We start from the raw sequence: 57,041 nt of genomic DNA on the forward strand, positions 1-57,041 counted from the left end.
TCCTGCTTGAGGTCCACTATCACGACCGTGAGGAGCTTGGTCCTCTCGAACCTCCCGTGGATGTGGCAGTAGGTCCAGTGGTTCTCAGGGGCTCACGTCCTACCGGAGCGTCGTGGTCCACGGTGTCGTCCACGATGACGACCTGGCCCTTCACCAGTCTGACAGGACCTCCAGCCCCCACGCGTCGTCGAGTTCTCCCAACGCCCCATCAATTCACGTTCCAACCCGAACGTCTCGGCCGCGTTACTCACCCTGGCCCTCCCACCTACCAGGACCACGAGGATCAGACCAGTTGACCTTCCTGCTCCTCCCGTTCCTCCTCACCACTCCCAGCCTGTTTACCGCCTTGACCGGCCTCTCCCTAGCGAACTCGATCTGTCCCTTTCCGCACCTTTTCAGCGAGACGACGTCGAAAAACTTCTCGCTAATACCGGCTTCTTAGTATTACCCCCTAAGATTCCCATAACTGCTGTCCCTGGTTAAGGTACCCGAGGAGAGGAACCTCTCAGAGATGTTGGAGAAAGGGGACATCGATGCCCTATATTCTGCCATAGCTCCAGAGCCCTATCTACGCGGATCTAGGAAGGTGAAGACATTGTTCGAGAACTACGTCGAAGTTGAGAAGGAGTACTTCAGGAAGACCAAGATATTCCCCATAATGCACCTGGTAGTGATAAGGAGGGAGCTCTACGAAAGACACCCTTGGATTGCCATAAATCTCTACAAGTAGTTCCTCCAGGCCAAGAAAATCTCTTTTCGCGAGATAAGGGAGAAGTCCAGAGCATGATAAAATACATGTTGCCCTGGTTAGAGCAAAATGTAGAGGAGGTAGTTCAGGTGATGGAGGAGAACTACTGGCCCTACGGCGTCAAAGCCACAAGACACGTAATCTCAAAGTTCCTTGACTACATGTATAATCTAAGGAATAGTGCCGAAGTTATTGACACCTGAGGAAATCTTCGTGAAGGAGACGCTCGAGGATCCTCCAGAGATCGACAGTTATCCTTAAACCAAAGTTAACAGGACTTTTACCTCTTTTGGTTCAAGAAATGACGGTCAAGCAAACGATTTATGTGCATTTGAGACATCTCTAAAATTTTATTCGATTATTATCGTCATACTCCCATAAAAATCGTATGTCTCAGAGAACAAAGTGTACAACAAAACTAAATAACCGGGAGCTCTTGAGTAAAGTGAGGAAAATGTTGAGCGGGAAGGATCTGATCAGGATTGAAGGTGACGAATTTTTACTGAACCCGAAGGTTTACTCTGACTCCGAGATTTTCAACCTTGAACTTGAGAGGATATTTCACGGACTCTGGACATATGTGGGACACGCGAGTGAATTTCCCAACCCCGGTGACTATAAGGTTGTCAGAGTAGGTAGATATCCAGTCCTCCTGGTGAAGGGGAAGGATGGAGTTATCAGGGGGTTCGTTAATAAGTGCACGCATAGGGGAAACATACTATGCAGAACGTTTAAGGGAAACGCCAAGTTCTTCAAGTGTATTTACCACGGATGGGTCTTCAGCACCGAAGGAAAGGTCATAGGAGTGCCAGACAGGGAAGGTTTTCCGTCAGACTACGACTTTTCCAGGAAGAATCTCGTGGCAGTCCACGTGGAGACGTACAGGGGACTAATATTCGCGAGCATTACACCGAAAGTCTCCCTTGAGGAGCAGTTGGGTGACGTTAAGCAACTAATAGACTACATCTTTAACATCGGGGAGAATGTGGAGGTAAAGGGACCCATAAGATATGCGTACCCAGGGAACTGGAAGCTGGTCGCAGAGAACACGTTGGACATGTACCACTTTCCAGTCCTACACGAGAGTGTGGCCCTCTTATCGGAGAAGTTGAACAACAGGTCTCCACAGAGGCTCTCCAACGCAGCGGTAGGTGGGAAAAGGCTAGATGTCGCCTTCAATGGAGTTGGGTACCTTAGAGGTGGTCACGGCTTCGTCTCGATTTCCAGAGAGATAACTAACCTGAGGGAGCAGTTCGATGCAGTTGTGGGGGAGACGGGCTTAGATAACTTCGATAGACAGAGGGCTGAGTTCAGGAGAAAGGCAACGTTTCACGTCTACGTCTTCCCTAACCTATTGATCCACGACTACGACAACACTGTCCCAACCTTGAGGGTCATCTCTCCGGTGGATGTGGGTCTGACTGAAATACAAAGCTATACGTTCTTCCCCAAGAACCTCAGGAGGGAACTTAAGAGGAAGATCCTGAGGGCACACGAGGAGGTCAGGGGTGCTACGGGAATGAGCAACGCTGACGACAACGAAATAATGGGGGTCATCCAAATAGCTAGTACAGTGGAGGAACCTCCCCTCTTCCTGAGCAAGGGCCTAAATAGGGAGGAGAAGGAGAACAAAGTGCTCAACGAGGCCGGAGTGAGGTTCGAGGGAGTTAGTAACTCGTTGGACGACACCTTCATTAGGGGGTTCTATAAGTGGTGGAGCAACACCATGTTCGGCTCTGAGGATAAATAGTCTGGAGTTAGGTATCCGTAGTCTCCTTGGCAAAGATATCCTCGGGTTTCACCCTCTCTGGGATTATCCCTTGTTCGTATGCATACCTTATGAATGTATCAAGAGTTTTGTAATTCTTACTCAGGCCGTACGGCCAATAATCCTCTCCCATGACCTCCACAGTCTCCCTGTAATGTTCGAACAGCCAAGGAAGGGCATAGTGGAGGGTACCACTCGCGTTACTTAACCTGTCCATCACGATGGATTTGGCCTCGTCAAAGGCCTTGTAAAGGGACTTAGCTATCCAACGATGTTTCTCGTACAGGTCTCTCCTCAGGACTATAACATGGTTTATGGGGAATATCTTAGTCTTTCTGAAGTATTCCTTCTCGTCCTCAACGTAATTCTGGAACAGTCTTTTGACCCTATCTGGTCTACTCCTGAACGTGCTGGGGACTAGGGCACTATACAGGGCGTCTATCTCTCCTTCAGCCAACATGTCGGAGAGGAACTTTCCATCCACTCTCCTCACCTTGAATTTCTCCTCCTTTGGGAGGACGTCTGTTTCTGACAAGATAACGAAATACCTCCGCCTCTTGGTAGGGTCCTCTAGGGGACCCACGAAGTATTCCACCGAGTGTGGCTTAACCCCGTAGAGGTCGCTCATGATTCCCTTGGTCCATATGGCTGCGGATTGCCTGTACTCCGGCACCCCCACCCTCTTCCCGACCAAATCCTCAGGTCTCTCTATACCACTCCTGGCATTGATGAAGACGCCGTTGTGTCGGAAGGCCCTAGAGGGGAACACAGGTATGGCCACGAAGGACCTGTCAGTGAAGAGAGAGGTCAGGTATGCGCCGAAGGAGAGTTCAGCCACGTCAAACTCCTTGTACTTTAACATCCTGTAAAAAATCTCCTGAGGCCAAAGGGGAACATAATTGATCTCAATCCCCTCAACTCTCACGGTACCATCAACTAGTGGGAGTATTCGGTCGTACTGCCAACTCGCAAGAGTTAAGTGGAGATGGGAAACCATGAGTAATTAAACTCGAGTCCATGTTAAAAGTTTAATTCCGTTTGGCGCTCATATCGATGCTGCCTATTCACAGTGGGGCGATTCAGGACTCCATTGCGATTTCTATTTGTTTCTATAGAATGAAAGTGACTTAATTGATCCTACATCAGTACAAGAAAAGGGGACGAGCGCTAGGTCATACCGTGAGATGTACAATCACGTGGTGACCGCGCTCCTCCTTGAGGTAGTTGGGGAGGTCGCGCCATTAAATGAAACTGCTGAGGGGGAGGAGAGGACCTCCCCCAGGTACGCCAGGCACAGGTTCCTGAGGGGGTTCAGGGTCTCCCTCCGGTGGTCGTGTACGGGCTGGAGTGGGTCACGGTGAGCTTACCCGTGCTGTACAGGGGAGGAGTCGCTCAGGGAGGAGAGGCTGGTGCTAAGGGCCCTCCTCCTGCCCGTGTTGGGAACGCCAAGCTCTAAACCCAGGAGCTGGAGGTGGGGGGACTTCAAGTAAGTGATCGTGGACGGGAAGTACGTGAAGTTGGGGGGAGGAAGGAAGGGGGTGCTCCCGATCGCGTTGGGACTCACGGAGGACGGTGTGAGGGCCGTGCTGGACGTGGTCCTGACCGGGGAGGAGGACGTCGTGAGCTACTGGGACCTCCCGGTGAGGCTATGGAGGTACAACCTCACCCTCGTTGTAGCTGACGGGTGAAGGCCGTGGAGGAGGCCATCTCCCGCTTCTGGATCCAGGTCGCGAGGCAGACCTGCCCGGTCCACCTCAAACGAAGCAGGAGGGTGAGGGACGCACTTGACTCCTCTCCCTGCCCCACCCGGGGCTCTCCTACCTCTTTGCCCCCAGGGAGGCCCCTCCTCGAACAACCCGACCAGCCCTTCAACTCCCTCCCGGAGAGTTCTGCAAGTGCCACTCCTCCTGGAGGACCGCCCGGGCCATAGCCCTCAACTACAACCTCTCCACCTGTTATCTCATCCTGATAATATTACAGGAACCCTTATTTCTTCATGAAATGATCAAATATATTCAGTAATTCCTCCATTGAATAAGTCCAAATCAACAGAGATATTACAATTCGCAAAGGAGTCCTGAATCGCCCTTCACAGTGAGGATAAAACATTTAGTTCGTGAGATACTTTATAAATCTGTATATCTCCCCTTAGGCTGTAGTATGTGTGGCATCCGAATCTTTTCGCTACGAAATTTTGTGTGTAATACAGCAGTTATGGGGTTTTCCCTTGAGTACTGCCCTGTAATCTAGGCGAATTCTAATAACCGCTGTGTAATATTTGACAAGTTAGCGGTATTTCCACTTTCAATAAACTAACTGATATCTCAGTTCGAACTACAGTCCTAGGGATATTATACATATTAATCAAAATTAAACAATTTATCCATGATATCTCGTGATATCGTCATTGTACCTTAAAATCCCCTCATCTCCTTCACGTTAAACTTCAAGGGATTCTAGTGACCTCAAACCTATCCTCGTGATAGAAGCTCCCCAAACCTGGGCTCATTTACAGCTCTATCTTGGCACTACAGCGATAAAATTGTTACATATGCCCTACTTTAGTCCTCCAGATAATTATGTATCAATCGTTTCTTTTGCGAAAAGTTCTTCTGGTTTAATAATGTTGGGGATTAGGCCTTGCTCGTACATGTAACGGACGAATGTCTCTATCACATGATAATTCTTCTTCAAACCGTATGGCCAATAATCGTCCCCCATCACCTTTACGGTGTCTTCATAATGATCAAACAGCCACGGTAAAGCGTAATGTATAGTCTCAAAATCCCATAACTGCTGTGTAATAAACTTCTCAAATGCTATGTTTTTTGCCTCTTCAAACGCTTTATACAACGACTTGGCTATCCATCTATTATTTTCATAGAGATTTCTCCTCATTACCACCACATGCATTATGGGGAATATTTTACTTCTAGTATAATATTCAATTTCGAGCTCCTTATAATTTTTGAATAATCTCGCAATTCTTTCAGGATAATTTCTAAATGAACTTGGGATCAGAGCACTATAAATGGCATCTATTTCTCCGTTAGCTAACATGTCCGACAGATTCTTTCCTTCTGGTATTTTAACAATTTTTATACTCTTGTATCTAGGTAATACATCAGTTTCCGCTAAAACTGTAAAGTATCGTCTTCTCCTAGATGGATCCTCTAATGGACCGGTATAATACATGACAGTTTCTGGTCTAACATCGTAGTAATCGCTTAATATGCCCCTTATCCAGACTGCAGCGGTTTGCCTGTATTCTGGTACTCCCACTTTCTTACCCACCAGGTCCTGAGGTTCCTTTATGCCACTGTTCACGTTAACATATATACTGTTATGTCTGAACGATCTAGAAGGAAAGACCGGAATAGCCATAAATGGACTATCTTCAAAAAGGGACGCTACATATGCCCCAAAGGACAGCTCTGCAACATCGAATTCCCTATATTTCAGCATCCTATAAAAAATTTCCTGAATCCATAAAGGTAAGAAAGTTAATTCCAACCCCTCAGGCCTCACAGTTCCATCGTAGAGGGGAATTGTCCTATCATAAGTCCAACAGGCTAGTGTCAAACGGATTTTTTCCGCCATACTCAGTAATTAAGGAATTTTAGATTTAAACTTAACCATCAAGGTTCACCAAAGGCAAAAACTATAAATCTCTAAGGGTTTTGGTAGGTCTTAGTTATGCTGTAATCAAAACTTAAAAATGCAGATAGGTAGTCTATGTTATGATAAGTAAACCAGATGAATTAAGAGATATAGAAATAATCGATGCGGAATCGCATGTGGTAGAAAATCCAGAGGATATAGAGAAATTTTTAGATAAAAAGTATAGACTACCTATGATAGTAAGGGATGAGGTGAGCGGAAGTAGATATTGGGTTGTAGACGGAAAAGTCTACACAAGACCCTTCGGGTTTGGGGGTGGTGAGGCCAGAGGCCTAATAGACCATACATTTAATAAGTTCTATGGAAAAATAAATCCTAAACTAAGGGCAAAAGATGCGTCTCTTAACGACATTGAGGGAAGGTTGGCTGATCTAGACCAAATGGGAATTGATGCCCAAGTGGTCAATCCAACCTCTGGCTTAATAATCCCATTTATGAGCGATAGGGAATGGGCCTATGCCCTAGCCAGAGCCTACAACGATTATGTATCCACGAGAATAAAGGAGAGCGGCACAAGGAGAATTTACGCTAACGCGGCTGTACCCATTCAGGACGTGAACTTAGCCATCAAGGAAATGGAGCGGGCTAAGGAATTAGGGCTAAAAGGCGTGGTCGTACCGGTTTTCGTGTCCGACGGACACTTCATAGCTGAAAAACCCATCTTCGATGAAGAATTCTTTCCATTCTTCAAGAAAGCTACAGAGCTAAATATGCCTGTAGTCGTTCATGTAACGCCCACCACTTCTGAGTTACCGTGGGTATTCCTGTTTAATAAATTTCTGTATGTTAGGGGAGTAGGACATCCTTTCGCTATGATGGTAGCGTTAATGGGGTTAATAGGAGAAGGATTCTTTGAACGTTTGCCTAACTTAAAAGTGCATTTATGTGAGGCCGGTGCGTCGTGGTTACCTTTCTGGATATGGTGGTTGGATGAGGCCATAGAGAACCCTAGATTCAGGAAATATACGTTAGAGAGGTTCGGGATGGATCCAAATCCTCACTTGAAGAGGTTCGCATCGGAGTACCTCCAGCAAGGAAATGTTTACGTTTCTGTTGAAAGTGAAGAGCCACCTGAAATAATAAAATATATAATTGAAAAAATGGGATTGGAGAATAATCTAGTATTTGCTGTGGACTATCCTCACGCATCGGAGGCCGAGCTTTTCCCAGAGTACCTTAATGTATTTATGGGGAATATAGCCAAACCCGCTAATTTGAATAAAAAGCAGATGGAAAAAATACTAAGAGATAACGCTAGGAGATTATATAATATAGAGAAATAATTATTTATAACTAAATAATTTTATTTAGCATTAATTGTTAATTTAGGCATAACTATTTGGCGTGACAAGTGATCATCATATGATCCTCTTGGTCCCTCACATTACTTTGTGTAATTGTTCAACTTAGATACAAATAAAATTAAATAATTAAATAACTTACAGCAGTTATGGGACTTTAACGTAACTTAAAGATTTTCATCAGCCCCGGCGGTCCACCTAAATGACGTTCAAGAACCTGAGGAACGCCTCCACGCTCCTCAGGTTCAGCTCCCCCACCAGTTCCCTGACGACGTTGTTGATGGTGAAGATCGTGAGGTAGCCCTGAAGCCTCTCCCTCCTCCAGGATGAGCAGTCCCAGGGCCTCGACGTCCTTTGGAGCTCCTCGATCTCCCACCCGACAGGCCTCCTCCCCGCTGAGCGAGAGGTCGGTAGTGTAGAGGTACCTGACGTGTGTCCCAGAGTCACGTTTACGTTCCCGGACTAGCAACTTCACCGTAATGGGTCGGCCTCCCAGGGTCAGGTCGGCGTAGTAGACTCCGGGGGGTATCCCACTGGGAGGCGCCCCCGAGGGTCCCCTGGGCCTACCCTGGGCTCGGTTGGACTTGAGCCTTGACACCACTTTGTTCGTCACGGGCTTCTCGGACAGTACGGGAGTCGAAGACGACCCTGGCTACCGGAAGGGCTCCTTGAGCACGTCAAACATCTGGCCACGTCGATCTCGGTCTTGAACTCGGTGACCCTCACAAATCCCACATCTTCCTCACGGCGTAGGGGAAACCATGAACGTCCTGCTTGAGGTCCACTATGGCGACCGTGAGGAGCTTGGTCCTCTCGAACCTCCCGTGGATGTGGCAGTAGGTCCAGTGGTTCTCAGGGGCTCACGTCCTACCGGAGCGTCGTGGTCCACGGTGTCGTCCACGATGACGACCTGACCCTTCACCAGCCCCGACAGGACCTCCAGCCCCTCCACGCGTCGTCGAGTTCTCCCAACGCCTTCAGCAGGTTTGCGTGGATCAACCCGAACGTCTCGGCCGCATTCTTCACGCTGGCCCTCTCACCCACCAAGACCATGAGGATCAGTGCCAGTTAACCTTCCTGCTCCTCCCCTTCCCCCTCACCACTCCCAGCCTGTTGACCGCCTTGACCGGCCTCTCCCTAGCGAACTTGATCTGTCCTTCCGCACCTTTTCGGCAGGACGTCGTTGAAAACTTCTCGCTAATACCGGCTTTTTCGTATTACCCCCCTTAGATTCCCATAACTGCTGTAGGTAAGAAAATTGAACCAGTTTACAAAAACATTTAGGTGACTCTAAAGAGAAGAACTCGCTGCGTCTAGACTGGAAAGTAAAGGTTATATGTGAGTACGTTTGGGGAATCTAGGTACACGATCCTCCTAGTTAGTTTAATCTCTGGGTCATGAGAGAGAATATCTTCCTTCCCACCAGTAATAAGATATTGCTTTCCCTCATCACCTTCTGTTCTGCACAAGACAAAACTGCTCCTTGCCTTTATCCTTTTTCCATCTAATTCGCTTACCCTTACGTTTCCCACTATTCTCCTCAATTTACTGGCAGAGCTTTGGAGGGCCCATCCCGTCGGGGCTCTCAGCCTCTTAATCATGAGAGCTAATTTTTGTTTATCTCCTCGAATAAAATAGGAATTCTCAGAATAAATTAATTTTTTACCTTTCATTACCACTGGCAGTGGTATCAGATATTCGAAGTCCTCACTCAATAGGTTCAGCCACTCCTCGTACCGTTCATTGTCTAAAATCTCGGCCTCCTCGTAGAGGAACTCAAGGACTTTAAAATAAGTAGACTGGTCTATCATTCTCGTCTCCCCTCCCAGCCCATCTCAATGAGCCACCTCCTCCAAAACGTTCTAACTCCCTCCTCGTGAAATTGCGTTCCCCTGACTAGTCCTGGACCTGGCCAATCATCCAGGGTAGGTAGATCGCTCAACCCAAGGTTTCCAGCGAAGATCAGTTGGTCAACCTTCCTGGAGTAAATTCCCCTAGCGGATTTGGCGATCTTCCTCCATATTGTAGTGTCGTCCATCTCTGCCACTCCCGCCGGCCCGAAATGGGACGAAGTTATCTCGTAGACCCTCTTGGCGATCTCATCTGGGACCAACTTAGGCACAACCACCCACGTCCATATCTCGGTTACTCCAGGGCCCAATGGATTCCACAACCTTATTTCGCTCACAGGGGCGTTAGGTCTTCCTGACTTTGGTGAGTCTGTTTGATCCGCAGCTATGAACATCGAGAAGTTGGGAAACACTGTGAATACCCACATGGTAGCTTCGGTGAAGAGCTTAAACTGGTCCTCACTAACCCCCTCAGGCTTTCGAAAACCTTTGTACCACTCTCCATAGAATCCAAAGTATCCTGGAATATTTGGATCTGGTGGGAACCTTATTCCTATGGCGGAAACTGGTTTCCCTCTGGAGTCCTTCAGCTCCGCCACAGAGACGTCTCTACCGACCATGGCTGACGGGGTAACATAACCGAACCTAGACAGGGGACTGGAGTAACCTAATTCCACAACCGATTTATGAGAAGTCATGGTGTGAAGCCTATCCTCAGCGAAGTTGGCGGCAGGAGACTTCCAATCACAGTCGACCACGAACCTAAAGGGTTCTCCAACTAACCTGACTCCGCCACTGGCCTTATAGAAGACGTCAAGATACCACCTCATTTCTCCCAGATACTCCTCCAAACTTATCGCGTTCTTGTTCATGTTCCCGAAAATCAGATTCTCATACGTTTCCACCCTAATCTCCTCCAGGGCAATTCTGCTCATGTCCAAGTTTCTATAAGCCACTTCCTTAACTGGGACTCCAATCAACCTACCCCTGTTGTCGTAAGTCCAGCCATGATATGGACAGGTGAAGGACTTAGCGTTGCCTCTCTCAGCTTCACAGAGTTCAGTGCCCATGTGTCTACAGCTATTGAAGAATCCCCTTATCCTATCGTCCTCTCCTCTGATAACCATGAAAGAGTCAGGCCCAATTTTTCTTACAACGAAGTCACCACGGTTTGGAATTTCGTCAGCTAAACCCAGGAAGACCCAGCTCCTAGAGAATATCTTCTCGAGTTCCTCTTTGAAAACATCTTCATCGTTCATCAACTTAAGTGGTACTCGTGAGGGATCATGGTATCTTTCATAATGGACGTTATTAGATGATCTCATATTCAAATAAAATTTAATTAAGTTTCCCCTTTATATATTTTGCTCAACCTGATTTGTGAATCACTTCAATTTTTATCAGAGCTTACGTAAAGCTTTCTTTCAAGTTAGCGTATAATTTTGAATTTTAAGTTGTCTAGTCGGCTAGACATCTGAGAAAATTGAACGACCCCACAAAGCACCTCCCTCACTAAAGCGTAAATATTACGTTAATTAACACGAAACATATTTTTTCCACCAACTTATACCTAATTTACCCCTTTCTTAGAAATTGCATCTCGTCTAGTAAAATTAGTGAAGCACAACTGACTGCATGAGAACACTCCTGTGTTAGAAGCCCTGAGACGACGTCTCAATCGTGACCTCCAGTAAATAAGGAGTTAAGCAGATCTAGGACGCACTCTAAGGGTTAAATGAGAAACTTATAACAGTTATTAGACTCTCCCTTGACTGCAAGGTGACATTTGAGGGAAAGTCTCATAGCTGCCCAAACTTACTTCTGGGAGTTGACGCGATGGTGTCCCTTCATTGGATGAATCTTAGGGCTACAGCTCCTCCATCGTAGAGGCCAACAATGCCTGGACATTCCGAGGAATTTTAGTAGGCCTGAAAGGCTTTAGGTTTGAAAACTTTTTGGATTGGGGATTACAAGTCCATTCGTTAACCGCATTTGTAGACTAACATGTGTTAATGGGAGTACCTTCCCAATACAAAATCCTTATATAGCATTTTGCGATTGAAAGGCTCTTATCTATCTTTTTATGCTTACAGCAGTTATCAGATTTTACCCTGATTACAGGGCGCTACCTAAGGAAAAATCCCACAACTGCTGTGCTTAATAATACTCTGTGAATTAACCTCAATTATCATAAAAGCTAACGCTGAGCCTCCTTTTAGCCTAACATCAGATATTGAATTTTATGGAACCTAATGACAGCGAGCCATTCAGGTTTCCATTGCAAATCCACTTTATTTGAATCCTTTTAGAGTAATTAGTCGTGAATTCGGGAGAACTTAGCGGTGATAAAGTAGAATTTGCATTACGTGATAACATAAAACTGCTATTCGCAATGGATCCGTGAATCATCCATGACAGCAGTAGTTATTGGATTTTGTCTCATTCAAAAGGCGATATCCAAGGGAAAACCCATAACTGCTCTAACAGTACTTCCTGAGAAGAAGTGGCGTTTCACGACTCAGCGTAGCAATCGATATGTCTAGGTTACACGCTTCACTGAGACAACAGATATCGCTTTTAATGTTTTTTGAGATGTTGCACATAAACTCCAGCTCAGTCAAACGAAAAAAGGTTGGGTGAAGTTAAAGTATGAACATGCTTGATTGATCTACAAACTACGGACGAGGCCAAATATATGAGGGGATTGCCTTGTGTGCTTGTTCAATTTTCTCAGATGCCAATCTCATTGGGCAACTTAAAATTAGAAATTATACATCAATTTGAAAGTAAGCTTTACGTGAACTCTAATAATAATTGAAGTAATCCACGAAGCACGAGGGAATGCAAAGTTTAATTACCTTAAATAAGTAATTATTTTTTAGTGAAAGTATGGACAGGGAGAAGAAGTTCAAGGAGTTAATAGAGGAGATGAAGGGGAAGAACGTGGGAACTTACGCTACGGCTTTCGATAAGAGGTTCTCCAACTATCCTGTCTTCACCCCGGAACCTTCGCCTTTCATGACACCGTACATGTGGAGATATGAGGACATGAAGAGGTTAGCGTACAGGTTGAGGGGAGTCATAGACCCAGAGTTCACTGACAGGGTGACAATTCACCTGGAGAATCCAGGGATTAAGAAACTCTCGCCCGAGTTCCCCGCCCCGGCTACTCCCACCATGTACGCTGGAATACAAATAATAGCTCCAGAGGATAAGCCACCTGCCCACAGGCACTTCACCAACGCCTTCAGGGTCGGGTTGGAGTTCCCCCCTGAGGGAGGGTATACCACGGTGAACGGGGTCAGGATCAGGATTCTCAGGGGAGACGTTGTGCTCACTCCGTCCCTCACTTGGCACGACCATGGCAACTACGGTAAGGACTACGCGTTTTGGTACGACGGGCTGGATGCCCCACTCACCTTCTGGTTAGGACTGGAGTGGTACTCCTTCCTGAAGGACTTCAACGGAAAGGTGATCCAGGACGTCATCGGTACGGAGGTCGACATAGAGGGAAAGTTCTCCTATAATTACCTTCCCCTAAGTGAGCCCAAGTCTGAGGTGAACCCCGTGTGGTATTACCCGTACAAGAAGACCAGGGAGACCCTAATGAGGATGGCCGAGAAGAGTGACGGCGATCCCCACAGGGGGATAGCGCTCGAGCTCATAAACCCACAGACTGGAGGGCCGGCCTTCCCCACCATGAGCCTCAGGTACCACCTCATAAAGCCTGGCGTGGAGACCAAACCCGTTCAGGCCACAGAGAGCCTGGTCATGTTCCCGATGGAGGGTGAGGCCACTGTCACCTTAGGGGAGGGCCATCAAACGTTCAGGCTTAAGGAGAACGACTTCCTGACCCTACCTCCTTGGGCGAAGTACACTGTCTATAACGAGGGTAAGGTACCACTGATACTGTTCGTGCAGTCAGATGCTCCGACCTACAAGGCCCTGGGAAAGTATAGGGAGAAACTACACTGAGTGGAAAGTCTTTCTCTTTTTCCCCAGCCTAGCAACAGTTTACCAAGTCGAAGTATCTTTCTCCCGTCGTCCGGTTGTTTTTTTTTGTATCGATATGTTGGTTTTTTAGTTGTAGTATAACCTAGTTTCTTTGATAACTGATAATGTAAAAAGGTGACTTTAAGGTAAGAATTAAGATAATTCATGGTTCTACGAACACGGGCAATAATTGATAAGCACTCGTGTTATGTCATCACTATTGTTCGATCTTTAATCTTAAAGGTATCTCTCCAGGCAAGAATTTTCCTAGCTGATTCGAGAATCATTATTTAATAGTTCGACTTTTGAAGCAGCTTTACAAAAACGTAAAAACCTAAAAGGCTGAGAGATTTGTGATTCAGACAGATGATGGAATGGCCGTATCTCGGAACAGAATCCCTTGGCTTCGTGAAGGGAGTGTTCACATGCAGTCATGATATTCGATAATGCGTACTGATATTATATGATCGACTCTTAAATGACTTTTACCTGAAGGTAAGCCAGGTTTAGGGACATAACGTCCCTGGAGAGTCGTGGTGCTTCACGGCCGGGACCAGGTCCGTGTTATACTCCAGCGTGGCCGAGCTCCAGGTAACGGCCTCGTTCAGCCGACCTGGCGAGACTCGACCTCAGCACCGAGTTGAAGCTCCGCATAGATCGTAATTATTGCTCTTCTACTTTTCGAATAAGGTGACTACATGAGAACACTCACCGCTAAGTATGTTTACCGGAAACTGTTGGCAACGGCCAAGTTTGGCACCTGAGTACGACTGAACACGAGGTTATTTGGATAAGAACGAAGGAGCTAAAACACCTTGGTCAATATTATGGCGATGAGTGTCGCTAATATACCACCGAGGAACCCGAAGAAGTACGTCCTCATGTCCTCCCTGATCTCGTCGATCCTCTTGTTGACCGACTCAAACTTGACGTCAACGTAGCTCTTTAATTCCGTCTTGATCCCTTGTTCCGTATCTCTCATCTCCTTCCTTAGGGCGTCTATGTCGGACTTCGTGGCCGTCCTCAACCTCTGTTCCAAGTCGTTTATCTCCTTCCTTAGGGCGTCTATGTCGGACTTCGTGGCCGTCCTCAACCTCTGTTCCAAGTCGTTTATCTCCTTCCTTAGGGCGTCTATGTCGGACTTCGTGGCCACTTCCTTGATCACACTGTCCAAGATCAACAGCCTCACTTTGTCATCCTGGGCTATCCCGACTGAGATCCTCCTGATGAACTCCTGATACGCTTCGTTATCTTTACTGAACTCCTCCAGCAGTTGTCTGGCCAGGCTCACATTTATCAATTATCTCTGACCCAAATAAAAACTTAACAGGGTCGAGCGAAAATTAATCGGCTAGCGGTTATTAGGTTTTCCCTCGATTACAGATTGATGAGTAAGGGAAAGTCCCATGACTATTGTGAGTGATGTGAACCGAAAATACGGTCGGGAAATGAACCCCCGAAAGGAATCCTCTTTTCCTAAGACGTCAAGGACATCGGAGGATTTCATTCGGGTGAGGTGTCACGTCACCCTGAAGAGCGAGGCATCTCCGTGTATTTCCCTAACCAGAGAGGCCAATGAAGGTCGTATTTCTGTATACGTTGTGCATAGCACTGTCAGTAGTGATTACCCTCGCCCTCTCCCTCTCAGCGAGAGATACCACAAAACAGTCTACAATTGAGAGGAAAGAAAAGTCAACCTTGACTTCTCCTGCCCTCAGGGAGAGATCTTTATCCGGGGGAATCACCCTAATTGATGAATCTAAAATAAGCGAAAGTCTCACCCTAGCTCCTTCCTTACCTACGACCCAGGAATATTGGTAGAAAACCTCCATTAAGTTCAAGGGGGTAGTGAAAGCCCCGTACCTCCCTGCGTAGATTCCCCTCATTAATTCCTTGACTTTCTCGTTCAGCCCTGAGAAGTGCACGTGGAAGATCCCGGTGTCAAGGACTATTTTCTCCCTCACTTTCCTTTCTCCTCTCCTCCTCTTAATTCCCTCAGGAGGAGCCTGCCCGTCTCCGCCTCGTCTATACCGAAAGCCTCCAGTAGAGTTAACTTCGGTCGTAATACCATCTCGTTACCCTTCACCTTGATCTCAAGCTTCGAGTCCTCCTTGATGTTAACTTTTCTCCTGACCTCGGCAGGGATCACGATCATCCCCTTCTTGTGAACCTTGACATCCATAGCGATGTTTCGCTTGACAAAGTTAAACGTTTAACTTTCGCGGAGGTTTGACTCTGGGTAAGGAGTTCTTCGTGCTGGCCAGTGTGGGGAATCAGTCATGGGCCCCTCGAATCCCTCAAGCTGGTATCGAAAGTTTGGTAGTAAAGTATATTCAGTAGAAATGTATACTTCAATTATGGCCACCACAATAAAAGTGGAGGATAAAACCAAAACTGACCTCGAGAACTTGAGGGCCGAAATCTTACTGAACTCGAACATTAAGCTGACTATTGAGAAGTTACAAGATTGCCTCACGTCCTTAGCCCTTGAAAACAAGGAGTCTTCTTTGACTACGTGGCGAAGAGGAAGTTTGAAAGGAAAACTATGAGAGAGTAAACTACCCCGCCCTCACGGACGGGGCTTTGGGGTTTCCAGTGGCCTTCACGACGCACCTTCATGTCCCCTTCGGGGTGTTTACGTACCCCAGACCCGTACCTCTCGTTAAGGCACGGGCTACGTTAATAGATGCGTTCAGGTCACGGTTGTACTTGAGACCGCACTTAGGACAGCGATATTCCCTTCCTTCAACGTGGGTAACGTACCCACACCTGTGGCAAGTCTTAGATGTATTCTTAGGGTCTATGTATACCACCTTGATTCCTTGTATCTTAGCCTTGTACTCCACCATCTTCTGCAGTTTCCTGAAGGGTAAGGAGTGAAACCTCCTATTGAGTTCCTTACCCTTCTTGAAGTTCTCTCTAATACCCGTGAGCTTCTCCATCACTAACACAGGAGAAGGGAACTGTTTAGCGTATTCCACAATCTCCTTGGAGATAACGTGAAGCTCGTGGTTCACAATCCTTCTCTCTCTACCTCTCAGCCTCTTGAACACGTCCAACCTTCTCTTTTCCTGTAGTTTCTTCCTGATATTGAAGTACTTGTGCCTGACTTCCTTGATTCTAGATCCCTTGAAGAAGGTGCCCTTTGTCGGTTTACCGACTAGTGCCACTACTGTAGCGAAGTTCCTTTCACCCAGGTCTATCCCTATAGGTGTTTGTGGTTCAAAATCCTTGAATGGTTTTTCAAGGGTGAAGTAGGCGTACCACTCTCCGTCTCTCTTTACGAGTTCAACCTGTTGCAAAGACCACTCGCCGTCATCAGAGAGGGCGTCAACTATCATCTGTCTTTGTCTTTCCCCGAACTGTACTGGATACCACACACCATCACCGTCCAGCTGAAGATATAACCAATAAGGTGTTAACTTAGTGTCCCTCCTCACGAGCTTGAAAGCACGGTAGTTCACTCGCATTGATACTTCATGCACGTGAAATTCTCTTCCCTCATTAGCCTTAACCAGTTCTACTGCTTTGTCCCTGGCAGTCTGTGTGAGAGTGGAAGACAGACCGAACCTTCTTCTAGCCTCCTCGTACGCTTTCTGTTGGAGAAGTTCCTTATCCTTGATCTTAAAGGAGGCGAAGAACTTCACAGCTTTTAGGTACTTCTCCAGAACGACGTTCAGTTTATGCCTCTTCTCTTTGTTAGGGTTCAGAATCTTCCCCTGTACTGCTACTTTAACTTCTGCCCTCAGGGAACGTCCCAATCTTTTTTTTACTTTGATTCACATTTATACTTAGCTCCCCGCCCTCACGGACGGGGTCTCAGGTGTCAAAAGATGAAGCTATAAAGGATTGGAGTATTGACACCAGTAATATTAACGTCGACAGTGTGATATATGATAATCCTCGAGATGAAGTTTTTAATAACTTTCTATAACAAAAGGGATTCGAGACACGAAGAAGCTGTCGTCAACAGTTTCAGACAAAACGTAAAGTTTATATCATTTCGTCATAAACTCTTATATGATGCTGAGGCCTAAGGAAGTCTGCCAACGCTTAGGAATATCCTATGCAACACTTAGAGAATATGTTAAGAAGGGATACATTAAACCTGTACTAGAGACCGGGAAGTGGAGGTTCAGAGAAGAGGATATAGAGAAGTTAATGGGTATTGTTAGAAAGAGGAAAGTGATACTTTATGCTAGGGTATCATCAAACACACAAAAAGACGACTTGATAAACCAAGTAAAATACCTTGAGAAGAATGTTAAGGAATACGAAAGTAATAACAGACGTGGGATCTTCATTAAACATGAAGAGGAAAGGATTCCTCAAGTTACTTAGAGTGATACTAAACAACTAAGTATCAAAAGTAATCATAGCTTATCCCGACAGAGTAGTTAGATTCGGTTTCGAGATAGTAGAGGAAGTATGCAAAGCACATAACTGCGAGATAGTCGTGTTGAACAATGAGGACAAAACACCAGAACAAGAGTTGATAGAGGACTTGATCTCAATCCTAGTTCCCTTTAGTGGGAAAATGTATGGCATGAGGAGTCATAAATATGAGAAGGTGAAGAAGTGCGTCGAGGAAATTAAGGCTTAAATCGTTTCAGCCAGAGGAGGAATACGTCTACCTAACATACTCTATTAGATAGGTAAGGAGGAAACCAAGATTACCCCGCTAAGGGGGCGGAGGGGTGTGAACGGGTTATCCCGTGACTCCGGTGACGCCAAAGGGCTGAGAATTGATATTAAATATTATGAAATCCTATGAAGCCAGAACCCCTGAAGGTCTCCACGAGGTAATTAACGATGAATTAGTCAATTTCAGACTACATCTCTGATGAGGTCTTGACGTTTCTGAGGGCTAAGGTTCCGTGGATAGCCAGAGAGGTTGGTCAAAACGTTTTAGATAACTTGGAGGTCGTGAAAGTCGATCATGAGGACTTCAGGACAGCGTGAGAATAATTCAACAAGTTTGATGATTTGAGTTTCACTGACTGCACTACCTTATCGTTCTCAAGGAGGTTAAAGATCAGGAGACTAATGACTTTCGATCAGACCCTGTTAAACGCGTTCGCGCGTTCTTGTCCTACTATTCATTAGACGCAGTGAATTCGTTGAGGAGGTGGAACGGCTCTGGTTGAACCTCTTGTCCCCCCAGACAACTGGCCTTGCTGGGTAGAGGGCCCTTAGGTTCGGCCTCCCTCTCAGTTGAGTCGACTCAGGGAAGTGACAACTCAAGGACAGCAGTTATCAGATTTTACCTTGATTACGGGGCGCTACCTAACGAAAAATCCCATAACTGCTGTCAAGGAGATAAGTTTATTTCAGAGTCCCAAAGATCAATCAGTATGAAGGCCCCCCTCTCCCTGAGGATAGCTACCAGGCACGGAGACAGGGTAACTATTTACTTAGGGGTTCTCACAGGTCTATTCTACGTGATTAACCTAGTCGGGATTCTAAACAACGACGAACCCCTACTCTTGTTAGGGACGAGCTCCCTCCTAGCCGTCCTATTACTTATCCTAACGTCGTTCTTTTGGTTGAACTCCAAGATAACCCCCGAGTGGATCGTGATAGGTAGATGGAGGGTGCCCCTCAGGCAGGTCAGGGAGATAAGGGTGATAAGAGGGGTGGACGGGAGCTCGGAAGCCGACTTACTGATAGTCTTCGAGGGAGGGGAGAGGTTAGTCAAGGGCGTAAAGAACTGGAGTGAAGTCCTTGAGACCTTCCGCAGGTTCAGGGAGGTTCAAGGAAACATGTGAATACTATGTATATATAGTAAGGTATTTTAACACCAATCGACAACGTTTCCTATGCAAAGGGATTCGGTCTCGCTCCTTCTCGTCCTCATTTTCCTACTCTCCTTAACTTCTCCCCTGGCCTACTCCAGTCCGCTACCGACACAGTACCAAACGGAACCCTTCGTGATGAGGGGCTTCCACGAGGTAGGGTCCCTTCCAGGAGACAGCGTGGTAGTAGCTACTGTCTACATCCCTCTCAGGAACCTGAACTTGCTCTACTACTACGCTGAACAGACCTCAAACCCATCCTCACCTCTATACCACAAGTTCCTGACCAAGGAACAGGTGAAGTCCCTCTTCTATCCCACGGCCCAATTCCAGTCCGTGCTGAGTTACCTAAAGCACGAAGGTCTCAAGGTCCTGCTGACCGGGGCGGACTCGGTCATAGTGGTCCAGGGAACAGTGACTCAGATGGAGAACGCCTTGGGGCTACACTACTACCTAGTGAGCAACGGTACGTCAGAGTACTACCAGGGTGTTGGAGTTCCCAAACTGGGTGGAGTTATCGTAGTGTCCAACAACCTAACCTCCATCTTCTTCTCACATCCCTCCACCCTGTTCACCCAGAGGGACGTCAACCTGTTAAGGGACTCCCTGTCTCAACCTGCTAACCAGACCTTCCCCATTGAAGCCTACCCGGTCGTTGACCTGAGGGTGGTCTACAACGCGTCCGTGCTACTGGAGAGGGGCATAGACGGGAGCAATTACACCGTGGGTATACTGGACTTCGCTGGGGATCCCTACATAGCTCAACAGTTGGCCAAGTTCGATCAACTTTATCACCTACCGGCTCCCCCCAACTTCACCGTGGTCCCAGTGGGGCCCTACGACCCTAACCTGGGGATAACCTCAGGCTGGGCAGGTGAGATAAGCCTTGACGTAGAGGCCGCCCACTCCATGGCTCCTGGGGCAAACATCACGCTCTATATAGCGAACCTCAACCTCCCCCTGAGCTCGATCCTGGCCTACATCGTGTCTCAGGATAACGTTGACGTACTCTCCCAGAGTTTCAGCATACCCGAGGAGTTCCTTCCCACCTTCTCTGGCCCCCTGTTCTACCAGTGCGTCGTCCTCTCGGATCAGTACTACGCCATGGGGTCGGCGGAGGGGATCACCTTCCTGGCGTCCAGTGGCGACGGAGGGGGTAGCGGGTACAGTGCCGGGCCCCTGGGGAGCATCGGTTACCCGTCCACCTCACCCTTCGTCACCTCCTTAGGAGGTACAACTACATACCTGACTTTCCCCTCCCTGTCCTACAACGTGACCGCTTGGTCCAACTACGGTTTCGTACCCCCAGATGTTAACTATGGGGGGAGCACTGGAGGGGTGAGCCAAGTGGAGCCAAAGCCCTATTACCAGTGGTCCATCTCCTCCCCCAGCGGTTTCCCCAACGGCAGGGAGACCCCAGACATCTCAGCCAACGCCGACGTGTACCCTGGGATATACATCGTCTGTCCTGGAAACGTCACTGCCATCAGTGGTGGGACGAGTGAGGCCTCGCCCCTGACGGCGGGTCTGCTGACCTTGGTCATGCAGGCCAGTCACACCAGGTTGGGGAACCTCAACCCTGATCTATACAGGCTTTACTCCTCGGATTACGGGAGAGCCTTCACCCCCATCACCTTCGGCTACAACATACCGTGGACTGCAGGGGAGGGGTACAACTTGGTCACCGGGTTGGGCCAACTGAACGTCGGTGAACTGCCCTACCTGCTCAACTCCACTGGGATGGCCCTCTCCGTAATCGTGAACGATTCCAACGTGAGCGTAGTTGTGCCTGGTCAGAGCCTCACGGTGAAGGCTAAGGTGACTCAGGGCAACTCCACCGTGAGCGAGGGGAAATTCTACTTGTTACTAGAGGGGATTAACGGGAACTTGACGGAGGTTCCGATGACCTACAACCAGGGGACCTGGTACGCCAGACTCACTATCCCCCAGAATGCGTCCGGTGTGATCTTCGTAAACGTTTACGGTGAGGCCAACGGTAGCATGGGGTACGGCTTCCTGGAGGTGTTCTCAGGTTACTTCGCCCAGTTCATCTCTCCACCCCCGTACACTGTGGAGTGGACGGGAGCGGGAGTTCCCCTCGTCGTGAACCTGACGTCCCCTCTAGGTACCCTAGCCCCAAACACGACTGAGGTAACGGTGAAGGTACTGTCGTACAATATAACGAACGACTCCTACACGTTGGTGAACCAAACAACCTTGGTCTACTCCCCCCAAGCCAACGCGTGGGTAGGCACCATTCCCCAAGACGTCCCTTCAGGACCGGTGCTCCTGGAGGTGGAGGGAGCCTTCGGGTACGACGCGTTCTTCAACGGGATAGGACTCAACTCCCTGTTCATTCTGCCCCAGGTGGTCGCTGAACCGGGTACAGTTTACCCTGGACAGGACGTGATAATTCAGGGGAGTCTGACCTCACCCAGTAACCTCATGCCTCCGACCTCCATGAACCTGGTCACTGGATCGAACGTCACCGCTGAGCTCCTCTCTCCCTCCAAGGAGGTCGTCTCCAGGACGGAGGTCTTATTGACCTTTACCCCCCTAGGTCCCCAGTACGTAGGATACCTCCCTGTACCAGCCAACGCCACCCCTGGACTGTACACTGTACTGCTCTTCGCCGACTATGATTCCTACATCCTCAACGAAACTATACCTGGGTTCTACTACGGCCAGATATATGTTGGTGACAGGGCGTCCACACCCCTCAGGTTCTCCACTACCTACGCCCTGGAGGGCTCAACCCTCTACGTGTACTCCAACATAACATCTGGAGGGAAACAAGTGAAGTACGGTATGTTCTCAGCCACCGTTTACCCAACGTTACTCTCCAATGAGTATCAAGCCATCTCAGTCGTCACCGAGATACCCCTCTGGTACAACAACACGCTGGGGTTATGGGTGGGGAACATCACCCTTCCCTCCTCACTCTCCACAGGTAACCTTACCTACCTGGGGAACTCCTACGTCGCCCTGCCTTTTCAGGTCCTAGTGAGTGGAGTGGGTGCATACGGTAGTGCCACCAACAACAGCGTGTCCTCCTCCTCCAGGTTCTACGTGGAGCCGTTCACCTTAGTGAGGAACGACCCTTCCTTTAACCCAGTTCAAACTTACGACTCAGCCTTCGAGAACGACACGTTGTACGTTAACGGGACTATGTTCAACGACCTCTTCCTGGGCGAGAACGTGATAAGGTACAGCCAAGTCACTATAACCTCCTCCAACGTTAGTGGTACGCTGATCCTCCAGGGATCGAACGTCACCCTCGTGGACGTCTACGCCAACGACCTGGTGGTGGAGAACGGAAGTGTTACACTGGTGAACTCCAGGGTGAACTCTATCTCACTGCAGAGTTCCGTGGTACACCTGATACAGTCCTATTACTCCAGGGTGAGCCCCTCGCCTCCCATCATAGACATAGGGCTCACGTCCGGAGAGAACGTGACCGGGAACCTCACCTTCCCAGTCACGGTCTTAGGTAGCGGTATCACTACGGTCAAGGTGTTGCTGGACGGAAGGTTAGTGACGTCCTTCACGGGAAACGGCACTCATCAAGTGACCATAAACACCAATGCGTACCCGGACGGGGATCATCAAGTGGAGGTCGAGGTGGCACAGTCCGACGGTCTCAACTTCACGGCATCGGTGAACGTGTTGTTCCAGAACCAGTTGAAGAGCGTGGCCATCGGGTTAACCCAACTCAACACCACGGTACAGACCAAGGGTCAGGAGCTGTCTACCTCGGTCAATGAGGATCTATACGTGGCTTTACTGGGGGTGGTGCTTGGGCTTGTGGGGATAGTTGTGGGGGTAGCGTCGTATAGGAGGAAGTAAGAGGTGTAATATAAGTCCCTTTTCTTTTTCGTGACAGTGTACATTAAGTTACGTTAAGTATTTTAAGTGAACGGCTTGATACGGAGGTCTGATCTAGGTTCTAGAGAAACCACGTTCTAGACTCTTTGATAGCAGGTATTAGATTTCCCTTGATGATGGGCATTAGTTAAGCGAAAGTCACATACAGCAGTTATGGGATTTCTCGTTAGGTGTCGCCTTGAAGTCAAGGCAGAATCTAATAACTGCTGTCACATAACTGCTGTTTTTACCGAGGTTCAGTACGAGTGTGGGAATCGGTTCCCGTAACCCATCACGCTTAGTCGTTTTACGTTTAGGTCTGGAGAGAAGAAGTCCAGTCCAGTGAAAGCTGGCCTTGATGGTCTAGGTCAACCTGAGGGCTCCGCCACGATCGGATCAAAGTAGATCTCGCTGAGCAATTTCGTCGTAGATGAGCAGATATGAGACTTTACCTAAAACGCCGTCTCACGCTCAAGGGAGACCCTAATAACTGCCAGTGAACATTGAAGTTCCATCCTGGAGTTCACGGAATATCTTACCTTTTAACCTCGACCCTTGATCATAAATTATGGCGTATCAGAGGTGCCTTATGTGCAAGAACCAGTGTGGCATCCTCGTGAACCAGGAGGGAGACGCCGTTAAGGTGTCAGCTAACAGGAACCACCCTCAGGCTGGGATATGCGGTAGGGGGGCAGCTGCCCCTTACATTCTGAACCATCCGGACAGGCTCAAGGGACCTATGGTGAGGAGAGGGGGTGTACTTGAGCAGACCGACTGGGAGACTGCCCTCGGGGAGACGGTCAAGGCCTTGAGGAAGGTGAGGGAGGAGGACCCTCGTTACTTGGCCATAACCTTCCACGATTATGGTAAGGAGTTGCTGGAGAGGTTCGCCTACTTGTACGGTACACCCAACCTGATAGGACATGAGGCAGTGTGTCACGGGCCTAGGACTGTAGCTTCACAGTTGGTGTTGGGTGCCGAGGGTCCGAGAAGCCTGGACCCTGACTATCCCAACTCAAAGTTCGTAGTCTTCCTAAGTAGGAATCCCCTAGAGGGAATAGTACCTGAGATAGTGAGGAGGATAGATCTAGGTAGGAGCAAGGGAATGAGAGTAACTGTCGTGGACCCCAGGAGGTCGGCCTTAGCTCAGCGTTACGCCGAGAGGTGGATAGCCATCAGGCCTGGTACCGACACGGCTCTCCTCCTATCCCTAGCGTACTACATGATAGAGCATCACATGTACGATGAGGACTTCCTCAGGAGGTACTCAAACGCTTCCCTACTGGTGAGGACGAGGGACATGACGAGTACGGGAGAATACCACGAGGATCTCCTCTACAAGGGAGAGATGAGTGGGGAGGAGGTCGCCACTGCCTTCTGGCTCTTCAGGAGGGAGGGAGAGAAGGTGTATCCCTCGCTCCAGGAGATCACTGGAGCGAGCTACGATGACGTGAAGTACCTAGCCGAGAACCTATGGGAGAACAGGCCCTCCTCGGTCATAGACGACGGGTGGCACACCTCTTACGCCATGGACTCCACTTACACCTGGATGACAGCGTTCATCATCAACGCCATGTTGGGAAACCTGGATAGGAGGGGAGGATTGGTGTTCGCCAAGAGGCCGAAGGTCAAGCTCTACGACGGTGAGCTGAGGAGAGACAGGATCGACAGGTACAGGTTCCCTTTGACCTACGCCTCCTTCCAGGAAGTATATAGGGCTATACTCACGGGGAAGCCTCATCCGATCAGGGCACTCATGGTCGTGGGCACTAACCTGGACGGTAGGGACGCCAATTCTTCCATGGTTAGGGAGGCCCTCTCAAGGGTAGAGTTCCTGGTCACGGTTGACATTTTCCCCTCAGACGTGACCCAATACGCCCACGTTGTGCTGGCAGAGTCCACCTTTCTGGAAAGAGACGAATTGCCGGGAGTCGTCGGTTGGTCGCTGGAGCCCTGGGTCGACGCTCATCAAGCTGCAGTGAAGCCAATCCATGATACGAGACCGTTGCACTGGATCCTCCTGGAATTGGAGAGGAGACTGGGGCTATCGCAGGAGAGTTATGAGGACCTGGAGAGGAGAGTCCTGACCCAGTTGAAGGTAAATGAGACTGAGTTGAGGACGAAGGGGGCAGTGAGGCTTCAGGGGGAGGTATACGACCAGGTCCCTTACGTTAAACCGTTGGGGACTGAGTCAGGGAAGGTGGAAATATACTCCAGGAGACTGAGGGAGTTGGGATATTACCCGATCCCCACATACGTTCCAGGTAGGCTAGCCCCGCAGGGGGAGAACCAGTTCTACCTAGTCACTGGGCACACGTTGTACCACACACAGGACAGCATCACCTTCGACATACCCACGCTGATCAAACTGGCACCCGACAATCCCTTACAGATGAACAGGAGGAGGGCTGAGAAGTTGGGAATAAGGGACGGAGATCTTGTGGAGGTTAGATCGTTGACCACAGGAGAGAGCGTTAGGTGTAGGGTAAAGGTCACAGGTGAGATCAGGGAAGACACCGTGTTCGCTTACTTCGGTTTCGGTAGGCACTCTAAGGGTTTGAAGTTCGCCTACGGACACGGGTTCGACGTGAACCTCTTGATATCTGACGAGATAGTTGACCCCATTGCTGGAAGCGTTGCCCAATCCCAAAACATAGTTGAGGTTAGAAAAGCGGAGAAGTAGCCCCGTTACCGGTTGAGGTAGTAACGGACCTCAACCTTCGCGGGATCCCCGTGATCCTTGATTAAACCGGTGAGGTCGCCACTCGGAAGTTTAGATACCATAATACTTCTTACATATCTCTCTCCCCATCTCCTCTGGGTCTTGGAAGTGAAATACCTCCCCAGTCCTTCTCTGATCTAGGTGAGTGGGAAACGCCTTGAGCAACAGGTCCGTGGAGAGACCCGTACCCACCAACGAATAAATGGTCTTACCCATGGCGTAGGCCATGAGGATCTCCGTCATGGTGCCTGCCTCTCCGCCCAGTGAGACCAGGATGTCTCCAGACCTGACCAACATAACCGACCTGCACCTTGGCTCACAACCGGTGTTTATCCTCACGACCTGAGGGGGTAGGATCACGTGTTCCATCTCCTCGGGGAGTATTGCAACGACGTTGATCCCCAGCCTTAGGGCCTCGTCGACTACAGTCCTCATGAGACCCCAATATCCTCCCACGAGGAGGGAGTGCCTGTGGCACCTGGAGAGGACCCTCAGGAATCTTTTGGACTTGTCCTCCACCTCCTCCCCAGTCTCTGAGCCGTGGGCCGCTATCGCTATCTGCATGTAGAGAGATAACAAGGAAAAGATAAAAAACATTTCATCGCGGTGGAAAAACTCTATTAGTAGTTATTAGATTTCCCTTGATAACAGAACGTCAGTTAAGGGAAAGTCAAATAACTACTACTCTATCCGTGACGAGGCTTAACTACTCCAGCTGCAAGGTTATCGGAGCATGGTCGGAACCCATCATGTCCTCCAGGATGTTCGCCCTCCTCACCCTACCGGCCAGCTCCGCGGAGACTAGACAATAGTCAATCCTCCACCCCACGTTCCTCTCCCTGGCCTTAGTCCTATAGCTCCACCATGAGTAGTGTCCTCCCTCCTTCACGAACATCCTGAAGGTGTCCACGAAACCTGAGAGGAGGAACTTATGGAACCACTCCCTCTCCTCCCGCGTGAAACCGGCGTGATCCTCGTTCTCCTCAGGTCTCGCGATATCTATCTCCTCGTGAGCCACGTTGAAGTCGCCGCACACTACTAGAGGTTTCCTCAGGGAGCCCACGAACTCTTGGAAGGCCTCATCGAAGGAGAGCTTGAACTGTAGTCTCCTTAAGCCTTCCCCGGAGTTGGGAAAGTAAGCGTTCACTACGTAGAAGTCTGGGAACTCCAATGTGATCACTCTGCCCTCTGAGTCGAACTCCTCCCTGCCTATACCGTACCTGAACGAGAGAGGAGCTTGTCTGGAGAGTGTCATAGTCCCGCTGTAACCTCTCTTCCTCGCCGGGAAGAGGTAAACGTGATAGGGGAGGAACTGAAAGTCTAGCGGAACCACGTCTGACTTGACCTCCTGGAACATGACCACGTCGTAGTCCTTAATGATGCCCAGTATACCCTTTCCCAGTGCGGACCTCAGTCCATTTACGTTCCAGGAAAGAAACCGCATGCCTTAAACAAGATGATGTAGATTAAAAGGGTACTTGAATTAACTCCCCGGTTAATTCAAGGAGCCGACTCTCCTTCTCCTCAACTCCATGTTCTACGCTCCTCCTGAACCACCGTCCAGAAGTTGACTCCATCTAAAAGCGTTGAACATGGTCCTCCACTCGCTCTGCACTAATCTTACGCCCTTACTCACGTCACTAGGATCCGCGTGCGGTTTTCTCCAGGTGGGACTTACACGTGTTTACCCGTGGCGTAACTTTTCCTTACTTTTAATTACTTCTAATTCCACCACGGGCACCCCTCTTAAGGGATCATACACAGTCACCCTTAACTCATTGGGGCTGGTCGAGGGAAACACCACTACCCTCCCATCCACACTTTTATCACTCCCCAAACCTCGTGAGCAGTGCCCGTCATCAGTTAGGGGGATCATCAATAAAAACTACTTCGGTAATACTATATAAACATTACTTAATTAAAACGATATTTAGAAGTGATTAAAAATAACGAGTAGTTACGTAGAAGCGTCACAGTCTTACAGCAGGCGTAATATACCTTCCTTCCCATCCTAACTGTCATGGGCTCTCCCCTGATCTCTCCTCCGCAGTAGTCGCATGTGATTTCGGCCCTCCTTACCTTTGGTACACCAGATCTCTCAACTGCAAGAAAATACTGTGACACTCTCGTCCCGGACAAGTTCTCCTCCACGTCCTTTAGCGTTCCCCTTAAGACCATCATGTACCTACCATCCAGGAGCTTATAACACTCTCCCTCACATGCGTCTACCAGGGCGAAGATGACCACCTGGCCCTCCTCATGGTAGTCCACGGTGAACCTAACTCCCTTCTACCTCAGTGACCTTATGACCTTGGCGACCGTGGCCCTGCTAACTCCAAGTCCCTCTGCTAGCTCGCTCGCGCTCCTCCTGGAATCTTCTCTCAACATCCGTAACACCTTGTATTCTAAGGCCGTAAGTTCATTTACATTTGACATAGGAGTAGTTGTATTTCACAAAAAAGATTTTCCAGACACGTGTCTTACTCCATGTTTTACTTTGTAAACAATGGGTATTTAATGCAGTTTCCACAGAAGATCCTTATGGATCGTGAGAGAAACGTTGCACAGAAGCTGAGGATGGACCAGGAGCTGAAGGTGGTGGGCATGCACTGTGCCACCTGCGAGGTCACGGTGACAAAGGCCATCTCCTCGGTGAGCGGAGTCAAGGACGCCAAGGTGAACTTGGCCTCTGGAAGTGCACGTGTTACTCTGGAGGGAGGTAGACTCAAGGATGTAGTGCAGGCCGTGAGGAGGGCAGGTTACGACGTCGTGACGCAGAAGTTCACCGCCAAGGTTCACTTGAGCGAGGAGGAGGCGGGGGCACTCACGGAGTTCCTTGAGGGATTGGAAGGGGTAATTTACGCCAAGGTCAACCCCAGTTCCGGTACGCTCTTGGTCGAGATAAACCCCCTTTCCACCTCTCCACAGACCGTTCTGGAGAGGTTGAGGGAGAGGGGGTACAGGGTTGAGTTATCTAAACAGGAGGTCAGAGGGAGGAGAGACTTCCATGACCTCTTGGTCAAGCTCCTGGTTGGCTCAGTCCTCACACCGTTCACGCTACTTCCAGTCCCGTTCCTTCAAGCTGTAGTGTCAGCACCGGTGATCTTCTACTCAGGACTCAGGTTTCATTTGGGAACTGTGAGGGCCCTGAGGAATCACACGACCAACATGGACGTCTTGGTCTCACTTTCCTCCCTTGTGGGATGGTTCTACAGTCTCCTCTCTCTCCTCTACCTCCACGAGGGATACTTCTTTGACGCTTCTTCAGCCTTGGTCACGTTCATCCTTGCCGGCAAGACCATGGAGGCATACATTAAGGAGAGGACGAGTAACGACGTGGTGAGGCTCCAATCGGTGATGGCCCAAACCGAGGACGGAAGGACTGTAGACTCCAGGGAACTCAAGCCCGGTGACGTAGCTGTAGTGAGGTCGGGTGAGGTCATCCCGGCAGACGGCGTGGTGAAGGAGGGTGAGGGTTATGTGGAAGAGTCCATCTACACCGGGGAAGTGATGCCAGTGAGGAAGAGTGTGGGAGAGCCGGTGATAGGTGGCTCGACCCTGGTGTCAGGATTCCTCAAGGTCCACGTGACCAGGAGCGGTGAGAGGACTTACCTCTCGCAGGTGGTGGAGGCAGTTAAGGAGGCTGAGACCGTGAGGTTACCCATCCAGTCACTGGTCGACAGGATATCGTCCCTGTTTGTTCCAAGCATCGTCGTGATATCACTGTTTACCTTCCTGGTCTGGTACGGGATCCTTCACTACTCCCTTGCCTTCTCCCTGGCTATCTCCATCGCCGTGCTAGCCTCAGCGTGTCCCTGCGGTTTCGGTCTAGCCACACCCATGGCGATAATGGTGGGTATAAGGAGGCTCGTGAGGAGGGGGATAGTGGTCAGGAACGGAGAGAGTCTGGAGAGGCTCAAGCTAGTGAAGACAGTGATCTTCGATAAGACCGGTACCATAACCAAGGGAGAGATGAGGGTACTGAAGGTGGAGGAGAGGGAGCCTGGAGCCATGAGGATGGCACTGGCCCTCGAGAGGTTCAGCAATCACCCTGTGGCCAAGGCCCTCCTCAGGTTCGGCAACTCCGACCTTCAGGTTAAGCACTTCACGGAGCTTGAGGGAGGAGTTTACGGAAAGGTTGACGGGAGGGAAGTACTGGTGGGAAACAGGGAGTTGGTGAAGAAGAACTGTGAAGGTGACTTCAAGGGAGATCTGGCCATATGCGTGGACTGGAAGGTGGTTGGAGAGGTTTGGCTGGAGGACGAGATCAAGGACGAGGCCAGGGAGTTGGTCGAGAGGCTCAAGGAGATGGGATATAAGGTAGTCATAGCCACAGGGGACTCGAGCTCCCTTGCTGACAGGGTGGGTGAGGAGTTGGGAGTGAAGGTGTACAAGGGGCTTTCCCCGGATCAGAAGGTTGAGCTGGTGAGGGAGCTGAAGGGGGAGGGAGTCATGTTCGTTGGAGACGGTGTGAACGACGCCCAGGCCATGAGGGAAGCTGATGTCGGGGTGGCCGTGTCCACGGGGACGGACATAGCCAAGTACGCCGGTGACGTAATAGTTCCTAACCTACAGTCCCTCCTGGTTCTCATCAAGCAGTCCAGAAGGACGTTGAGGAAGGTAAAAGAGAACGTTGCCTGGGCCCTGACCTACAACGCCATACTCGTCCCAATAGCTGCTGGGGTCCTCTATCCTTTCACTGGGATCTATCTCCCCCCAGAGTTCGCCGCCCTGGGCATGGCCATGAACAGTGTAAGTGTAGTGCTGTGGAGTCTCGTTCAGTGAGCGTCCAGCTTTTTTGATGAGACTGCAATGCGTTGAACCCGTGATTTGCGGAGTTAACTGTAAAACATCCTTTGTTTAGAACTTCCATGCGGAAATGCTAGAGACGTAATTCACGATCCTTTAAACAGACGCTCTATGACTTAGCTTAAAATATCGAAATCAGATATTTATCATTCCTTGCTTCTCTAGAAACAATATATCTAGGATCCCCTTATACATGAAAAATTTTCACTCAGTTGAGGTCACTGACACCAAATCTCACGATCTACCATTATAATTCCTTGACTTCACAGTGAACATTTTTAATAGGTGTAGCCCGCCATAAATTAGTGTAATCAAAAAGGTTATTAATGAACAGCAGTTATGGGAATCTTAGGGAAGTAATACGAAGAAGTCGGTATTAGCGAGAAGTTTTTATTTTTCGACGTCGTCCCGCTGAAAAGATGCTGAACGGAAAGGGATCGATCGAACTCGCTAGGGAGAGGCTGGTCAAGGCGGTCAACAGGCTGGGCGTGGTCAGGAGGAAGGGGAGGAGCAGGAAGGTCGGGTTGGCGCTAGTCCTCATGGTCCTGGTAGGTGGGAGGGCCAGCGTGAGGAACGCGGCCGAGACGTTCGGGTTGGACTACGCAAACCTGCTGGAGGCGTTGGGAGAACTCGACGGCGCGTGGAGGGACTACCTGGAGGTCCTGTCGGGGCTGGTGAAGGGTGAGGTGGCCGTCATCATAGACGACACCGTGGACCACGACGCTCCAGGGGGAGGGACGTGAGCCCCTGAGAACTACTGGATCTACTGCCACACCCACGGGAGGTTCGAGAGGGCCAAGCTCCTCACGGTAGCCGTAGTGGACCTCTCCACGGGCAGGACGTTCATGGTGGGGGCTTTCCCCTACGTCGTGAGGAAGATGTTGGATCTGGGGATGGTCACCGAGTTCAAGACCAAGATCGAGATGGCCAGGGAGATGTTGGACGTGCTCAAGGAGCGCTTCCGCGTGTCCAGGGTCGTCTTCGACCCCAGTACTGGTCCGAGAAGCTCGTGAGGGACAACGTGGTGTCTGAGCTCAAGTCCAACCGAGCCCAGGGTCGAGTCGGTCCAGGGGACCCTCGAGGAGGTGGAGGGACACCTCCGAGTGGGAGACCTACCCCCCCCCCCGGAGTCTACTACGCCGACCTGACCCTGGGAGACCGAGTGGTTACGGTAAAATTGCTAGTCCGGGAATATAAACGTGACTCCGGGACACACGTCAGGTACCTCTACACGACCGACCTCTCGCTCAGCGAGGAAGTCGAGGAGGCCTGTCGTGTGGGAGATCGAGGAACTCCAAGGGACGTCAAGGCCCTGGGACTGGGGGACTCCTCGTTCTGGAGGGGGATAAGCTTAAGGGCTACCTCACGATCTTCACCATCAATAACGTCGTCAGGGATCTGGTGGGGGAGCTGAACCTTAGGAGCGTGGAGGCGTTCCTCAGGCTCTCGAGCGCCCCTTAGGCGGACCGCCGGGGCTGATGAAAATCTTTAAGTTACGTTAAAGTCCCATAACTGCTGCTTGAATATCTTACTCAAGATGTGCGGGTTTCCCCACCTCTCTCGCTCCCAGTGGGAGTAGGTGGGTTTAGGTTACCCCGCTAAGGGGACGGAAAGGTAACGGGTTTCCCCGTGACCCCGGTGAAGCCCAAGGGCTGAGGATTGATATTAAATATTATGAAATCCTATGAAGCCCGAACCCATATAGGGTAAACATGCTTCCACATTATGACAAAAAAGTTTATTTCCTTTCGTGGGGGTGACCGATGGATGGAGTAGACTTGATGACCTCGATAGCCCTGTCCACAGGTATCGCCAGGTATGACTTAGTTCTAACAGTCCCTCTACTGTTCAGCTCTATTATGGCCTTCAGGAACTTCTCGGGATCGTCGACCTCCACGACGTTGATGAAATCTATGTCCCCGAAGACCACGTATTGATCCCTCACCTTTGCTCCCACCTTAGTCAACTCTTCGTTTACCGACTTAATTCTCTCAGGCTTATCGGCTATGGTCTCGGCCCCCTTATCCGTTAGAGACGAAATGACGATGAAGATAGCCATTATAGATATTAAAGCTCTTTAAACATTTAAACCTTCCTTAAATCGAGAAAGGGTCAATAGCGAATAGGGGGACTCTCGCTGCTGACCTCCTCGTGTGAGTGCACCTCAGAGGGAGTTGACCTAGAACACACCCACGGTGTTAAGCGATCGACTCTCTAACGACTCTCTAAGTTCGACCCAGATTCAAGGGAATATGCCATCAAGCATCAGTCATGGAATTTTTCGTTAAGTATTACCTTAAAGTCAAGGCAAAACTGCTGAGTTAGGTTAGCCTTCACTTTCCTCCCTGTAGGAGTCCCCGAACACTCATTTCCGACGAAGTTATCTTTTTCTATTCCATTAAGGATTTTACGACATGTCGTAAATCTTAAATACTCTCCCTCCCATTAGTCCTACATGATAACTCCTCTAGTTCTAGGCGCACTCGCAGGGATCACGGTTTTCGTGGGAGCGTTCTCGGCATCTTACCTGACCAGGAGTAGAGCGGAGTTGGTCAACTCCCTGGGGGCAGGGATATTGCTCTTCATCGCCTTGGAGGCGGCCTCCGACTCCCAGGAGGCAGTGAAGGGGCTCTTTGACGAGCTACTGATACTGTCGGCCTTCGTCCTGACCCTGATCCTGATATCTGGATTGGAGAGGCATCTCAGGATAAGTGAGAGGAGTTTGACAAACTCGGGTGTCATAGCTGTGGCACTGGGAGTTCACAACGTGGGGGAAGGGTTCGCAATAGCCTCAGCTCTCCTGGCCGGACAGCTCTCCTCAGCCCTAGCCTTCACCTTAGGTTTCTCAATTCATAATGCCACGGAGGGTGTGGCTATCTCAGCTCCCATGAGTAAAAGAAGATTGGGATTTCTCGCTCTTCTCTCAGCCGTAGCCGGGCTCCCAACCATCCTCGGGGCTTCGGTTTACTACCTGGGGTACGCTGGGGGTTTGGAGATCGGAGTACTTGACGCGATTGCCTTCGCGTCGGTGCTTTACGCCTTCGTGAAGATCTTCAGGGACAGGGGAGTCAGCAGTTGGATACTCATGGGCCTCGGCTTCGCCTTGGGTACCTTAACGGAACTCCTGATCAGCTATGCCCTGGGGAACAGCTGAACCTTTCCTGGAGCTCTGGTAAGGCTTCACGGAAGACTTGTCAATTAAATGACAAGTTTTACGTCAAACTTGTCAGTGAATAACAAGTCTTAAATAAAACTTGTCGATACATTGACAAAATGTCCCTGATTTCACAGATGAACTTTCAAAATCCCTGGTGGGCCGACAAGGGCAAGATTTACGAGGACGAGCACATTAGGAAGGTCCTCTCCTCTAAACCTAGGTTCTTGATACGGTATCCAGAGGGAAACCTGTTGGTCCTGGGGCCCAGGCAGGTGGGCAAGACGAGCCTCATGAAGACCGCGATTATGAGACTCCTGGAGAGTGGCGTCGAGCCGGCTAAGATACTGTTCTTCTCCTGTGACTCACTCAAGGACAAGGGAGATCTCGTGTCCCTCCTCTCTGATTACAGGAGCCTCGTCAACTCCGAGGGAGGCTTCATCTTCCTGGATGAAATAACCTTTGTCAGGGAGTGGAACGTCGGACTTCTCCATCTCTTTAACTCGGGTTACTTACGTGACTCCACGATATACGTGAGCGGTTCCTCCTCGGTTTCCCTCATGAAGGAGACTCTCCCGGGTAGGCCTCTAAGTAAGGTAGTTCTCTACCCCCTCAACTTCAGGGTCATATTCAACGTGTTCTTCAGGGAGCTCAACCTGCATAAAGTTCCGCTCAGCGACATCAAGGGTTTCTATAATACTTCCACTAAACTGTTGCCGCATTTACCTCAACTGAACAGGGCGTTAATGGAATACGTGAAGAGAGGGGGGTTCTTCACCACGAACTACGTGGATGGTGATCCCCTAAACGTCCTCTATGAGGTCTATAAGGACGCAGTGTTAAGTGACCTGGCTAGACTGGGCAGGAACGAGAGGACTTTCAAGGAGATAATGGCAAAAATAGTAGAATCCTACGGCTCTAGGATCTCTGAGAACACAATAGCGAAGAGGACTTCCGTGGGTTCCCACAACACGGTCTCCTCCTACCTCGACCTAGCTGAGAAGCTATTCGTGCTGAGGACGTTTTGGAAGGTAGAGAACGGGAGGGTCAATACCAGGTCGTTTAAGAAGGTTTACTTCGTAGATCCGTTCATATACAGGGTAATGAGGAGGTACTCCACGGGTGAGGGGATCAGTGAGGAGGACGTTCCGCACGTGGTGGAGGGAATAGTAGGTGAGCACTTGGCCAGGGAGTACTCCACGGGTTACACCTTCTTTAAGGGAGGTAGGGAGGTGGACTTCGTGATAGATGACGTCGGGGTAGAGGTGAAGTTCGGTGGAGGAGAGTTCAGGGACTTGAGGATGGATAAGGGATACGTGTTAACGTTAGACGAGATGAGGATCGAGGGTAACAAGGCTATAATGCCCATCTCAATGTTCCTATACATGATCTCGTCCAACAGGGTTTTGTACCCCTGGAGTTAGAGGGGCTGATTCCTCTTTTATGATGGAGGAAATGTTTTACATTTGTTCATTCTAGGTCTTAGGTTAGAGAACATGATCTCTCACACATGTGGACTATGCCCAAAAGGGAGTGATGGCAGATGTGACCAGCATACGGTTGGGCTCAAAGGAGTACCACGACCAATCTCCAGAACCTTTGGGTTAACTTTTAAAAATAGGTAACCACAGGCTGTAATATGACTGACGAGGTAACCCTTGCCTTCTTCGAGGTCTCTCTCCTCATATTCTTGGCTGAGGCGGTGAGGAGCTTCCTGGGAAAGTACGGCATACCTCTCTTGATAGGGGAGATAGCCACTGGCGTCATGTTGAGCCCTTACACCCTAGGGGCTGAATCCTTTCTCACGTTAATAGAAATCTTTTTATATTTGTTTATTATCAACCAATCTTGTGGAGAGACTACTGAGACCTAAGGAGGCTTGCCAACTGCTCAGCATTTCATACTCAACACTCCTACGGTGGATTAGAGAAGGGAAAATAAAGGTGGTAACGACTGAAGGAGGGAAGTACAGGATACCTTACAGCGAGATAAAGAAGTACTTAGAGAAGAGGGAAGAGACGAGGGCTGTAATTTACGCAAGGGTGTCCTCGGCTGACCGGAGAGAGGACTTGGAGAGGCAAGTGAACTACCTAACAAATTACGCAACGGCGAAGGGTTACAAGGTAGTTGAGGTACTGAAAGATGTAGCTAGCGGGTTGAACACAGGAAGGGAAGGATTGCTTAAGTTATTCAAACTTGTTGAGGGAAGGAGTGTGGACGTCGTATTAATAACATACAAAGACAGACTTACAAGATTTGGATTTGAGTACCTTGAGGAGTTCTTCTCAACCGTGGGAGTTAAGATTGAAGTAGTTTTCGGAGAAGAACCTAAGGATACACAGGAACTTGTGGAGGACTTAATCTCAATCATTACCTCATTCGCAGGGAAAATTTACGGAATGAGGAGTCACAAGAAGACAGTCCTGGTTCAAGGCGTAAAAAAGTTGATAGGTGAGTTGAGTGGAGAGGACAGTGAAGCTAAGGGTTAGGGTTGACTATTCTACATACTCAGCACTTAAGGAGGTCGAGGAGGAGTACAGAGAGGTTCTAGAGGAGGCAATAAATTATGGGTTGTCAAACGAGACTACCTCCTTCACCAGGATTAAAGCTGGGATTTACAAGAGTGAAAGGGAGAAGCACAAGGACTTACCATCCCATTTCATTTACACCGCTTGTGAGGACGCAAGCGAGAGGTTGGACAGCTTTCAGAAGTTGAAGAAGAGGGGTAGGGCTTACACTGAGAAACCGTCAGTGAGGAGAGTCACTGTTCACCTGGATGATCATCTGTGGAAGTTCAGCCTCGACACGATTTCAATTTCCACAAAGAAGGGTAGGGTTCTCATTTCACCAACCTTCCCTAAGATCTTCTGGAGATATTATAACACGGAGTGGAGGATTGCGAGTGAGGCCAGGTTTAGACTAATGAAAGGTAACGTGGTGGAGTTCTTCATAGTTTTTAAGAGGGATGTTAAACCTTATGAACCTAAGGGTTTCATCCCAGTTGATCTAAATGAGAATTCGGTCTCCGTATTAGTTGATGGAAAACCGACGCTTTTAGAGACTAACACTAAGAGGATTACTCTGGGCTATGAGTATAGGAGGAAGACAATAATTACTGGTAGGTCAACTAAGGATAGGGAAGTGAGGGGGAAGTTAAAGAGGCTGAGGGAGAGGGATAAGAAAGTAGACGTTAGGAGGAAATTAGCCAAGCTGATCGTCAAAGAGGCTTTTGAAAGTAGGAGTGCAATTGTCTTGGAGGACTTGCCAGGGAGAACTCCAGAGCATATGGTTAAGGATATTAAGGATAAACAGCTTAGGTTGAGGATTTACCGTTCAGCATTTTCCTCGATGAAGAACGCTATTATTGAGAAGGCTAGGGAGTTCGGTGTCCCCGTACTCTTAGTTAATCCGTCTCACACTTCCACTGTTTGCCCAGTCCACGGGGCGAAGATCGTTTACCAACCCGATAGGGGCGATGCCCCAAGGGTTGGTGTTTGTGAGAAGGGGAAGGAAAGGTGGCATAGGGACGTGGTTGCACTGTACAATCTGAAGAAAAGGGCTGGAGATGTGAGCCCCGTGCCGTTGGGCTCGAAGGAGTCCCATGACCCACCTACCTTAAGTGGGTGGTTGAGGGCTAAGTCCCTACACTCGATCATGAATGAACATAAAATGATTGAAATGAAAGTGTAGGGACAAACGGTGAAGTCAACAGGGTCTTAGGTATCTCCATATTCTCGCTGAACCCATACGTGCTCTTCCTTGCCGAGTTCTCGATGATCCTCCTCATATTCGCCTCAGGACTGGAACATGGGACCTCCAGCCTCAGGAGTGCCGGGGTGATGGGCTTCCTAGGTGCCACCACCGGTGCACTCCTACCCTTCCTGGTGACCCTGATCCTCTACTGGAGCAGCCTCGGTTTGATCCCCACCTTAGTTATAGGGACGGCCATGGGAGCTACGAGCCTCGCTGCTGTGGCCTCGATACTGAGGGAAATGAACCTCCAGGGGAAGGCGAGCAACTACCTCATGGCAGCTTCCTCCTCCGATGACGTGGTCGACCTCATCCTCCTCTCCGTGGTGTTGGCGTCGATTGGCAGTGCCGGGTTGTCCACCCTGATGGTCGTGAGGACCGTAGCCTTCTACCTCGTGGCTTGGGCGATAATATTCTTCGTGTTTACCCGTGGCGTAACTTACCTTCTTTAATTACTTCTAATTCCACCACGGGCACCCCTCTTAAGGGATCATACAGGGTCACCCTCAACTCATTGGGGCTAGTCGAGGGAAACACCAATACCCTCCCATCCACCTTCCTTACCAAGTTAAGGGGAGCAATAGAATCCCTCTCCAAAAGAACTTCACCGCTTTCCAGGTACCTAGCGTTCACCTTCAGTACTTTTACACCCCCACCCTCGTGAGCAGAGCCCGTCATCAGGTAGGGGTTAAAAACTTTGATAACTCTCTCAACTGTCTGTTTCCTCTTCTTCAACTTCTCATCGTTAAACGGGTTGATGGAGGAAGTGTAGGACTCAGAAACCTCTGCAACGTCTATCGGCTGAGTTTTCAACATCTCCACGAATTTAACAACACTCCATTGATGAATCCTATGCCTAAGCTTATCATTTTTATTGCTCTCCATCTTATCCTTAGACCTTGAGGAGAACTCACCTACTACGACTTTGGCACTTAAGCTCCTAGCAAGCTCTGTTATCCTCTTAACAGTCTTCCTTAACACGTCAATTTTCCTCTCCCTCTCCCTCAATTTCCTCAACTTCTTCTTTATTAACTCGTCCTTAGTTGAGTGTCCCTTAGTAATCTCTTCCCTCCTCAAGGAGTAATTAACCACAACCCTCCCTAACCCAGTCTCATATCTCCTCAACTCCTTGAGTTTAAAACCCTCGAAGACCGCTACCGTGACGTTATTCTCATTAACGTCAATAGAGATATAATTACCCTCCTTGGACTCAACCTCAACCTCCTTCTCAAAAGTCAACCAAACTAGAATTTTCCTACCAACTAATCTTAACTTAAGCTCTTGCGAAACCCTCCAACCTTCATATACGTAGCGGGTAAATTGCTTGGTGAACTTGAGGGGTATCTCGACCCAACCCTTGTGGGTTAAAACATTAACTGAGACCTTGTTAAACCTCCAATTAACCATGTTAGGAATAGTGATCACAACCCTCTTGTACTCCGGTTTATCCTTCCTCGTTAACCCTCTCTTTTTCCTTTCTCTGAAGCTCTTAACAATCCTTCCAGCAACGACGTAGGCACCTTCAATAACCCTTGAAGGTAGGAAGGGGTACTTCTCCTTATAGTCACTGTAAAATCTCTCGTGCAACTTCTTCCTAGTGGTCTGTAAGCCCTCTGATAGGATTACCCCAATCATTTCATTAACGAACTTCCTCTGATGTTCCTCAACCTCCTTAAGAACGCGGTACTTCCACTCGTTCAAGAAGTCACCCTCTAGTTTAACCGTCCTTTTCAACGTTTTCAACACATTTTACCACCTTCTCACACTCTTGGCCGTAAATTCTAGAGGCAAATGACTTGACGATCTCTACAAAGTCCTCCATCAACTCCTGCATGTAATCCTTTGGCTCTTCTTGGAAAGCTACAACGTTTACTCCGTAAGCTTTGAATAACTCTACGAGGTATTCGAAGCCGAAACGTGTTAGCCTGTCCTTATAAGCTACAACTGCGTCAATTTGCCTCCTCTTGGCTAATTCTATTAACTTCTTTAAACCTTCTCTGTCCTCTTTCAATCCGGAACCTATATCCTTTTTCTATCACACCCACTTCACCGAGAGTTTTCCTAACCCATTCTCTCAATGCGTCCAACTGCCTCTCCAAGTCGTCCTTTTGCGTTGGTGAAACTCGTGCGTAAATCGCTACTTGTTTAACCCTTCCACCGCCGGACAACAATCTTTCAATTTCGCTGTAAGGTATTCTCCACCTACCGTTAACCTCAACAACCTTTATCTTCCCCTCTCTAATCCACTTAATGACACCACTCCTGCTCATGCCGAATATTTCAGCAACCTCACTAGGTGTTAGATACCTCTCCACAGTAATTAAAAGTAACTAAAAGTATTTAAAAGTTACGTGAAAGTGCTATAGTCTCAGTCTTGATAATACCCAGGTTGGCCAACAGGTTAGGGCCAAACTACGTTGAGGAATTTCCCTTCGTCGTTCTCTTCGGACTCACAGCCGTAATGACTGCCCTAGGATTCTCACCGGTCATCTCGGCGTTCATAGCTGGAGTAGCGTTGGCGGAGAGCACTAAGAGGGAGGAGGTGCTGAAGATCTCAGGGACTCTGCTGAGCATCTTTGGTTCCATCTTCTTTGTGGTCGTGGGACTCCAGGTCAACATAGCAGAGATAAGCTTAGGAGTGGTCGAGTTGAGTTTAGAGCTCACTGCAGTGGCCGTGTTGTTCAAGGTGCTGGGCGTCCTACCTTTCGCCTACCTCGGCCTGAAGAACTGGAGATCGTCGATCGCCGTAGCCGTGGGGACGACTCCGAGGGGCGAGACCGGGTTGGTGGTAGCGTCCCTAGGTGAGTCCTTGGGGGCCATAAACCAGGGAGAGTTCTCAGCACTGGTCCTCATGGCCATACTGACCACCCTCCTAGGGGCAACCATGTTCAGGAGGATCGCCACGTGGCTCAACCAAGGTTGATCGAACTCAATGGACTTACCTGTTTCAGGTGTTACAGTTATCCAAAATCACTGACTCTAACTTCCTTCAAGGTGGTTGAAGAGGTCTCTCAACTTGATTGGACCTCTCACCTTCGTTGCTCTTCATCTCTGCAACAAAGATATTAGGTCTACCATCAAGTCTCTCATATGTGGACTCTCAGGTCTCAAGAGGTCACCGTAGTTTACGGAAGGGGAAGCATCTCGACACTGTCACAATTTAAGGGGAGGAGAGTGAAGGTAGTCACTACTAAGAGCCTAATGGAAACTTCCTTGCTCAAGGACATGTTAAAGCTCACGGGAGGGGAACAAGTGATGGGGCCCTCTCAGCACACTCCAGAAGATCAACTGGTCCAACTTAGGGAGGCACTCAGGGACGCCGAGGTCGTGGTGAGTCTGGGCGGGGGTTCTATCATCGATGCAGTCAAAATCTCCCACGAGGGATATCACGTGTCGGTCCCCACTACCCTCTCCGGAGCTGAGCACACTACCGTGGCAGGGTTCACCAGGGAGGGAACTAAGAGGTCGATCATCAGGAGGGCCCCGGACATGGTGATCCTTGATCCAGATGCCTTGAGGTACACTCCACGAGACCTACTGGTCACCACCGGAGTCAGGGCCTTGGATCACGCCGTGGAGGCTCTCTACTCGGTCAGGGCGTCTCCCTACACTGACGCCCTGGCCAGGGAGGGCTTCTCTATCCTGTACGAGTGTTTATGGAACCTGGAGGACCTACTTCAGTGCCAGATAGGCACTTGGTTGTCCTCACAGGCGTTCATGTATGCCGGTAGAGGGTTGAGCCACATCTTCGGTTACATCTTCGGCCCCAGGTTCAACATACCCCACGGGGTCACCTCATGCATCTCCCTGGCCGAGGCCATCAGGTTCAACATGACCTTCTCCAGGGAGAAACTGAGGTCCTTGGGGGGAGATTCCCTGCCCTCAAGGATAGAGTCCCTCCTGGAGAGGTGGAACGTGAGGAAGAGGTTGAGGGACTACGTTAGTCTGGAGGAGGCGTTAAGGCTAGGAGAGGACCTAGCAGTAGCCAACAACTCCAGCGAGAATCCAACGAAGATGGATGTCCTCGAGGCGGTGGAGTTCATAAAGAGGGTGTACTGACTCATCGCGTTTACTCTGCGTACTACCTTAATTTTGAGTATACCAAGAGCCCCTTCAACGGGAAATATCGTGAGCCCTCAGGACTGGTTCGGAGGCTCCTCCTGAGATATCATAAAGGGTCTCCGCTTTTCAACGGGAAGATTCGTGAGCCGTTAGGGGCTAATTGTAGAGCCGTAGACAACAGTTTCAGATAAACCGTGAAGTTTATATACTTTGTATGTGAGTTTAATTATAATGCTGAAACCTAAGGAAGTGTGCCAAAAACTGGGAATATCCTACCGCACGTCGCAGAGCTACGTTAAGAAGGGTTACATTAAACCAATACTACAGACCGGGAAGTGGAGGTTCAGGGAGGAGGACGTGGAGAGATTGATGGGAATTGTCAAGAGGAGGAAAGTGACATTATACGCTAGGGTATCGAACAAGCGAAAGGACGACTTGGTAGACCAGGTTAAATACCTAGAGGAGAACGTTAAGGATTACGAAGGTGATAACAGAGGTAGGGTCTTCGTTGAACGTGAAGAGGAAGGGGTTCCTCAACTGAGGATGATATTAAATAACGAGGTGTCGAAGGCCGTAGGTTATCCTGACAGACTAGTTAGGTTCGGCTTCGAGATGGTAGAGGAGGTGTGCAAAGCACACGACTGTGAGCTCGTGGTGTTGAAAAGGGAGGACGAAACGCCGGGACAAGAGTTGATAGAGGACTTGATCTCAATCTTGGTATCGTTCAGCGGAAAACTGTACGGGATGGGGAGTCACGAGAACTAGAAGGTGAGGAAGTGCGTCGAGGAAATTAAGGCTTAAATCTTTTCAACCAGAGGAGGAGTACGTCTACTTAACGTATTCCTTGAAGAACGACGAGGGGGAGGAGAGCAGGGTACTGCTGGAGAACTACAGAGTCCTACTGAAAAAGGCTTTAGACTACTTGTGGGAGAGGATCAAGGTTGAGAGGAGAGAAGTGAAGAAAGGTAAGAGAGTCATCACGAAGGTCAAGGTAACCTTGTCAAAAAAGGAGGAGGTTTACAAGTCGTTGAGGGACGAGCTTGAGGAGGTCAACGTCCTTGCCTCACACTACGTGGATAAGGCAATAAGCGACGCTTACTCCGTGTTGAGGAGCTGGAGGAGGAGGGCAGAGAAGGGAAAAGCGTCGTTGAGGAAACCTAAACTGAAGAGAGTTTACGTAAGGGTTAAGTCTACTCTGAGGAAGGTTGAGGGTGAGAGTGTTAGGATTACTGTAAGACCGTACGAGTACATTACCTTCTCCTGGTCCCACACCTGGTTCTCTCCACGGGTCAAAGGGTTAGAACTGGGTGAACCCGTGATAAAGGAGGATAAGGTTCACCTACCATTCCGTCACAGATTACCCTGGTTTACTCCCCTGGACTATCTAGCAATCGACAGTAACCTCTACACGCTGGACGCTTACGACGGCGAGAAGTTCGTCACGTTTTCCTTGAGGGAGTTGTACAGCCTCAAGTTTGGGATGGAGTTGAAGAGGGGTAGAATCAAGTCCTTCGCTTCCAAGCACGGTAGGAAAGGGGGGAAGCTGATGGAGAAGTACTCCCACCGTGAGAGGAATAGAGTTAGGGACTACGTTCACAAGTTTGTGAACAAGTTGCTGGAGATGTATCCCGTGACTACGTTCGCCATAAAGAAGTTGAATAAACAAGAGATGTTCCAAGACGCTGACGACAAGTTGTCTAAAAGGATCTCCAGGACTGTGTGGAGGTCGATCCACCGTGTGTTGAAGTACAAGGCCCCACTTTACGGCTCCCTAGTTAAGGAGGTGAACCCTCACCTCACCTCCAAGTCCTGCCCCAGATGTGGACGGGTTTCCCGAAAGGCAGGACTTTCAGGTGTGAGAGGTGTGGGTTCACCCTGGACAGGCAACTGAACGCGTCCCTCAACATCTTCCTCAAGATGTGCGGGTTTCCCCACCTCTCTCTCGCTCCCACTGGGAGTAGGTGGGTTGGGGTCACCCCGCTAAGGGGGCGGAGGAGGATGAGTGGGGCAATGCCCCGCGACTCCTGTGAAGCCCAAGGGCTGAGGATTGGATACAAATTCATGAAAATTCAATGAAGCCCGAACCCCTTAATGAAGTCATGATGTCTCTTCAACAATCTCTTATTGACCTGGAGGATGGCCTGAGCAATTGATGTCAGGTCAGAGGAGATAGTTACCTTAACTTCCCGTCCCAGAACAAACTTGGCCAAAGTGCCTGCCTCCTCAAGGAAACGCTCCGGATGCTTCTCCTAGAGCTCTATAATGTTCTCAAGGATGTCGTACTTGTTCCCCGCCAAAAGGGCGTCGGCCAGCTTTGTTTGATAGGCCATAAATAGTTCCCTAGACCCGAGGAACTCCAAAATCCTCCTCCGCTTCAGCTCGTTGTAAAGGGGGATTGATCCTGTTGAGTAGGTCCCACAACAGGCTCTTCAGCTCGGTCTAATCTCCCTCGAAGGATAAGAAGTCCAGTTAAGCCTCGACGAGCATTGACTCATATTACGCTCTCTCCATCACCGAGACTTTCCCTTGGGAACCGCTCTATGACTGAGCCAAAACCTAATCAGTAGTTATAGATCTTCCCTTAGACGTCGCCCTATAATCAAGAGCAGCAGTTATTAGATTTCCCTTGAAAACAGGGCGATATTTAAGGGAAAGTCCCATAACTGCTGCAAGAGGAAATCTGACGATGATGTAACAATTACCTCCGAGAGTGGAGCTTCCTCGTTAGTGATCGACCGATGGATCCCGGGTTGGCACCTACCAAAAGGGGTACCAAGACAGCTCTCAACTCCTCACGTACTTCCTGAAGAACACAAGCGATTTCTCCCTGAGCTCCCTGGCTTTCCCTTTCCCTCCGCTCATCTGCTCACGTAATTCACAGAGCCCAACCTTGCCCATGAGCCTGATGCTCTCATTCCTGGCTGAGCTCTCCAAGAGGTAGAGCTTCAGGTGTAGCCCTGCCTTCTTGGACTCTAACTCCGCCAGCTCCCTCAGGAGGTCCCTGCACTCATCCCCGTACATTGATCGGCCTCCTCCTGGAGTCTCTCTATCTCCTGGAGATCCTTGGTGACCTCCTCCAGTTGTCTCTCCATCTCCTCTATCTCCCGCTTGACCCTCTCCATCCTTCCCAATATTTCGGAACAGTTCATCCCACCAACTCCTCCATGGGCTCATGCTCACTCTTCTCCACTATCACCACCGACGAGATCACCACCAACGCCAGCACGTCCAAGAAGACGGTCACGTCAATGAGGAGAGGAGGAGGGATCAGGAACAGCCCCAGGGCTACCAATCCGTTCTCAAGCTCCACGTATCCCAGGATATGGGCCACAGTGGACCTCCTGGAGGCTATCAGGAACGTGCCCTGGAAGAAGAGGATGAAAGGTATGGATAACTCCTCTACGTCCAGGTTGGGGAGTACCCTGGAGAGGACCAGGAAAATCAAGACTAGGGTTGCCGAGAAGAAGAAGGCCACGTTCAGGACGAAGATTGAGGTTACTCCACCTATCCTCTCCCTCTCCCAGTTCCTGAACCTGGAGACCTTAAGTATTACCAATGGAGTCAGGACGGCCCTGGTGAACAACACTATGATGCCCAGGATCAACAGTTCCTCCTGCCTGTAGATCATGGCAAGTGTGAAGGATAGGATAGCCACTACGAAGGACTGTACCCCCACTGCCTTGACCGAAGGTACCAAGAAGGCCTGCCCCTGAATGTATAGGGCGGTCAGAGGTAGGAGAGAGGAGATCAGTACCACTATCTCCTGAATCTGGTCAACCATTTCCGATCACCGTGAGGATCAAGGATATTAGGGATAGCACTAAGGCCACGGCGAGGAAGTCCTGAACCTTGAACAGTCTGAACTTGGCCAAGCTGGTCTCCACAACCAGGGTCACGAGGATGAGCACCATCCACTTTAGGAACATGACTCCTAGGTCCAGGATCGCCCCCAGGGGACCCGTGAGGAGACCCCAGGGTAGGAGAAACACGTTGAGGAAGACCGACCCCAACAGGTAGGACTTGATGTAGCTCCCCCACCTAAGTAACATTAGTCCCTTACCGCTATACTCGTAGACCAGGCTGTCGTCTATCATCCCCATCTCGCTCATGCCTGAGCTCTCTAGAGGTAACCTCCCGGTCTCGAAGAGCCACAACATGTAGAAGGCCACAGTCGCTGATACGTGGGGGAGGAAGAGGTAATGACCCAACGACTGGACGTACTGCATGGTGACGTAAGGGTTATTGGTCCCCGTGATCAGGGCCACTGCTATGAACACCGTGAGGAGGGTAGCCTCTCCCAGGTAAGAGAACGAGAGGGCCCTACTCACGCCCAGGGTCACTAGGTTACTTGAGCTCTCCATGGCCTCATACACCTTGATGAATCCAGCCAGGGAGAAAAGGAGGGCCCCTCCCAAGAAGTCCACGGTGGGAGTGAATATCACGGGCCTAGGGTAGACCACAGGTATGACGAAGGATATGAGTAAGTATATGGAGAACACTAGATACGGCCCGTTCAAGAAGATGTTGCCAGCGTTCCTGGGCAACAGGGTCTCCTTCCTGGACAGCTTTACGAGGTCGTAATAGGGTTGCAGGACGCTGGGCCCCCTCCTGCCCTCGACCACGGCCTTCAACCTATCCAGTATTCCGGCGTAGAGTGGGGAAAGGAGTAACACCCCAAGTACTTGGGTTATGGTTTCCGAGATCACATCCCAGCTCATAGGAACACCACCAGGATAACCACGATGAATGCTAGGATCATGTAGATCATGTACCAAGATATGGAGCTGTTCATGTAAGCCCTCGAGAACGCCCTGGAGAACCTGACGTAACCCCTGACCAGTTGCAATATGGCCCTCCAGAACACGTCTGCACTGGTCTCCACAGCGCCCTTCCTAGTCCTCAAGACAAATCTCAGCATGAGCCTTATGTTGTTGGCCATCCCGAAGGAGGTGTAGGTTAACCTCCTCCCGGAGCCGTTATCCCAGGGATCCACGGTCCTAACCCTCCTCCTCCCCGAGGCCAGGTACGTGATCAGGGAGAGGATGGGGAGGATGATTAACACGTACAAGGGAGATATCCCTCCGAAGGAACCTCCAGAGTAACCGCTTGGGATCAAGGAATTGCTGAACATTCCTAGGCTCGCTGCTCCCGCCATCTCGGGAGACAGGAGGTAGCTCAGGAGTGCCAAGACCGGCATCAGGACCCCAATGAGGAGGACCAACCTCCCCCTCTCTCCACCCCTAGGCCTGACCAGGGAGGTGAAGGAGGTGAACCTGGCCATGGCTCCCGTGGCGAACCCCTCTCCCATGCCCACCATGACGCCAGCCAGGAGGGGAATCAGGCCCAGGATGCCCCTCACCGAGATACTCTCCATGAAGAGTGTCTCCAGTAATGACCACACTGCCACTCCGCCCACGGTGGGGAGGAGGCCTGACATTGAAGCAGTGAGCAACGTAGTCCCTATCTCAAGCGAGAAGCTCCTCTCCGTACTGAGGGTGGACATGGACTCGCCGTGAACGTAACCCGTAACCAAGAAGAGACCGGTCTTGGCGAGCGAGTGAGCTACGACGTAGACCATGAGGGAGAACTGGGCGAAGGCCTTGAGGACTGGGTCAGCTGAGAGCTCCAGGGAGCCTAAGGCTGTCAGGATGGCCCCGTTATTCTCAATGGTACTGAAGGCGAGCATTCCCTTCATGTGGTCGGAGACGTAGGAGTAGAGGGCACCGAAGAGCACTGAGAACGCGCCTATCAAGATCAACACGCCTCCGAGTGCCTGTGTCTGAGGACAGAGGGACATCATCTTGTATATCCCGTACACTCCAGCCAAGGTCATGGAGGCACTGAGGACTGAGGAGAGGCTCGGCTTTGCGTTACCGTGGGCTATGGGGAGCCACTCCACCACAAGGAAGGGAAATATGCCCATCTTCACCGTGAAACCGAACGTCGTGAACCAGAGGGGCAAGGTATCGGTGAGGGTGTGGAACAGGAAGGTCCCCGTCTCTTGGTAGGCGAGGATGAACCCTGCAATCAACAGAACCGTGCTCACCTCACCGAAGGCCAGGAACGTATACCCTGGCCTCCACTCCCTCCTGTACACACCTATGGAGGCGTAGGCGAAGAGGGTCATCAGTTCCCAACCTGTCAGGAACTCCAGGTAGTTCTGGGAGAGTAAGGTGATCATGATGCCCAACAAAGTTCCTGAGAAGGTCAGGGAATACCACCTCTCCCTATCGTGGAGGGCAGAGAACGTGGAGGAGAACAACCAAACGAGGCCGGAGACCACGTAAAAGACCCTGAACTCGCCTGAGTAGAGGCCGTAGAGTATGAAGAGAGACGAGGATATCGCAGCGACCACGTGGGAAGCCCTGGCACTCCACAGAGAAAGTGCCAGAGCCGTGATCATGGTGAGTAGGGTTACGATCTCAAGGTAAAACTTGTCGATCTGCAGGTACATATCACTCACCACTCTTTGCCTCCACGAGGGCCCTCAGGATCGACTCCGGTGTGGGAGGACAACCGGGGATCACCACGTCTCCCCTGATGTCCGGGGGCATCCCCAGGATACCACCGCTCACTGCACAGACCCCCAGCAGTATCACCAACTTGGGCTCAGGCATGGCGTCGTAGGCCCTCCTCAACACCTCCTCCATCTTGGGAGTCATGACCCCCATGACCACCAACGCGTCCGCGTGCCTGGGAGTGTTGGTGAGGAATATCCCGAACCTGGTCATGTCGTGCTGGGGAGAGGCGATGAGCCTGAACTCCAAGTTGCAGCCCCCGCAGGTCCCCACGTCTATGGGGTAGAGGTAGAAGGACCTCCTGAAGGATGGCTCACTCCTCTTCACCTGAGCCTGCACGGATCTCCCCGTGGGTGACAGGATCGGCTCGCAGGCCCTGCAGAATATGCACCTGTTGGGATCCCACCTATCCTCCTTCAAAGCGTCGGTCGGACACTTCACCTCTCCCTCTTTGCTACGGTGAAGCTCTGAGGGCCACTGGACCTGGGGGAACTCCTTTTCCGTCAGTATCCCCCTCCTGATACCTCTCAAGAACCAATTCATGAAATGGACACCTCAGCCTCAGAGATCCATATTCCGAAACTCTCCCAATTGAAGGGGAAGTCTGTGAAAATGTTTTCCGGCATCGACCTCAGGAAGAGGAGAATGTTGATCCTGGAGGGAGGGAGGAGGTGCAGTTCCTTGATACTCCCCTGCTCAACTTGAACCATGTAAGCCAGGTCACCTGAGGGACTCTCCACTCTCCCTATCCCTCTCCCTTCCCTCAAGGGTAGCTCGAACCTCCTGGGCTTCACCTCCACCCCCTCCAGTATCTTGAGGGATACCTCTATCTCCTCTAACCTGACCAACATCCTGGAGAAAGCGTCGCCCTTACTCTCAGTGACTATCTTGAAGCCGTGGTCCCTGTACTTGAGTTCTGGAACCTCCAACCTAGCGTCATAACTGAACCCAGCTGCCCTCGCCGCCGGACCTATTGCCCAGTCCTCCTTGACCACGCCGTTCCCCTGAAGCCTGTCTATGAAGATCCTGTTGCTCAGCAAGTCCCTCAACTCCTCCACGTCGATCCTGGGCAAGTGCAGTCCCTGACACCTGCTCTCGCCCAGGTAATTCGCCCCCAGGAAGTACCTGTGACCACAGGAACGTGAGATGGCCCTGTTGACCTCCTCCACATAGTAGAGTAGCCTATACGTAGGGACGAGGAACGAGGCCGCCTCGGCGAGCCTCTGTATTACCAGGAGGTTGTTCCTTATCCTCTCCAACTCCAGTTGCGCTATCCTGGACTCCACGACCTCCTCTGGAGGTGACACCCCCAGTGCGTTCTCAACTGCGGTGAGGAAGGCTATGGTGTGAGAGGCAGCGAAGGGAACATTGATCCTCTCCACCTTGAACAGAACGTCCCGGAGAGGGAGCCCTCCAACTTTGATGTGTCTCGTCTTGTAACTGAGGGCCCTAACGTCCTCTATACTCTCTCCATATGTGAGTATATCGAAAGCGACGCTCTCCAGAAGTCCTCCAGCAGAGGGACCGTAGAGGAAGCTGAAGGATCCATAACCCCCTTCACCGATAGTGGGATGGGAATACTTACACGGGCCCTCCACTAGCCCCTCTGAGGTCAGACAGTGAGATCCCAGGTCACCTATTATCCTCAAGGCAAACCACCCATGACGAGGTATAAACCTATCCCTAAGGACGCCAGTGCCACAAGGAGCCCCAACGCCCCCAGCCTCCTTTCCTCCCTAAAAGTTCCACCGCCCTTGAAGATCATCCTCGAGACGTGGTAGTTCACCGAGATGAACGCTATGCCCAGAGAGAACAGGGAGATCCAGAACTGTGCAACCATTTGACTCCTCAGGACGTCCAAGAGGATTAGGAACTCCCCGAAGAAGTTCCCGAAGGGTGGGGCCCCGGTGACAGCGAGGGATGAGGTGAGCAGGCCTGTGGAGATCACCGGTGACGAAATCAGGCCGTACTCGGAGATCTCCTTGGAGTTCACCGCCTTCAGGATAGCTCCCGAGACGTAGAACGCCCCAGCCTTAGAGAAGGCATGAGAGAGGAGGAGAATTATCACGCCCTCATTGGAGTTGGCAGCGACCCCCAGCACTGCCAGACTCATGTTCTCGATGGTAGAGTACGCGAACAGCCTCTTGTAATATCTCTGGCTGGCCATCATTAGTGAGGCGATGAGCACGGACACGGTGGAGACCCAACTGTAGATTGGCTCCAGGGGAGCTATGCTGTAGACCACGTGGAGTATGTAAACCGCCACGGGGAGGAGGACACCGGAGAAAAGGGCACTCACGGCCGGAGGTGCCTCACTGTGAGCATCTGGGAGCCAGGTGTTCACAGGGAATAGACCGGCCTTCGTGCCGAATCCCATGAGGGCTATTACCGAGGCCAAGGTGAAAAGGAGCGAGACGTGGGGGTACAGTATGGAGGATATCTGAAGCGTGTGAAGGCCGTAATAAAACAGGATAACTGAGATGAACGCAAAGGTCACTCCAGTTGAGACTAGGATCACGTACCTCCAGCCAGCCTCTAGGGCCTCATGGGTTCCCTCGAACGTCACCAATAGCACGGAGGAGATAGTTGTCGCCTCCAGTCCAACCCACATTAGACCCAGGTTGTTCACTATGAGTGTGAAGAACATGGACGCAGAGAACGTGTTTAGGAAGTAGTAATAATTCCTCTCCCTCTCCCTGGTGGGTGTTTCGTAAAGGGCTGAATACAAAGTCGAGGTGAAATAAACGCCAGCCACCATGACCAGGAAGTACCACGTGAACCTAGTTACGTAAAGTGAGGGCGTGACCACCGGAAGGTTAAGGTAGGTGAGGATAGAGAGGATTAAGGTCAAAGTAGACGAGACCAAGCTAGCGTACTTTATCCTCCATATGAAAGCATTGCTCAGGAGAGGAACTATCACCAGGAACGATTCCGTCAGGCCTGTCATCCTATCTCACCTGCATGAGATAGGCGTCATCAGCCCTCATGATTCCGGCGGTTTGGGCTATGAGCCCAGGGGGACGCCATCCCCCGTCCTCTTCGGACAGGTAATTAGAGACCCTCCTTCTTAAAAAGTTGACTATGAATATCTAGTGCCGTACTCAACAGTTTGAGATAAACAGTAAAGTCTTATTATTTGTTAGAAGAGATAAATATGGCCATACCAGATGGGGAAGGGGTTCGGGCTTCTTTGAATTTTCATGAATTTGTATCCAATCCTCAGCCCTTGAGCTTCACAGGAGTCGCGGGGAAACCCGTTACCCCTCCGCCCCCTTAGCGGGGTAACCTAAACCCACATACTCCCAGTGGGAGTGAGAAAGAGGTGGGGAAACCCGCACATCTTGAGGGAGATGTTGAGGGACGCGTTGAGTTGCCTGTCCAGGGTGAAACCGCACCTCTCACACCTGAAAGTCCTACCTTCCGGCAGCAGTTATGGGACTTTAACGTAACTTAAAGATTTTCATCAGCCCCGGCAGTCCGCCTAAACGACGTTCAAGAACATGAGGAACGCCCCCACGCTCCCCAGGTTCGGCTCCCCCACCAGCTCCCTGACGACATTGTTGATGGTGAACCCACCTCATCCTCCAGGCCTCCTCGACTTCCTCGCTGAGCGAGAGGTCGGTAGTGTAGAGGTACCTCCTTGCATGTGTCCCGGAGGAGTCACGTTTATGTTCCCAGACGAGCGACTTCACCGTAATCACTCGGCCGGTCAGGGTCAGGGAGGTGAAGTAGACTCCGGGGGTATCCCACCGGGAGGTGTCCCTCCTCGAGGGTGTCCTGGCCGACCCTGGGCTCGGTTGGACTTGAGCCTTGACACCACGTTGTCCGTCACGAGCTTCTCGGACAGTACTGGAGTCGAAGACGACCCTGGACACGCGGAAGCGCTCCTTGAGCACGTCCAACATCTCGCCACGTCGATCTTGGTCTTGAACTCGTTGACCCTCACAAATCCAACATCTTCCTCACGGTGTAGGGGAAACCATGAACGTCCTGTCCGAGGTTTACTATGGCGACCGTGAGGAGCTTGGTCCTCTCGAACCTCCCGTGGGTGTGGCAGTAGATCCAGTAGTTCTCAGGGGCTCACGTCGTCCTGGAGCGTTGTGGTCCACGGTATCGTCCACTATGACGATCTGACCCTTCACCAGCCTGACAGGACCTCCGCGCGTCGTCAAGTTCTCCCAACGCCTCCAGTAGGTTTGAGTAGTCCAACCAGAACGTCTCGGCAGCGTCATTCACGCTGGCCCTCCCACCCGTCAGGATCATGAGGACTAGCGCCAGTTAACCTTCCTGCTCCTCCCCTTCCCCCTCACCACTCCCAACCTGTTGACCTCCCTGACCGGCCTCTCCCTAGCCAACTCGATCAGTCCTTCCGCACCTTTTCAGCAGGACGACGTCGAAAAACTTCTCGCTAATACCGACTTTTTCGTATTACCTCCCTAAGATTCCCATAACCGCAGTGATTACTTACACCCCAATCGTTACATGGGAACACTCCCAGGGTGACCTTTCCGTTACCTACTGAAACTGCTTGAGTACATCCAGGTATCTCTTCACTGTATCCCTTCCCTTGTCCGTTATCTCTGCAATTGTTCTCGGACCGCTCACTGTGAACTGCTTCCTCACCCTTATCAGTCCTGCCTCCTCCAACACCTGTAAGTGGGCGAATAGAGAGCTCTTGGGCAGTTCTGTTATCTTGAGCAGGTCGGAGAAAGTCAACTTATTCGCAACGTAGAGGGATAGTAAAGTCCCCAACCTGGCTGAGTTGGAGAGCACTGGGTTGGTGGTGAGTTCCCTGATCCTCTCCAACTTGTCATCAGACGTCCTCTATCACCTCGCTTAGGGAGGAGTAGCCTGAGAAGATCCAAACCACGGACATCACGAGATACGGGGCCTCTGAGTACGGCAAGGGTAGGAACCAGACAAACATGGAGATGGAGAAGGTAACCATAGTCAACAGGTCATAATACCTGAACCTCGCGAAGGAGGCCGTGTAATAGATGTAGTAGTCCACCGTAGATGTGTACAACGACAGACCCAGGATCAGGAGGTAATTGAACCCAGGTTCGTACCCCAGGACAAGCATCACAAATCCCGCTAACATGAGGACTATCAGCAATGAGACACGTCTCCTACTCTTCCATCCGATGAGTTCTTTGTATCTCCTCAACTTCTTTCCCATGTCCATGAAGAAGTAACTTGTGAGGGTGAGATAGGGGATGAGGGTGAGGATGTAAGGTAAAGGATTTTCCAGGAGGGATGGAGGAGTGAGGATGTAAAGGACCCCTATCACCAGGGGGTAGGTGCTCCACAGGAGGTAGTACTTACCGAGGGTCTTCCTTATTATCCTCCTGGTTGCCCTCCGGGCTATCTCCTTTGCCTCCTCAACGGACTTCATTCTCCTCACATCGAGTATAGTCTGTCCAGGGTAATAATGTCCGCCATCCTCTTGCCTTCCTTCCCCTTCACGAACGAGAACTCCTTACCTTCAACCTCCACTACCAGGAGGGCCTCAGGATCCCTCCCCTCGGTGACGACTGAGGAGAGGAGCTCCCCTACCTTCACGGGACCGTAGACCTTACCTTCGAATATGAGGTAGGAGTCCAGCTCCTGAAAGCTGCTGGCCAGCTCCAGTTCGTGGGTGACCACTATTCCCTCCTTCCCGTACTCCTTGATCCAGGACAGCACCTTCCTCCTCTTGGCCACGTCTACGTTCTCGAAGGGTTCGTCGAGGAGGACTATCTTGGGATCTGTGGCCAGCGCCACGATAGTCCTGAAGAGGGCTGACTGGCCTGTGGACAGGGAGTACGTCTTCTGCCTCAGGTCCCTAATGCCCACCTCCCTCAGCATCTCTACGGCCCTCCTCCCGTCGAGACCCTTGATGTCGGAGAAGATACTCAAGACGTCACCCAAGGTCAGGCCCACTGAGAAGACCTCCGGCAGGTTCGTTGAGAGGGAGGAGTAGCCCTTGAGGGACCTCACCTCAGTCCCGTCAACCCGTATTGAGCCCAGATAGGGTACGATCCCCGCTACGGCCCTCAGTAGAGTCGTCTTTCCCGACCCGTTTGGACCCAGGAGGAGAACCTTGCTCTCGACATGCATTGTGACTCCCTTGATAGCCTTGATTCCCCTATAGTTTACCTCAACGTTCACTAGGTCTATCATGCTAATCACCTAGAACAACTTCCCCTCCTCGACGGGGTTAAGGTAGAGCCTCCTCAGGAGTATGGACGAGATCACTGTAACGATTACGATCCAAACGATGAGCGAGCCCGTAAGCAGGATGTCGGATGCCCCAGGTTGAGGTGGGCTTATCACGATCAGACCTGTGGGAGCTTGACCTCCCAGAAAGGAGGATATGGCGAGCACCTGGACGTCGCTCAAGGGGTTGATGTACACCAAGTTTCCCAGGTTAGCGAATAGGTAAGAGAAGCCGAAGATGAAAGCCAGGATGAAGGGAATCAAGGTGAAGAAGTTACTGAGTTTCCTGGAGTACTTGTAGCTCAGGGCCCCCAAGAACACGGAGAAAGTAGAGAAGAACACCCCTGACAGGAGGAAGGTGAGGTAGGCCAAGGGAAGGTCTTTGGGTAGGAAAGTGGTATTGAAGGACGAGGAGAACAAGGCATAAACCAGGAACAACATGTATGTGCCCAGGACCACGCTAAGGATAACGGAGCCCAGCACCACACCTGAAAGGTACTGGGAGGGAGTCATCTTCGAATACCTGAAGAGGTGAGGGAGCGAACCGGTCTGATAGCTCACCATGAAAGCCAAGGAGGTGAAGGCAGAGCCATAGGACATTATTATGCTGGTCCCGAACCACGAGGAGACGTAGAGTTCCTCAGCCTCAGGGATGTGGGGAACTTCCCTCGACTCGAGGAAGGCCCCCATGACGTCGATCAGGGTCACGAATATGACTGCCCAGAAGAGGAGGTACGGGGTGGTGATAAGCCTCTTGGCCACGTAGAGTGGAAACTTCATGAGTAAATTGACGCTAGCCTGAATTTAAGACGTGAAGCGAGTTCAAATTATGAACTCCTTTGAAACGAGGAGGGCCTCGAGCCCAGACGTTACACCCATGCGAAGAATAACCAAGGTTAAGGTTGGATCCCTCTGCTCAACGCGTTTGCCGATCCCTCGCCTCTCTCCATGAAGAGATCCTACCTAGGTCAGCTTCATGGAATCACCTAGAGTAATCGTTCGACTTTTCCTGAACGCCGCCTCACAGTTGGCGAAATCCGATTACTACTATTAGCCAATTAACTTCCTCTGAATCTCCCAGAGGCTATCGACAGTGGAGTCAGGTTCCAATCCCATGAAGTCAGCTAGAGTGAACTCACCCCTCCTCACGAACACAGCCTTCATCCCAGACCTCTTGGCCCCAGCCACATCGAAGGGGTTCGAGGAAATCAGGATCCCCTCTCCTACCTCCCCCTGAAAGGTCTTGTACAACTTCGTGGAGGGCTTGTACTCCCTGACCCTCTCAGCTGAGAACACTCCCTTAAAGAGGTGGATCAGACCAGCATCTCTCAGGATTTGATTGACCGTCCTCTCCACTCCGTTAGTTAAAACCCAGAGTTCCGCCTCCAGATTTTGGAGTGCCTCGACGTCAGGGAAAGGTTTAAGTCTCCTCCATTCCTCAAGTACCTCATCCCCCATCTGTAGGTTGAACTTCTCCCTCACGTACCGGAGCGACATCCTCGTGATCTCGTCGAAGTCCCTCCATTCTCCCATGAGAGTTGACCTCCATGTGTACTCCAACTGTTTTCTCCTCCACGAATCCATGACTTCCCTGGGCACTCCAGGGATCTGGGTGCTAAAGAGGGTACCGTAGAGGTCGAAGGCCAGGATCAAACCATTATCACCTCATATCCAATCTCGTGGAACAGGGTTAAGTCCTTGTGATCGTTCTCGTCACCCAGTAGCTTCAAACCTGCCTCCCTCAGTCTGGAGGAGACGTTGACGTGGGGTGGAGAGGCGCAGTAGCCGCAGGCCCCGTAAACCAGTCCCATCTTGGTTGCCTCCTCAACAAGTGGTCTCAACTGCGACAGGGGCACCTTCGTCCCCAGGCCGTCAAAGAATATGAGGACTTCGTGACCCTTCCTTTTCAGGGCCATAGCGTACTGGATGGCGTGCATTGCCTTGACCAACTCACTCCTAACCTCTGGGTCGGAGTATATTACGAAGGCGTATTTGGCCATGAGTTAAACAACTACCTGTACGTGATAAGCTTTAGTGGAGAAGCTAAAGGAGGCTTCATTCCAATTAAAGTAATGAATGAAATTTAATTAGGATAACAGGAAACGATAGTCGATCTCCTGAGGGCTAATCGAGACCTTAAAGCTCTCAATGAACCTGCGATGGGGACTGAGTGATCACGCAACTCTTAAAAAAAAGGTCAACTCCAAAACGTTTGGCGATCATAAAGCCCGACTTGGATCACAGGATCTCTCGACTTCAAACCTACTTCTATAACGCACGCAATGTCCATGAACTCGACGTCTAGGAGGTAGTTTGCAGTGGGGGAGGTTGAGTCGTCAAACGGTTATCGCAGAGGTAATGTTATCCTAGCAGCAGTTGTTAGATTTTCCTCGATTTTAGGGTACATTTAGGGGAAAGTCCCACAACTGCAGTCTCGGCCCTCATCCAATTGCCAGTAAGTTGACGTAATAATCCCTGACCCCAAAGTAGTCCTTCACCAGCACCTTAGCCTGGTTATCCAACTCCCTCACCTTCCTAGAGATCGTCCCTAACTCCCCCACGGAAGGGGAGTGGCACAGGAAGTAGGAGGCATCTCCCAACCCTATCTCGGCCAAGAGATATTTAGATAGGTAATACCTCACCTGCTCTGACCCACTTATCACTGAGAAGAGCAGGAAGTTGGAATCCCTCAAGTTGGGGAACACCCTTATCAGCCCCCTTCCCTCAAGGTATCTCAAGTGCCTCTTCACTGTGCTAAGGGGTATTCCAGAGTGCCTGGACAACTGGGAGGGGGAGGCCCTGGGGTCCTCCCTGAGGGCAGATATTAA

The 57,041-nt window shown here is 50.4% G+C and carries 52 protein-coding genes, 9 pseudogenes and 1 riboswitch (1 of these 62 running past the window's edge); of the genes and pseudogenes, 24 read left to right on the plus strand and 37 right to left on the minus strand.

What is annotated here, in order from left to right:
* Nucleotides 1–399: pseudogene (locus tag METMK1DRAFT_RS19955) on the minus strand (IS701 family transposase); the annotation flags it as partial.
* 112 nt (nt 400–511) lie between these two features.
* Here METMK1DRAFT_RS19955 and METMK1DRAFT_RS15495 point away from each other — a divergent pair.
* From METMK1DRAFT_RS15495 to METMK1DRAFT_RS03435, 3 genes are all read left to right on the plus strand, one after another.
* Nucleotides 512–730, plus strand: a complete 219-nt coding sequence (locus METMK1DRAFT_RS15495) for a hypothetical protein (protein WP_009070917.1) — start codon at nt 512–514, stop codon at nt 728–730.
* A 53-nt stretch (nt 731–783) separates the two neighbouring features.
* A complete protein-coding gene (locus tag METMK1DRAFT_RS17335; protein ID WP_009070919.1) occupies nt 784–951 on the plus strand; it encodes a hypothetical protein in 168 nt (55 codons plus the stop codon).
* Between the two features lie 242 nt (nt 952–1,193).
* Nucleotides 1,194–2,498, plus strand: coding sequence for an aromatic ring-hydroxylating oxygenase subunit alpha (locus METMK1DRAFT_RS03435; protein ID WP_245544587.1), 1,305 nt, complete (start codon nt 1,194–1,196; stop codon nt 2,496–2,498).
* Nucleotides 2,499–2,505: 7 nt separating this feature from the next.
* On the opposite strand, the gene METMK1DRAFT_RS03440 is transcribed toward METMK1DRAFT_RS03435, so the two are convergent.
* A complete protein-coding gene (locus tag METMK1DRAFT_RS03440) occupies nt 2,506–3,513 on the minus strand; it encodes a substrate-binding domain-containing protein (RefSeq protein ID WP_009070923.1) in 1,008 nt (335 codons plus the stop codon).
* Between the two features lie 187 nt (nt 3,514–3,700).
* On the opposite strand from METMK1DRAFT_RS03440, the pseudogene METMK1DRAFT_RS16160 reads away from it, so the two are divergent.
* Nucleotides 3,701–4,538: pseudogene (locus METMK1DRAFT_RS16160) on the plus strand (transposase).
* Between the two features lie 555 nt (nt 4,539–5,093).
* On the opposite strand, the gene METMK1DRAFT_RS03455 reads toward METMK1DRAFT_RS16160, so the two are convergent.
* The gene (locus tag METMK1DRAFT_RS03455; protein WP_009070928.1) at nt 5,094–6,116 is read right to left on the minus strand and encodes a substrate-binding domain-containing protein; all 1,023 of its coding nucleotides are present in this window, start codon (nt 6,114–6,116) and stop codon (nt 5,094–5,096) included.
* 140 nt (nt 6,117–6,256) lie between these two features.
* Between METMK1DRAFT_RS03455 and METMK1DRAFT_RS03460 the strand changes: the two genes are divergently transcribed.
* Entirely contained in the window at nt 6,257–7,480 is a 1,224-nt protein-coding gene (locus tag METMK1DRAFT_RS03460) for an amidohydrolase family protein (protein ID WP_009070931.1), read from the plus strand.
* A gap of 175 nt (nt 7,481–7,655) precedes the next feature.
* On the opposite strand, the pseudogene METMK1DRAFT_RS16165 reads toward METMK1DRAFT_RS03460, so the two are convergent.
* From METMK1DRAFT_RS16165 to METMK1DRAFT_RS03475, 3 genes and pseudogenes are all read right to left on the minus strand, one after another.
* Nucleotides 7,656–8,700 (minus strand): annotated as a pseudogene (locus tag METMK1DRAFT_RS16165) (IS701 family transposase).
* 111 nt (nt 8,701–8,811) lie between these two features.
* Nucleotides 8,812–9,309 carry an aromatic-ring-hydroxylating dioxygenase subunit beta gene (locus tag METMK1DRAFT_RS03470; protein WP_009070937.1) on the minus strand — a complete coding sequence of 166 codons (498 nt, stop codon included), beginning with the start codon at nt 9,307–9,309 and terminating at the stop codon, nt 8,812–8,814.
* On the minus strand, nt 9,306–10,673 hold the full coding sequence (locus tag METMK1DRAFT_RS03475) for an aromatic ring-hydroxylating oxygenase subunit alpha (protein ID WP_009070938.1): 1,368 nt from the start codon (nt 10,671–10,673) through the stop codon (nt 9,306–9,308). The genes METMK1DRAFT_RS03470 and METMK1DRAFT_RS03475 overlap by 4 nt, the downstream gene beginning before the upstream one ends.
* Before the next feature lie 1,564 nt (nt 10,674–12,237).
* Here METMK1DRAFT_RS03475 and METMK1DRAFT_RS03480 point away from each other — a divergent pair.
* Nucleotides 12,238–13,323 (plus strand): cupin domain-containing protein, encoded by a 1,086-nt coding sequence (locus METMK1DRAFT_RS03480; RefSeq protein ID WP_009070940.1) that lies wholly within the window; start codon nt 12,238–12,240, stop codon nt 13,321–13,323.
* Between the two features lie 823 nt (nt 13,324–14,146).
* Here METMK1DRAFT_RS03480 and METMK1DRAFT_RS03485 read toward each other — a convergent pair.
* The 4 genes from METMK1DRAFT_RS03485 to METMK1DRAFT_RS03505 all read right to left on the minus strand — a co-directional run bounded on the left by METMK1DRAFT_RS03485 (nt 14,147) and on the right by METMK1DRAFT_RS03505 (nt 17,102).
* On the minus strand, nt 14,147–14,632 hold the full coding sequence (locus METMK1DRAFT_RS03485; RefSeq protein WP_048087392.1) for a CCDC90 family protein: 486 nt from the start codon (nt 14,630–14,632) through the stop codon (nt 14,147–14,149).
* 268 nt (nt 14,633–14,900) lie between these two features.
* Nucleotides 14,901–15,305, minus strand: a complete 405-nt coding sequence (locus METMK1DRAFT_RS03490; protein WP_009070944.1) for a PIN domain-containing protein — start codon at nt 15,303–15,305, stop codon at nt 14,901–14,903.
* A complete protein-coding gene (locus METMK1DRAFT_RS03495) occupies nt 15,302–15,523 on the minus strand; it encodes an AbrB/MazE/SpoVT family DNA-binding domain-containing protein (protein ID WP_009070946.1) in 222 nt (73 codons plus the stop codon). Before METMK1DRAFT_RS03495 ends, METMK1DRAFT_RS03490 begins: the two co-directional genes overlap by 4 nt.
* A 433-nt stretch (nt 15,524–15,956) precedes the next feature.
* Nucleotides 15,957–17,102: an RNA-guided endonuclease InsQ/TnpB family protein gene (locus METMK1DRAFT_RS03505; RefSeq protein ID WP_009070949.1), complete on the minus strand. Its 1,146-nt coding sequence runs from the start codon at nt 17,100–17,102 to the stop codon at nt 15,957–15,959.
* A 262-nt stretch (nt 17,103–17,364) separates the two neighbouring features.
* Here METMK1DRAFT_RS03505 and METMK1DRAFT_RS03510 point away from each other — a divergent pair.
* The 4 genes and pseudogenes from METMK1DRAFT_RS03510 to METMK1DRAFT_RS03535 all read left to right on the plus strand — a co-directional run bounded on the left by METMK1DRAFT_RS03510 (nt 17,365) and on the right by METMK1DRAFT_RS03535 (nt 25,683).
* Nucleotides 17,365–17,944, plus strand: a pseudogene (locus METMK1DRAFT_RS03510) (IS607 family transposase).
* Nucleotides 17,945–18,695: 751 nt separating this feature from the next.
* Complete coding sequence (locus METMK1DRAFT_RS03525) at nt 18,696–19,109, plus strand: hypothetical protein (RefSeq protein WP_009070956.1); 414 nt, start codon at nt 18,696–18,698, stop codon at nt 19,107–19,109.
* Between the two features lie 51 nt (nt 19,110–19,160).
* Nucleotides 19,161–22,982 carry a protease pro-enzyme activation domain-containing protein gene (locus METMK1DRAFT_RS03530; protein ID WP_009070958.1) on the plus strand — a complete coding sequence of 1,274 codons (3,822 nt, stop codon included), beginning with the start codon at nt 19,161–19,163 and terminating at the stop codon, nt 22,980–22,982.
* A 607-nt stretch (nt 22,983–23,589) separates the two neighbouring features.
* Complete coding sequence (locus METMK1DRAFT_RS03535; protein WP_172634111.1) at nt 23,590–25,683, plus strand: molybdopterin-containing oxidoreductase family protein; 2,094 nt, start codon at nt 23,590–23,592, stop codon at nt 25,681–25,683.
* A gap of 90 nt (nt 25,684–25,773) precedes the next feature.
* Here METMK1DRAFT_RS03535 and METMK1DRAFT_RS03540 read toward each other — a convergent pair whose 3' ends face one another.
* The 5 genes from METMK1DRAFT_RS03540 to METMK1DRAFT_RS18840 all read right to left on the minus strand — a co-directional run bounded on the left by METMK1DRAFT_RS03540 (nt 25,774) and on the right by METMK1DRAFT_RS18840 (nt 28,158).
* On the minus strand, nt 25,774–26,286 hold the full coding sequence (locus tag METMK1DRAFT_RS03540) for an SLOG cluster 4 domain-containing protein (RefSeq protein WP_048087394.1): 513 nt from the start codon (nt 26,284–26,286) through the stop codon (nt 25,774–25,776).
* Nucleotides 26,287–26,428: 142 nt separating this feature from the next.
* On the minus strand, nt 26,429–27,166 hold the full coding sequence (locus tag METMK1DRAFT_RS03545) for an exodeoxyribonuclease III (protein ID WP_009070964.1): 738 nt from the start codon (nt 27,164–27,166) through the stop codon (nt 26,429–26,431).
* A gap of 240 nt (nt 27,167–27,406) precedes the next feature.
* Nucleotides 27,407–27,598, minus strand: a complete 192-nt coding sequence (locus tag METMK1DRAFT_RS03550; protein WP_009070965.1) for a hypothetical protein — start codon at nt 27,596–27,598, stop codon at nt 27,407–27,409.
* A gap of 38 nt (nt 27,599–27,636) precedes the next feature.
* Complete coding sequence (locus METMK1DRAFT_RS03555) at nt 27,637–27,993, minus strand: TRASH domain-containing protein (protein WP_009070966.1); 357 nt, start codon at nt 27,991–27,993, stop codon at nt 27,637–27,639.
* Between the two features lie 18 nt (nt 27,994–28,011).
* Nucleotides 28,012–28,158, minus strand: coding sequence for a winged helix-turn-helix transcriptional regulator (locus METMK1DRAFT_RS18840; protein WP_009070968.1), 147 nt, complete (start codon nt 28,156–28,158; stop codon nt 28,012–28,014).
* 105 nt (nt 28,159–28,263) lie between these two features.
* On the opposite strand from METMK1DRAFT_RS18840, the gene METMK1DRAFT_RS03560 reads away from it, so the two are divergent.
* From METMK1DRAFT_RS03560 to METMK1DRAFT_RS18845, 4 genes and pseudogenes are all read left to right on the plus strand, one after another.
* Nucleotides 28,264–30,507 (plus strand): heavy metal translocating P-type ATPase, encoded by a 2,244-nt coding sequence (locus tag METMK1DRAFT_RS03560; RefSeq protein WP_048087590.1) that lies wholly within the window; start codon nt 28,264–28,266, stop codon nt 30,505–30,507.
* A gap of 443 nt (nt 30,508–30,950) precedes the next feature.
* Nucleotides 30,951–31,544 (plus strand): annotated as a pseudogene (locus METMK1DRAFT_RS19960) (hypothetical protein).
* A complete protein-coding gene (locus tag METMK1DRAFT_RS19965) occupies nt 31,541–31,945 on the plus strand; it encodes a transposase (RefSeq protein WP_425357374.1) in 405 nt (134 codons plus the stop codon). Before METMK1DRAFT_RS19960 ends, METMK1DRAFT_RS19965 begins: the two are co-directional and overlap by 4 nt.
* A 96-nt stretch (nt 31,946–32,041) precedes the next feature.
* Nucleotides 32,042–32,219 (plus strand): annotated as a pseudogene (locus METMK1DRAFT_RS18845) (RNA-guided endonuclease TnpB family protein); the annotation flags it as partial.
* Nucleotides 32,220–32,269: 50 nt separating this feature from the next.
* Here METMK1DRAFT_RS18845 and METMK1DRAFT_RS03570 read toward each other — a convergent pair.
* Nucleotides 32,270–32,590 (minus strand): GYD domain-containing protein, encoded by a 321-nt coding sequence (locus METMK1DRAFT_RS03570; protein ID WP_009070980.1) that lies wholly within the window; start codon nt 32,588–32,590, stop codon nt 32,270–32,272.
* Nucleotides 32,591–32,986: 396 nt separating this feature from the next.
* Here METMK1DRAFT_RS03570 and METMK1DRAFT_RS03575 point away from each other — a divergent pair, with 396 nt between their 5' ends.
* From METMK1DRAFT_RS03575 to METMK1DRAFT_RS03600, 6 genes are all read left to right on the plus strand, one after another.
* The gene (locus METMK1DRAFT_RS03575; protein WP_009070982.1) at nt 32,987–33,685 is read left to right on the plus strand and encodes a ZIP family metal transporter; all 699 of its coding nucleotides are present in this window, start codon (nt 32,987–32,989) and stop codon (nt 33,683–33,685) included.
* A gap of 119 nt (nt 33,686–33,804) precedes the next feature.
* Nucleotides 33,805–35,109, plus strand: a complete 1,305-nt coding sequence (locus tag METMK1DRAFT_RS03580) for an ATP-binding protein (RefSeq protein ID WP_009070984.1) — start codon at nt 33,805–33,807, stop codon at nt 35,107–35,109.
* Nucleotides 35,110–35,324: 215 nt separating this feature from the next.
* The gene (locus tag METMK1DRAFT_RS03585) at nt 35,325–35,558 is read left to right on the plus strand and encodes a hypothetical protein (protein WP_009070986.1); all 234 of its coding nucleotides are present in this window, start codon (nt 35,325–35,327) and stop codon (nt 35,556–35,558) included.
* Nucleotides 35,536–36,174, plus strand: a complete 639-nt coding sequence (locus tag METMK1DRAFT_RS03590) for an IS607 family transposase (RefSeq protein ID WP_009070988.1) — start codon at nt 35,536–35,538, stop codon at nt 36,172–36,174. Before METMK1DRAFT_RS03585 ends, METMK1DRAFT_RS03590 begins: the two co-directional genes overlap by 23 nt.
* Nucleotides 36,146–37,375 carry an RNA-guided endonuclease InsQ/TnpB family protein gene (locus tag METMK1DRAFT_RS03595; protein ID WP_048087395.1) on the plus strand — a complete coding sequence of 410 codons (1,230 nt, stop codon included), beginning with the start codon at nt 36,146–36,148 and terminating at the stop codon, nt 37,373–37,375. The genes METMK1DRAFT_RS03590 and METMK1DRAFT_RS03595 overlap by 29 nt, the downstream gene beginning before the upstream one ends.
* 83 nt (nt 37,376–37,458) lie before the next feature.
* Entirely contained in the window at nt 37,459–37,887 is a 429-nt protein-coding gene (locus METMK1DRAFT_RS03600) for a cation:proton antiporter domain-containing protein (protein ID WP_245544544.1), read from the plus strand.
* On the opposite strand, the gene METMK1DRAFT_RS03605 is transcribed toward METMK1DRAFT_RS03600, so the two are convergent.
* Both METMK1DRAFT_RS03605 and METMK1DRAFT_RS03610 read right to left on the minus strand, forming a co-directional pair.
* A complete protein-coding gene (locus tag METMK1DRAFT_RS03605; protein ID WP_048087396.1) occupies nt 37,859–39,181 on the minus strand; it encodes an IS200/IS605 family accessory protein TnpB-related protein in 1,323 nt (440 codons plus the stop codon). The two genes, METMK1DRAFT_RS03600 and METMK1DRAFT_RS03605, sit on opposite strands and share 29 nt — an antisense overlap.
* Nucleotides 39,153–39,750: pseudogene (locus METMK1DRAFT_RS03610) on the minus strand (IS607 family transposase). Before METMK1DRAFT_RS03610 ends, METMK1DRAFT_RS03605 begins: the two are co-directional and overlap by 29 nt.
* Nucleotides 39,751–39,809: 59 nt before the next feature.
* Here METMK1DRAFT_RS03610 and METMK1DRAFT_RS03615 point away from each other — a divergent pair.
* The 4 genes and pseudogenes from METMK1DRAFT_RS03615 to METMK1DRAFT_RS03630 all read left to right on the plus strand — a co-directional run.
* Entirely contained in the window at nt 39,810–40,358 is a 549-nt protein-coding gene (locus METMK1DRAFT_RS03615) for a cation:proton antiporter (protein ID WP_009071001.1), read from the plus strand.
* Between the two features lie 167 nt (nt 40,359–40,525).
* On the plus strand, nt 40,526–41,494 hold the full coding sequence (locus tag METMK1DRAFT_RS03620) for an iron-containing alcohol dehydrogenase (protein WP_009071003.1): 969 nt from the start codon (nt 40,526–40,528) through the stop codon (nt 41,492–41,494).
* Nucleotides 41,495–41,728: 234 nt separating this feature from the next.
* Entirely contained in the window at nt 41,729–42,262 is a 534-nt protein-coding gene (locus METMK1DRAFT_RS03625; RefSeq protein WP_009071004.1) for an IS607 family transposase, read from the plus strand.
* A 19-nt stretch (nt 42,263–42,281) separates the two neighbouring features.
* Nucleotides 42,282–43,573: pseudogene (locus METMK1DRAFT_RS03630) on the plus strand (RNA-guided endonuclease InsQ/TnpB family protein); the annotation flags it as partial.
* Here the strand turns inward: METMK1DRAFT_RS03630 and METMK1DRAFT_RS17340 are convergent.
* The 19 genes and pseudogenes from METMK1DRAFT_RS17340 to METMK1DRAFT_RS03705 form a co-directional block, all read right to left on the minus strand.
* A complete protein-coding gene (locus METMK1DRAFT_RS17340) occupies nt 43,567–43,707 on the minus strand; it encodes a hypothetical protein (protein WP_155812279.1) in 141 nt (46 codons plus the stop codon). The pseudogene METMK1DRAFT_RS03630 and the gene METMK1DRAFT_RS17340 overlap by 7 nt on opposite strands.
* A 574-nt stretch (nt 43,708–44,281) precedes the next feature.
* Complete coding sequence (locus tag METMK1DRAFT_RS03635) at nt 44,282–44,518, minus strand: hypothetical protein (RefSeq protein ID WP_009071009.1); 237 nt, start codon at nt 44,516–44,518, stop codon at nt 44,282–44,284.
* On the minus strand, nt 44,488–44,646 hold the full coding sequence (locus METMK1DRAFT_RS17345; RefSeq protein ID WP_009071010.1) for a hypothetical protein: 159 nt from the start codon (nt 44,644–44,646) through the stop codon (nt 44,488–44,490). The genes METMK1DRAFT_RS03635 and METMK1DRAFT_RS17345 overlap by 31 nt, the downstream gene beginning before the upstream one ends.
* Complete coding sequence (locus METMK1DRAFT_RS03640) at nt 44,643–45,278, minus strand: hydrogenase (protein ID WP_009071012.1); 636 nt, start codon at nt 45,276–45,278, stop codon at nt 44,643–44,645. The genes METMK1DRAFT_RS17345 and METMK1DRAFT_RS03640 overlap by 4 nt, the downstream gene beginning before the upstream one ends.
* The gene (locus METMK1DRAFT_RS03645; protein WP_009071014.1) at nt 45,271–46,215 is read right to left on the minus strand and encodes a respiratory chain complex I subunit 1 family protein; all 945 of its coding nucleotides are present in this window, start codon (nt 46,213–46,215) and stop codon (nt 45,271–45,273) included. The genes METMK1DRAFT_RS03640 and METMK1DRAFT_RS03645 overlap by 8 nt, the downstream gene beginning before the upstream one ends.
* A complete protein-coding gene (locus METMK1DRAFT_RS03650) occupies nt 46,212–47,951 on the minus strand; it encodes a proton-conducting transporter transmembrane domain-containing protein (RefSeq protein ID WP_009071016.1) in 1,740 nt (579 codons plus the stop codon). Before METMK1DRAFT_RS03650 ends, METMK1DRAFT_RS03645 begins: the two co-directional genes overlap by 4 nt.
* Before the next feature lies 1 nt (nt 47,952).
* Complete coding sequence (locus METMK1DRAFT_RS03655) at nt 47,953–48,558, minus strand: NADH-quinone oxidoreductase subunit B family protein (RefSeq protein WP_009071017.1); 606 nt, start codon at nt 48,556–48,558, stop codon at nt 47,953–47,955.
* Nucleotides 48,555–49,664 (minus strand): NADH-quinone oxidoreductase subunit D-related protein, encoded by a 1,110-nt coding sequence (locus METMK1DRAFT_RS03660; protein WP_009071019.1) that lies wholly within the window; start codon nt 49,662–49,664, stop codon nt 48,555–48,557. The genes METMK1DRAFT_RS03655 and METMK1DRAFT_RS03660 overlap by 4 nt, the downstream gene beginning before the upstream one ends.
* Nucleotides 49,661–50,962, minus strand: coding sequence for a proton-conducting transporter transmembrane domain-containing protein (locus METMK1DRAFT_RS03665; protein ID WP_009071021.1), 1,302 nt, complete (start codon nt 50,960–50,962; stop codon nt 49,661–49,663). The genes METMK1DRAFT_RS03660 and METMK1DRAFT_RS03665 overlap by 4 nt, the downstream gene beginning before the upstream one ends.
* 13 nt (nt 50,963–50,975) lie before the next feature.
* Nucleotides 50,976–51,055: riboswitch (Fluoride riboswitch) on the minus strand.
* Between the two features lie 99 nt (nt 51,056–51,154).
* Nucleotides 51,155–51,433 (minus strand): annotated as a pseudogene (locus METMK1DRAFT_RS17350) (transposase family protein); the annotation flags it as partial.
* A 22-nt stretch (nt 51,434–51,455) separates the two neighbouring features.
* Nucleotides 51,456–51,920, minus strand: coding sequence for a transposase (locus METMK1DRAFT_RS15500; RefSeq protein ID WP_009071023.1), 465 nt, complete (start codon nt 51,918–51,920; stop codon nt 51,456–51,458).
* A gap of 99 nt (nt 51,921–52,019) precedes the next feature.
* Nucleotides 52,020–52,247 (minus strand): hypothetical protein, encoded by a 228-nt coding sequence (locus METMK1DRAFT_RS16175; RefSeq protein ID WP_245544545.1) that lies wholly within the window; start codon nt 52,245–52,247, stop codon nt 52,020–52,022.
* Nucleotides 52,248–52,530: 283 nt separating this feature from the next.
* Nucleotides 52,531–52,821 carry a transcriptional regulator gene (locus tag METMK1DRAFT_RS03675; RefSeq protein ID WP_009071026.1) on the minus strand — a complete coding sequence of 97 codons (291 nt, stop codon included), beginning with the start codon at nt 52,819–52,821 and terminating at the stop codon, nt 52,531–52,533.
* A gap of 7 nt (nt 52,822–52,828) precedes the next feature.
* Nucleotides 52,829–53,410 (minus strand): hypothetical protein, encoded by a 582-nt coding sequence (locus tag METMK1DRAFT_RS03680; protein ID WP_009071029.1) that lies wholly within the window; start codon nt 53,408–53,410, stop codon nt 52,829–52,831.
* Between the two features lie 5 nt (nt 53,411–53,415).
* Nucleotides 53,416–54,177: an ATP-binding cassette domain-containing protein gene (locus METMK1DRAFT_RS03685; RefSeq protein WP_009071030.1), complete on the minus strand. Its 762-nt coding sequence runs from the start codon at nt 54,175–54,177 to the stop codon at nt 53,416–53,418.
* Nucleotides 54,178–54,186: 9 nt separating this feature from the next.
* Nucleotides 54,187–54,993: an ABC transporter permease gene (locus tag METMK1DRAFT_RS03690; protein WP_009071032.1), complete on the minus strand. Its 807-nt coding sequence runs from the start codon at nt 54,991–54,993 to the stop codon at nt 54,187–54,189.
* 270 nt (nt 54,994–55,263) lie between these two features.
* On the minus strand, nt 55,264–55,866 hold the full coding sequence (locus tag METMK1DRAFT_RS03695; RefSeq protein ID WP_009071034.1) for a haloacid dehalogenase type II: 603 nt from the start codon (nt 55,864–55,866) through the stop codon (nt 55,264–55,266).
* Complete coding sequence (locus METMK1DRAFT_RS03700; RefSeq protein ID WP_009071036.1) at nt 55,863–56,213, minus strand: hypothetical protein; 351 nt, start codon at nt 56,211–56,213, stop codon at nt 55,863–55,865. The genes METMK1DRAFT_RS03695 and METMK1DRAFT_RS03700 overlap by 4 nt, the downstream gene beginning before the upstream one ends.
* A gap of 441 nt (nt 56,214–56,654) precedes the next feature.
* Nucleotides 56,655–57,041: the 3' portion of a winged helix-turn-helix transcriptional regulator gene (locus METMK1DRAFT_RS03705; protein ID WP_009071038.1), read on the minus strand. 351 nt of this gene lie beyond the right edge of the window; only the last 387 of its 738 coding nucleotides appear in the window; its start codon lies off the right edge, out of view — the gene reads right to left on this strand; the stop codon is at nt 56,655–56,657.

The sequence above is a fragment of the Metallosphaera yellowstonensis MK1 genome (assembly GCF_000243315.1).
In the GTDB taxonomy this organism is placed as follows: Archaea; Thermoproteota; Thermoprotei_A; order Sulfolobales; family Sulfolobaceae; genus Metallosphaera; species Metallosphaera yellowstonensis.

Bases quoted from the DNA above. Each gene is read 5' to 3' on its own strand.
- METMK1DRAFT_RS16175 (WP_245544545.1), bottom strand. From the start codon at position 52,247: ATGACGCTGCCGAGACGTTCTGGTTGGACTACTCAAACCTACTGGAGG.
- METMK1DRAFT_RS03530 (WP_009070958.1), top strand. From the start codon at position 19,161: ATGCAAAGGGATTCGGTCTCGCTCCTTCTCGTCCTCATTTTCCTACTC.
- METMK1DRAFT_RS03680 (WP_009071029.1), bottom strand. From the start codon at position 53,410: ATGAAGTCCGTTGAGGAGGCAAAGGAGATAGCCCGGAGGGCAACCAGG.
- METMK1DRAFT_RS03540 (WP_048087394.1), bottom strand. From the start codon at position 26,286: ATGCAGATAGCGATAGCGGCCCACGGCTCAGAGACTGGGGAGGAGGTG.
- METMK1DRAFT_RS03665 (WP_009071021.1), bottom strand. From the start codon at position 50,962: ATGACAGGCCTGACGGAATCGTTCCTGGTGATAGTTCCTCTCCTGAGC.
- METMK1DRAFT_RS03650 (WP_009071016.1), bottom strand. From the start codon at position 47,951: ATGTACCTGCAGATCGACAAGTTTTACCTTGAGATCGTAACCCTACTC.
- METMK1DRAFT_RS03470 (WP_009070937.1), bottom strand. From the start codon at position 9,309: ATGATAGACCAGTCTACTTATTTTAAAGTCCTTGAGTTCCTCTACGAG.
- METMK1DRAFT_RS15500 (WP_009071023.1), bottom strand. From the start codon at position 51,920: ATGTTGGACGTGCTCAAGGAGCGCTTCCGCGTGTCCAGGGTCGTCTTC.
- METMK1DRAFT_RS03560 (WP_048087590.1), top strand. From the start codon at position 28,264: ATGGATCGTGAGAGAAACGTTGCACAGAAGCTGAGGATGGACCAGGAG.
- METMK1DRAFT_RS18840 (WP_009070968.1), bottom strand. From the start codon at position 28,158: ATGTCAAATGTAAATGAACTTACGGCCTTAGAATACAAGGTGTTACGG.
- METMK1DRAFT_RS03535 (WP_172634111.1), top strand. From the start codon at position 23,590: ATGTGCAAGAACCAGTGTGGCATCCTCGTGAACCAGGAGGGAGACGCC.
- METMK1DRAFT_RS03460 (WP_009070931.1), top strand. From the start codon at position 6,257: ATGATAAGTAAACCAGATGAATTAAGAGATATAGAAATAATCGATGCG.
- METMK1DRAFT_RS03440 (WP_009070923.1), bottom strand. From the start codon at position 3,513: ATGGTTTCCCATCTCCACTTAACTCTTGCGAGTTGGCAGTACGACCGA.
- METMK1DRAFT_RS03580 (WP_009070984.1), top strand. From the start codon at position 33,805: ATGTCCCTGATTTCACAGATGAACTTTCAAAATCCCTGGTGGGCCGAC.
- METMK1DRAFT_RS17345 (WP_009071010.1), bottom strand. From the start codon at position 44,646: ATGAACTGTTCCGAAATATTGGGAAGGATGGAGAGGGTCAAGCGGGAG.
- METMK1DRAFT_RS03600 (WP_245544544.1), top strand. From the start codon at position 37,459: ATGATCCTCCTCATATTCGCCTCAGGACTGGAACATGGGACCTCCAGC.
- METMK1DRAFT_RS03475 (WP_009070938.1), bottom strand. From the start codon at position 10,673: ATGAGATCATCTAATAACGTCCATTATGAAAGATACCATGATCCCTCA.
- METMK1DRAFT_RS03545 (WP_009070964.1), bottom strand. From the start codon at position 27,166: ATGCGGTTTCTTTCCTGGAACGTAAATGGACTGAGGTCCGCACTGGGA.
- METMK1DRAFT_RS03690 (WP_009071032.1), bottom strand. From the start codon at position 54,993: ATGAAGTTTCCACTCTACGTGGCCAAGAGGCTTATCACCACCCCGTAC.
- METMK1DRAFT_RS03525 (WP_009070956.1), top strand. From the start codon at position 18,696: ATGAAGGCCCCCCTCTCCCTGAGGATAGCTACCAGGCACGGAGACAGG.
- METMK1DRAFT_RS03570 (WP_009070980.1), bottom strand. From the start codon at position 32,590: ATGGCTATCTTCATCGTCATTTCGTCTCTAACGGATAAGGGGGCCGAG.
- METMK1DRAFT_RS03645 (WP_009071014.1), bottom strand. From the start codon at position 46,215: ATGAGCTGGGATGTGATCTCGGAAACCATAACCCAAGTACTTGGGGTG.
- METMK1DRAFT_RS03455 (WP_009070928.1), bottom strand. From the start codon at position 6,116: ATGGCGGAAAAAATCCGTTTGACACTAGCCTGTTGGACTTATGATAGG.
- METMK1DRAFT_RS03635 (WP_009071009.1), bottom strand. From the start codon at position 44,518: ATGTACGGGGATGAGTGCAGGGACCTCCTGAGGGAGCTGGCGGAGTTA.
- METMK1DRAFT_RS03620 (WP_009071003.1), top strand. From the start codon at position 40,526: ATGTGGACTCTCAGGTCTCAAGAGGTCACCGTAGTTTACGGAAGGGGA.
- METMK1DRAFT_RS03655 (WP_009071017.1), bottom strand. From the start codon at position 48,558: ATGAATTGGTTCTTGAGAGGTATCAGGAGGGGGATACTGACGGAAAAG.
- METMK1DRAFT_RS03550 (WP_009070965.1), bottom strand. From the start codon at position 27,598: ATGATCCCCCTAACTGATGACGGGCACTGCTCACGAGGTTTGGGGAGT.
- METMK1DRAFT_RS03625 (WP_009071004.1), top strand. From the start codon at position 41,729: ATGCTGAAACCTAAGGAAGTGTGCCAAAAACTGGGAATATCCTACCGC.
- METMK1DRAFT_RS03585 (WP_009070986.1), top strand. From the start codon at position 35,325: ATGACTGACGAGGTAACCCTTGCCTTCTTCGAGGTCTCTCTCCTCATA.
- METMK1DRAFT_RS03575 (WP_009070982.1), top strand. From the start codon at position 32,987: ATGATAACTCCTCTAGTTCTAGGCGCACTCGCAGGGATCACGGTTTTC.
- METMK1DRAFT_RS15495 (WP_009070917.1), top strand. From the start codon at position 512: ATGTTGGAGAAAGGGGACATCGATGCCCTATATTCTGCCATAGCTCCA.
- METMK1DRAFT_RS03480 (WP_009070940.1), top strand. From the start codon at position 12,238: ATGGACAGGGAGAAGAAGTTCAAGGAGTTAATAGAGGAGATGAAGGGG.
- METMK1DRAFT_RS03685 (WP_009071030.1), bottom strand. From the start codon at position 54,177: ATGATAGACCTAGTGAACGTTGAGGTAAACTATAGGGGAATCAAGGCT.
- METMK1DRAFT_RS03495 (WP_009070946.1), bottom strand. From the start codon at position 15,523: ATGGATGTCAAGGTTCACAAGAAGGGGATGATCGTGATCCCTGCCGAG.
- METMK1DRAFT_RS03640 (WP_009071012.1), bottom strand. From the start codon at position 45,278: ATGGTTGACCAGATTCAGGAGATAGTGGTACTGATCTCCTCTCTCCTA.
- METMK1DRAFT_RS03700 (WP_009071036.1), bottom strand. From the start codon at position 56,213: ATGGCCAAATACGCCTTCGTAATATACTCCGACCCAGAGGTTAGGAGT.
- METMK1DRAFT_RS17335 (WP_009070919.1), top strand. From the start codon at position 784: ATGATAAAATACATGTTGCCCTGGTTAGAGCAAAATGTAGAGGAGGTA.